Annotated in this window: 53 protein-coding genes (2 of these 53 only partly in view); 23 read left to right on the forward strand and 30 right to left on the reverse strand. The window is 72.2% G+C overall.

Annotated elements, in window-relative coordinates; all coding sequences use genetic code 11:
• Nucleotides 1-162, reverse strand: partial view of an ABC transporter ATP-binding protein gene (locus C6N31_RS10695; protein WP_138353104.1) — the 5' portion only. The gene continues 1656 nt to the left of window position 1, outside the view; only the first 162 of its 1818 coding nucleotides appear in the window; the start codon lies at nt 160-162; its stop codon lies off the left edge, out of view.
• Nucleotides 163-315: 153 nt separating this feature from the next.
• Between C6N31_RS10695 and C6N31_RS10700 the strand changes: the two genes are divergently transcribed.
• The gene (locus C6N31_RS10700; protein WP_138353103.1) at nt 316-816 is read left to right on the forward strand and encodes a MarR family winged helix-turn-helix transcriptional regulator; all 501 of its coding nucleotides are present in this window, start codon (nt 316-318) and stop codon (nt 814-816) included.
• A gap of 82 nt (nt 817-898) precedes the next feature.
• Here the strand turns inward: C6N31_RS10700 and mscL are convergent, their stop codons facing one another.
• From mscL to C6N31_RS10715, 3 genes are all read right to left on the reverse strand, one after another.
• Nucleotides 899-1345, reverse strand: a complete 447-nt coding sequence (gene mscL, locus C6N31_RS10705) for a large conductance mechanosensitive channel protein MscL (protein WP_138353102.1) — start codon at nt 1343-1345, stop codon at nt 899-901.
• Nucleotides 1346-1419: 74 nt separating this feature from the next.
• Nucleotides 1420-3204, reverse strand: coding sequence for a carbohydrate-binding module family 20 domain-containing protein (locus tag C6N31_RS10710; RefSeq protein WP_138353101.1), 1785 nt, complete (start codon nt 3202-3204; stop codon nt 1420-1422).
• Nucleotides 3205-3404: 200 nt separating this feature from the next.
• Nucleotides 3405-5063: a peptide-N4-asparagine amidase gene (locus tag C6N31_RS10715; RefSeq protein ID WP_138353100.1), complete on the reverse strand. Its 1659-nt coding sequence runs from the start codon at nt 5061-5063 to the stop codon at nt 3405-3407.
• A 206-nt stretch (nt 5064-5269) separates the two neighbouring features.
• On the opposite strand from C6N31_RS10715, the gene C6N31_RS10720 reads away from it, so the two are divergent.
• Nucleotides 5270-7150, forward strand: coding sequence for an ABC transporter transmembrane domain-containing protein (locus tag C6N31_RS10720; RefSeq protein WP_138353099.1), 1881 nt, complete (start codon nt 5270-5272; stop codon nt 7148-7150).
• Entirely contained in the window at nt 7147-8928 is a 1782-nt protein-coding gene (locus C6N31_RS10725) for an ABC transporter ATP-binding protein (RefSeq protein ID WP_138353098.1), read from the forward strand. Before C6N31_RS10720 ends, C6N31_RS10725 begins: the two co-directional genes overlap by 4 nt.
• A gap of 74 nt (nt 8929-9002) precedes the next feature.
• On the opposite strand, the gene C6N31_RS10730 is transcribed toward C6N31_RS10725, so the two are convergent.
• Entirely contained in the window at nt 9003-9797 is a 795-nt protein-coding gene (locus C6N31_RS10730; protein WP_138353097.1) for a metal-dependent hydrolase, read from the reverse strand.
• 133 nt (nt 9798-9930) lie between these two features.
• Between C6N31_RS10730 and C6N31_RS10735 the strand changes: the two genes are divergently transcribed.
• Together C6N31_RS10735 and C6N31_RS10740 are read left to right on the forward strand one after the other, a co-directional pair.
• A complete protein-coding gene (locus tag C6N31_RS10735; protein WP_138353096.1) occupies nt 9931-12444 on the forward strand; it encodes a DEAD/DEAH box helicase in 2514 nt (837 codons plus the stop codon).
• Nucleotides 12445-12469: 25 nt separating this feature from the next.
• Nucleotides 12470-13336, forward strand: coding sequence for an acyl-CoA thioesterase (locus C6N31_RS10740; RefSeq protein ID WP_138353095.1), 867 nt, complete (start codon nt 12470-12472; stop codon nt 13334-13336).
• A gap of 45 nt (nt 13337-13381) precedes the next feature.
• Here the strand turns inward: C6N31_RS10740 and C6N31_RS10745 are convergent, their stop codons facing one another.
• From C6N31_RS10745 to C6N31_RS10780, 8 genes are all read right to left on the reverse strand, one after another.
• Nucleotides 13382-14470: a DUF6397 family protein gene (locus C6N31_RS10745; protein WP_138353094.1), complete on the reverse strand. Its 1089-nt coding sequence runs from the start codon at nt 14468-14470 to the stop codon at nt 13382-13384.
• Between the two features lie 133 nt (nt 14471-14603).
• Entirely contained in the window at nt 14604-15014 is a 411-nt protein-coding gene (locus C6N31_RS10750) for a roadblock/LC7 domain-containing protein (protein ID WP_138353093.1), read from the reverse strand.
• A gap of 192 nt (nt 15015-15206) precedes the next feature.
• Complete coding sequence (locus C6N31_RS10755) at nt 15207-15815, reverse strand: GTP-binding protein (protein ID WP_138353092.1); 609 nt, start codon at nt 15813-15815, stop codon at nt 15207-15209.
• Entirely contained in the window at nt 15796-16179 is a 384-nt protein-coding gene (locus C6N31_RS10760) for a DUF742 domain-containing protein (RefSeq protein WP_138353091.1), read from the reverse strand. The genes C6N31_RS10755 and C6N31_RS10760 overlap by 20 nt, the downstream gene beginning before the upstream one ends.
• A gap of 6 nt (nt 16180-16185) precedes the next feature.
• Entirely contained in the window at nt 16186-16605 is a 420-nt protein-coding gene (locus tag C6N31_RS10765) for a roadblock/LC7 domain-containing protein (RefSeq protein ID WP_138353090.1), read from the reverse strand.
• On the reverse strand, nt 16602-19286 hold the full coding sequence (locus tag C6N31_RS10770) for a sensor histidine kinase (protein ID WP_417791853.1): 2685 nt from the start codon (nt 19284-19286) through the stop codon (nt 16602-16604). Before C6N31_RS10770 ends, C6N31_RS10765 begins: the two co-directional genes overlap by 4 nt.
• Before the next feature lie 50 nt (nt 19287-19336).
• Nucleotides 19337-20107, reverse strand: coding sequence for an MHYT domain-containing protein (locus C6N31_RS10775; RefSeq protein WP_138353089.1), 771 nt, complete (start codon nt 20105-20107; stop codon nt 19337-19339).
• Nucleotides 20108-20242: 135 nt separating this feature from the next.
• A complete protein-coding gene (locus C6N31_RS10780; RefSeq protein ID WP_138353088.1) occupies nt 20243-20578 on the reverse strand; it encodes a YnfA family protein in 336 nt (111 codons plus the stop codon).
• Between the two features lie 13 nt (nt 20579-20591).
• Here C6N31_RS10780 and C6N31_RS10785 point away from each other — a divergent pair, with 13 nt between their 5' ends.
• Complete coding sequence (locus C6N31_RS10785; RefSeq protein ID WP_138353087.1) at nt 20592-21191, forward strand: class I SAM-dependent methyltransferase; 600 nt, start codon at nt 20592-20594, stop codon at nt 21189-21191.
• Here C6N31_RS10785 and C6N31_RS10790 read toward each other — a convergent pair.
• A complete protein-coding gene (locus C6N31_RS10790) occupies nt 21175-21990 on the reverse strand; it encodes an alpha/beta fold hydrolase (RefSeq protein WP_138353086.1) in 816 nt (271 codons plus the stop codon). The genes C6N31_RS10785 and C6N31_RS10790 overlap by 17 nt on opposite strands.
• Nucleotides 21991-22114: 124 nt before the next feature.
• Here C6N31_RS10790 and C6N31_RS10795 point away from each other — a divergent pair, with 124 nt between their 5' ends.
• Complete coding sequence (locus C6N31_RS10795; protein WP_138353129.1) at nt 22115-22654, forward strand: PadR family transcriptional regulator; 540 nt, start codon at nt 22115-22117, stop codon at nt 22652-22654.
• A gap of 22 nt (nt 22655-22676) precedes the next feature.
• On the opposite strand, the gene C6N31_RS10800 is transcribed toward C6N31_RS10795, so the two are convergent.
• Nucleotides 22677-22982, reverse strand: a complete 306-nt coding sequence (locus C6N31_RS10800) for a hypothetical protein (protein ID WP_232485046.1) — start codon at nt 22980-22982, stop codon at nt 22677-22679.
• 44 nt (nt 22983-23026) lie between these two features.
• A complete protein-coding gene (locus tag C6N31_RS10805) occupies nt 23027-23407 on the reverse strand; it encodes a deoxyxylulose-5-phosphate synthase (protein WP_138353085.1) in 381 nt (126 codons plus the stop codon).
• Nucleotides 23408-23594: 187 nt separating this feature from the next.
• Here C6N31_RS10805 and C6N31_RS10810 point away from each other — a divergent pair, with 187 nt between their 5' ends.
• Nucleotides 23595-24539 (forward strand): hypothetical protein, encoded by a 945-nt coding sequence (locus tag C6N31_RS10810; RefSeq protein ID WP_232485068.1) that lies wholly within the window; start codon nt 23595-23597, stop codon nt 24537-24539.
• A gap of 61 nt (nt 24540-24600) precedes the next feature.
• Here C6N31_RS10810 and C6N31_RS10815 read toward each other — a convergent pair whose 3' ends face one another.
• Complete coding sequence (locus C6N31_RS10815) at nt 24601-25983, reverse strand: FAD-dependent oxidoreductase (protein ID WP_164294292.1); 1383 nt, start codon at nt 25981-25983, stop codon at nt 24601-24603.
• Nucleotides 25984-26120: 137 nt separating this feature from the next.
• Here C6N31_RS10815 and C6N31_RS10820 point away from each other — a divergent pair, with 137 nt between their 5' ends.
• A complete protein-coding gene (locus tag C6N31_RS10820) occupies nt 26121-27413 on the forward strand; it encodes a DUF4032 domain-containing protein (RefSeq protein WP_138353082.1) in 1293 nt (430 codons plus the stop codon).
• Nucleotides 27414-27416: 3 nt separating this feature from the next.
• Here the strand turns inward: C6N31_RS10820 and ybiA are convergent, their stop codons facing one another.
• The 6 genes from ybiA to C6N31_RS10850 form a co-directional block, all read right to left on the reverse strand.
• A complete protein-coding gene (gene ybiA / locus C6N31_RS10825) occupies nt 27417-28019 on the reverse strand; it encodes a riboflavin biosynthesis intermediates N-glycosidase (protein WP_138353081.1) in 603 nt (200 codons plus the stop codon).
• A 1-nt stretch (nt 28020) separates the two neighbouring features.
• Nucleotides 28021-28563 (reverse strand): MOSC domain-containing protein, encoded by a 543-nt coding sequence (locus C6N31_RS10830; RefSeq protein WP_138353080.1) that lies wholly within the window; start codon nt 28561-28563, stop codon nt 28021-28023.
• A gap of 63 nt (nt 28564-28626) precedes the next feature.
• On the reverse strand, nt 28627-28812 hold the full coding sequence (locus tag C6N31_RS10835; protein ID WP_138353079.1) for a tail-anchor membrane protein: 186 nt from the start codon (nt 28810-28812) through the stop codon (nt 28627-28629).
• 80 nt (nt 28813-28892) lie between these two features.
• Nucleotides 28893-30233, reverse strand: coding sequence for an esterase-like activity of phytase family protein (locus C6N31_RS10840; RefSeq protein WP_198357458.1), 1341 nt, complete (start codon nt 30231-30233; stop codon nt 28893-28895).
• Nucleotides 30234-30362: 129 nt separating this feature from the next.
• On the reverse strand, nt 30363-31256 hold the full coding sequence (locus tag C6N31_RS10845) for an ABC transporter permease (protein ID WP_164294297.1): 894 nt from the start codon (nt 31254-31256) through the stop codon (nt 30363-30365).
• Nucleotides 31253-33892 carry an alpha/beta fold hydrolase gene (locus C6N31_RS10850; protein ID WP_198357459.1) on the reverse strand — a complete coding sequence of 880 codons (2640 nt, stop codon included), beginning with the start codon at nt 33890-33892 and terminating at the stop codon, nt 31253-31255. The genes C6N31_RS10845 and C6N31_RS10850 overlap by 4 nt, the downstream gene beginning before the upstream one ends.
• Before the next feature lie 187 nt (nt 33893-34079).
• Between C6N31_RS10850 and C6N31_RS10855 the strand changes: the two genes are divergently transcribed.
• Complete coding sequence (locus C6N31_RS10855; RefSeq protein ID WP_138353076.1) at nt 34080-34556, forward strand: nuclear transport factor 2 family protein; 477 nt, start codon at nt 34080-34082, stop codon at nt 34554-34556.
• 101 nt (nt 34557-34657) lie between these two features.
• On the opposite strand, the gene C6N31_RS10860 is transcribed toward C6N31_RS10855, so the two are convergent.
• Together C6N31_RS10860 and C6N31_RS10865 are read right to left on the reverse strand one after the other, a co-directional pair.
• Nucleotides 34658-35272 carry an LAETG motif-containing sortase-dependent surface protein gene (locus C6N31_RS10860; RefSeq protein WP_198357460.1) on the reverse strand — a complete coding sequence of 205 codons (615 nt, stop codon included), beginning with the start codon at nt 35270-35272 and terminating at the stop codon, nt 34658-34660.
• A 178-nt stretch (nt 35273-35450) separates the two neighbouring features.
• Nucleotides 35451-36848: an NADP-dependent succinic semialdehyde dehydrogenase gene (locus C6N31_RS10865; protein WP_138353074.1), complete on the reverse strand. Its 1398-nt coding sequence runs from the start codon at nt 36846-36848 to the stop codon at nt 35451-35453.
• A gap of 146 nt (nt 36849-36994) precedes the next feature.
• Between C6N31_RS10865 and C6N31_RS10870 the strand changes: the two genes are divergently transcribed.
• The 3 genes from C6N31_RS10870 to C6N31_RS10880 all read left to right on the forward strand — a co-directional run bounded on the left by C6N31_RS10870 (nt 36995) and on the right by C6N31_RS10880 (nt 40057).
• Complete coding sequence (locus C6N31_RS10870) at nt 36995-38020, forward strand: MsnO8 family LLM class oxidoreductase (protein WP_138353073.1); 1026 nt, start codon at nt 36995-36997, stop codon at nt 38018-38020.
• A gap of 9 nt (nt 38021-38029) precedes the next feature.
• Nucleotides 38030-38890 carry an MBL fold metallo-hydrolase gene (locus C6N31_RS10875; protein WP_138353072.1) on the forward strand — a complete coding sequence of 287 codons (861 nt, stop codon included), beginning with the start codon at nt 38030-38032 and terminating at the stop codon, nt 38888-38890.
• A gap of 117 nt (nt 38891-39007) precedes the next feature.
• Nucleotides 39008-40057, forward strand: a complete 1050-nt coding sequence (locus tag C6N31_RS10880) for a phosphatidylinositol-specific phospholipase C domain-containing protein (protein ID WP_232485047.1) — start codon at nt 39008-39010, stop codon at nt 40055-40057.
• On the opposite strand, the gene C6N31_RS10885 is transcribed toward C6N31_RS10880, so the two are convergent.
• Nucleotides 39985-40248: a hypothetical protein gene (locus C6N31_RS10885; RefSeq protein WP_138353071.1), complete on the reverse strand. Its 264-nt coding sequence runs from the start codon at nt 40246-40248 to the stop codon at nt 39985-39987. The genes C6N31_RS10880 and C6N31_RS10885 overlap by 73 nt on opposite strands.
• 33 nt (nt 40249-40281) lie before the next feature.
• Between C6N31_RS10885 and C6N31_RS10890 the strand changes: the two genes are divergently transcribed.
• Both C6N31_RS10890 and C6N31_RS10895 read left to right on the forward strand, forming a co-directional pair.
• The gene (locus C6N31_RS10890) at nt 40282-40788 is read left to right on the forward strand and encodes a TetR/AcrR family transcriptional regulator C-terminal domain-containing protein (RefSeq protein WP_138353070.1); all 507 of its coding nucleotides are present in this window, start codon (nt 40282-40284) and stop codon (nt 40786-40788) included.
• Between the two features lie 270 nt (nt 40789-41058).
• Nucleotides 41059-43938, forward strand: coding sequence for a galactose-binding domain-containing protein (locus C6N31_RS10895; protein WP_198357461.1), 2880 nt, complete (start codon nt 41059-41061; stop codon nt 43936-43938).
• A 67-nt stretch (nt 43939-44005) separates the two neighbouring features.
• Here C6N31_RS10895 and C6N31_RS10900 read toward each other — a convergent pair whose 3' ends face one another.
• From C6N31_RS10900 to C6N31_RS10910, 3 genes are all read right to left on the reverse strand, one after another.
• Nucleotides 44006-44437, reverse strand: coding sequence for an ATP-binding protein (locus C6N31_RS10900; protein WP_138353068.1), 432 nt, complete (start codon nt 44435-44437; stop codon nt 44006-44008).
• A gap of 28 nt (nt 44438-44465) precedes the next feature.
• Nucleotides 44466-44831, reverse strand: coding sequence for a DUF1232 domain-containing protein (locus C6N31_RS10905; RefSeq protein ID WP_138353067.1), 366 nt, complete (start codon nt 44829-44831; stop codon nt 44466-44468).
• 148 nt (nt 44832-44979) lie between these two features.
• Nucleotides 44980-45165, reverse strand: a complete 186-nt coding sequence (locus tag C6N31_RS10910; RefSeq protein ID WP_138353066.1) for a hypothetical protein — start codon at nt 45163-45165, stop codon at nt 44980-44982.
• Nucleotides 45166-45451: 286 nt separating this feature from the next.
• Here C6N31_RS10910 and C6N31_RS10915 point away from each other — a divergent pair, with 286 nt between their 5' ends.
• The 8 genes from C6N31_RS10915 (at nt 45452) to C6N31_RS10950 (ending at nt 55297) form a co-directional block, all read left to right on the forward strand.
• Nucleotides 45452-46414, forward strand: coding sequence for a YihY/virulence factor BrkB family protein (locus C6N31_RS10915; RefSeq protein ID WP_138353065.1), 963 nt, complete (start codon nt 45452-45454; stop codon nt 46412-46414).
• A 90-nt stretch (nt 46415-46504) separates the two neighbouring features.
• Entirely contained in the window at nt 46505-47719 is a 1215-nt protein-coding gene (locus C6N31_RS10920; protein WP_198357462.1) for a D-alanyl-D-alanine carboxypeptidase family protein, read from the forward strand.
• 310 nt (nt 47720-48029) lie between these two features.
• Nucleotides 48030-49175, forward strand: a complete 1146-nt coding sequence (rho, locus tag C6N31_RS10925; protein ID WP_198357463.1) for a transcription termination factor Rho — start codon at nt 48030-48032, stop codon at nt 49173-49175.
• 171 nt (nt 49176-49346) lie between these two features.
• Nucleotides 49347-50765, forward strand: a complete 1419-nt coding sequence (locus tag C6N31_RS10930) for an MFS transporter (protein WP_138353125.1) — start codon at nt 49347-49349, stop codon at nt 50763-50765.
• The gene (locus C6N31_RS10935) at nt 50762-51376 is read left to right on the forward strand and encodes a TetR/AcrR family transcriptional regulator (RefSeq protein WP_381586518.1); all 615 of its coding nucleotides are present in this window, start codon (nt 50762-50764) and stop codon (nt 51374-51376) included. Before C6N31_RS10930 ends, C6N31_RS10935 begins: the two co-directional genes overlap by 4 nt.
• A gap of 16 nt (nt 51377-51392) precedes the next feature.
• On the forward strand, nt 51393-52190 hold the full coding sequence (locus C6N31_RS10940) for a phytanoyl-CoA dioxygenase family protein (RefSeq protein WP_138353061.1): 798 nt from the start codon (nt 51393-51395) through the stop codon (nt 52188-52190).
• A 10-nt stretch (nt 52191-52200) separates the two neighbouring features.
• Nucleotides 52201-54912 carry a helix-turn-helix transcriptional regulator gene (locus tag C6N31_RS10945; RefSeq protein ID WP_198357464.1) on the forward strand — a complete coding sequence of 904 codons (2712 nt, stop codon included), beginning with the start codon at nt 52201-52203 and terminating at the stop codon, nt 54910-54912.
• Between the two features lie 40 nt (nt 54913-54952).
• Nucleotides 54953-55297 (forward strand): cupin domain-containing protein, encoded by a 345-nt coding sequence (locus C6N31_RS10950; protein ID WP_138353059.1) that lies wholly within the window; start codon nt 54953-54955, stop codon nt 55295-55297.
• 126 nt (nt 55298-55423) lie between these two features.
• On the opposite strand, the gene C6N31_RS10955 is transcribed toward C6N31_RS10950, so the two are convergent.
• Nucleotides 55424-55932 carry the 3' portion of a M23 family metallopeptidase gene (locus C6N31_RS10955; protein ID WP_138353058.1) on the reverse strand. It continues 451 nt past the right edge of the window, so only the last 509 of its 960 coding nucleotides appear in the window; its start codon lies beyond the right edge, outside the window; it ends in the stop codon at nt 55424-55426.

Below are 55932 nucleotides of genomic sequence, written 5' to 3' on the forward strand. Positions count from 1 at the left end.
GAAGGGCGAGGCGACCGAGACGAGGGAGGAGAGGGCGACCAGCACGCCCACGAAGGCGAGCTTGCCGCGGTAGGGACGGAAGAGCCGCACGATGCGGCGTACGTCGGTGGGTGTGTCGGGGTCCTTGGGCGGTGGCGTCCACCGTGTTTTGTCGGGGTGCAAAGGGCTCCTCGGGAGGTTGCTGGAGGTCGGTGCCGGTTCGGGCCGGCGGTGTCGGAACAGTGCCCGCACAGACCGCCGGGCCGGGCCGACTTTAGGAGTGTAAGTCATTGTTACCTATGTTCACAATGACTTACATCCTGATATCCTTGGGCCATGGATCCCCGCACCACCCCCGCGCCCGAACCCGCCGCTGAGTCCGCGGCGGAGTCCGCCGCCGCCGAGACCACCGGCCGCCTCGCCGACCAGCTGCTCAATCTGACCAAGCGCCTCCACCGGGCCCAGCGCCGGCACCTGGAGCCGCTCGGCATCACCCCGGCCCAGTCCCGGCTGCTGCGGACCGTCGCGCACAGCGAGGCCCCGCCGCGGATGGCGGACCTGGCCCGGCGGCTGGATGTCGTTCCGCGTGCGGTGACCACGCTGGTGGACGCGCTGGAGACGCACGACCTGGTGCGCAGGATCCCCGACCCCGCCAGCCGCCGGGTGATCCGTATCGAGCTGACCGAGGCCGGCGGCGCGACGCTGCACCGGCTGCGGCTGGCCCGCCGGGCCGCCGCCGAGGATCTCCTCGCCCCGCTGGACACCCCCCAGCGCGAGGCGCTGACCGCGCTGCTCGCCACCCTGGACGCGGCGGCGCCCCCTCGGCCGCGCTGCTGAAGCGCGCCCGAGGGGGCGTCGTGGTGGAACTCACCCGGCGGCGTTCCCTCCGCCGGGAGGAACCGCGAACCGCCGGCGACCGCTAGCGCTGGGACGGCATGCGGTGGCCGGCGCCGTTCTCGGAAGGCACCTGCTGGACCACTGCGGTGCAGGCGCTGCACCGGCGGGCGGCCTGGGGTATCGGGGTCAGGCACTCCGGGCACTCACCCATCGGCGCCGCGGCGGCCTTCGGGAAGAACCGCTCCTGCATCCGGTTCATCGGCAGGATGACCAGGAAGTAGATCACCGAGGCGACGATCACGAAGCTGATCGTCGCGTCGATGAAGGCGCCGTACGGGAACGTCACTCCCGAGACGGTGAACGCCTTGCGGGAGTAGTCGCCGGAAGCTCCCGACATGAGCCCGACGACCGGGGTCAGGAACGCCTTGACGAAGCCGCTGACCAGTGCGGTGAAGGCCGCACCCACCACGATGCCGACCGCGAGTTCGACGACGTTGCCGCGCAGCAGGAACGTACGAAAGCCCTTCATAACTCAGGAATCCCCTCTGTGATCACGAAACTGGAATGTGCCAGTCTCCCCTGATCCTGACCGCCTGCCCACCATCACCCGCGCCAGTTGTCGCTGAGTGACACCTTTCCGCTCGCGGGCACCGTGGCGGTCCGGTTGGCACCGGTCTCCCAGGTCGCGTTCCCGGCGGCGTCCTTGCGTAGGTACTTGTACTCGAACGACGTGCCCGCGCCCAGCGCGACGTCGAGCTTCCACACCGGGTAGGCGGCCGACGAGAGCAGCAGGGCCTTGCCGGTGTCCCAGTTGCCGAGGGTGGCGTTGTTGCCCGTGACGTAGATGTTCTGGCCCGGCGTGGTCGTGGCGTTGACCGCGAAGGAGGCGCCGGAGGCCGGGTCGGTGGTCCCGCCGCCGCCCGTGCCGCCGCTGGCGCAGGTCGCCCCCGTGTAGAGCGCCACCGCGTCGTTGGCGCCGATGGTGGCCGTGAACCGGCCGTCGGAGCCGACGGTGTAGCTGGTCCCGGAGTGCTGGACGTCGCAGTAGCTGCCCGCCGGCAGCGACGTGGTGTACGTCCGGGTGAGCGCGCCGCTCTCGTGGTTGATCGCGACGAAGCCCTTGCTGCCGCGGCCGAACGCGATGGCGTTGTTGCCGTTGGACCACCAGTTGGTCACCGCGGTGCCGGAGACGGCGTTGCGGAAGCCGACCATGCCGGCGATCTGCGGCCAGGCGTGCTGGCACTTCCATCCGTCGGCGTAGCAGGCGTTGACCGTGCCGCCGTTGGGCGGCCCCGCGTCGTTGTCCGAGAACTCGTAGCCGGAGTAGACGTTCGGCGAGCCGTAGGGCCAGGCCAGCAGGTAGACGTTGGCGAGGGTGTAAGTGGCGCCCGCCTTGTAGTTGAGGGTCGAGCCGTTGCGCTCGGTGTCCCAGTTGTCGGTGAAGGTCCGCGCGTTGACGCTGGGCAGATAGCCCCAGGAGGCCCCCCAGTTGCTCAGGGACGACAGCTTCTCGCTCGTGAAGATCCGCTTGAGGTCGGTGGCGGCGCGGAACTCGTCCACGTCCCCGGTGCCGGTGTACTCGCCCGGCTGCACCGCTTCACCGGCCCCGTAGATGACCTCCTGCGCCCAGTAGACGCCCGGGTTGCTGAGCTTGGACTTGATGGCGGCGAGGTCGCCCGCCGCGATGTGCTTGGCCGCGTCGATCCGGAAGCCGTCGGCGCCCAGTGCGATCAGGTTGTTGAGATAGCCGGCGATCGTGGAGCGGACGTAGTCGCTGCCGGTGTCCAGGTCCGCGAGCCCGACGAGCTCGCAGTTCTGGACGTTGTTCCGGTCGGCGTAGTTGGTGATGTTGCTGCGGCAGGTGTGGAAGTCCTGGTCCTGGTAGTAGCCGGGGTAGTTGTACTTCGAGTAGTTCGTGCCGCCGGTCCCGGTGCCGGGGCCGGCCGCCATGTGGTTGATCACCGCGTCGGCGATGACCTTGACGCCCGCGGTGTGGCAGGTGGCCACCATGTGCTGGAACGCGGTGCTGTCACCGAGCCGTCCGGCGATCCTGTAGCTGACCGGCTGGTACGAGGTCCACCACTGGGCGCCCTGGATCTGCTCCTGGGCCGGGGAGACCTCCACGAAGCCGTAGCCGGCCGGGCCGAGGGTGTCGGTGCACGCCTTGGCGACGGAGTCGAAGCGCCACTCGAAGAGGGTGGCGGTGACGTCCTTGCTGCCCGGCGGGGTCGCCTGCGCCGGCTGCTGGGCGGCGACGGTGAGGCCGGTCGCGGCGAGCAGTGCGGCGAGCGCGCCGTGCAGGGCCCGGGATCGGCGGGAGGAGCGGAAGGTCCGGGATGGCGTGGATGGCGTGGGTGTTCGGGGTACCCGGGATGTGCGGGATCGCATGAGCGGCTCCTCCGGAGTGCGGGCACAGCTGTGCCCTCGAAGGCAGCCCGCGCCAAGCCGCCGGGTGGGGGTGCGGAACCCCGCGTCCCACGGGGTTCCGCCGAGGAGCTTCCCGCCGTGGCTGTGAGCACGTCAAGAGACCGGTGGAAACATTTTCAACTACTTGCGGAAACCTCTTCCAAACGCCTGCACGCGCCGGTTCAACGGATCGTGCGGTCCTCCGTCAGCGCGCCCTGCGCGGTCGCGATCCGGCGGTCGTAGCAACCGCCGGGAGCGTCCGAGCCGAGTATCCGGTAGTGCTCGGACGAGGTGCCGGTGGCGTGCCGCTGCTCGCGCGGCACATTGAGGGTGAAGGACGCGTCGCCCTGGTAGACGTCGCCCAACAGTGACCTGCCGACGGTCCGGCCCCCGCGTGTCACCACGGTGTCGGCGCGGTCGCCGAGCAGCATCACCGTACGCAGCCGGTCGGCCGCGCCGACCGACGTACGGCCGTCCATCGTGTACGCGCGGCGTACCGCGGTGCTGGTGGCCGGGCCGTGGCCGGCCGTGGTCACCGTCGCGTCGTCGGTCCACCGGGCGGTCAGCGCGTCGGTGCTCTCGTCGGCGTTCCACCGGTGGGTGGAGGTGGCGGACAGCGCGCGGCGGACGGTGGTGGCGACGCGGCCGTGCGACGTGTCGACATAGCCGGAGACCGTCAGGCTGTGGCTGCCGGTCGCGTCGAGGGCCCGTTCGTCACCGGGCCGGTAGGAGGTGGAGGTGTCCGGGGTGCTCTCCTGGTGCGCGGTCAGAGCGCCCGGCACATGAGCGCGGTGCTCGTCCTGCCAGACCAGCACGTTCGTCGGCACGCTCCAGCCGCTCTGGCCCGCGGGCACGCCCAGCACCGAGACCTCGACGCGGTGTGCCTTCCCGTCGTTGAGCAGGCCGGCGTACGGCGTCAGGTCGTACTCGACGGGTTTGACGTCGAAGGCGCGCGGGCCCGGGATCACGTACCAGAGGAAGGGATTGGACCAGCCGCCGGTCCACACGGTCGGGAACGGCGCGGCCATCCCCGCCAGTTGGCCGTCCACCCGCAGCTGCACCTCCCGGTAGGGACCACCGGCCTGGCAGGAGTACGGCACATCGGCGGGCACCGCCAGGTACCAGAACTCCTCGCAGCCGCCGCCGGATCCGGTGGCGTACACCTCGGCGACGATGCGCTCGCTGTTGCGCGGCGTGGTGAGGTCGCCGACGAGCGCCGTGCCCTCACTGTGCGAACCGGCCAGAGTCAGCACCTGGTCCGGCGCGGCTCCCGCCGGGTCCCCGCCGCCCGCTCCGCGTGCCGGGTAGAACGTCAGCGAGACCTTGACGTCGATCACGCCGGTGTACGTGTCGTTGACGACGTTGCCGATGAGCATCTCGACCGGCTGCGGGCCGCGCAGCGCGGCCGCGTACCGCGTGACGTCCTTCTCGACCTTCCAGGCGATGCCCTCGGGCGACGGTTCGGGGGTCGAGGTGTCCAGCACCTCCACGCCGCCGATCCGCAGATAGCCCAGCCGGTCGTACTGCCGCCCGGCGACCTGGCCGTCCAGCCGCAGCACGACCTTGCTCCAGCGGTCACCACAGCCGCGCGGCGGGGTGTACGTGCTCGTGTACGGCGTGAAGTCCCTGAACTGCGCCGCCACGATCTGGGTGGTGCAGGACGGGCCGCCGGGGGTCCTGATGGGCGGGGCGGCCGTCAGGGGGTCGTGCCAGTCGGTGCCGAACTCTGCCGGGGGCGCGGTGGTGGCCGCGGCCGCCGGGCCCGCGAAAAGCGCGAACCCCACTGCCGCGGCGAGCGCCGCGAGTATCCGTCTTCCCACGCGGTGGTGCCTCCTCGTCATGCGATGACCACGAAGTACAGCGCACAGCTTGGCCCGGTCGGGCGCCGCGCGACAGACCGCCTCGCCCGCGGGACGGCCCCGCCGGCGACCTTGGCCGATACCGGACTATTCCGGGCGTGGCGGCCGTAAATCGGTTGACCCGGTACGTGCGGTGACGCGAACCTTGCACGTCTTCGCACCCCCCATCCAGAGCATCTCGGGACGTCATGTCGCTTCGCCAACTCCCCTTCCAGGACCCCGGTGTCCCCGACGTCAGATCGGGATTCCGTTTCCTGCTCTGGCTGGAGAAACGCCAGCTGCGCGGGCAGCTCACAGCCGCCGCGTGGGGCACTCTGCTGATGGCGTCCATCGCACTGTTCCCGGCAGCCGTCGGCCTGGCCGTGCAGGCGGTCGTCGACCATTCCGGCCGGCGGCTGGCGCTGTCCGGTGGGCTGATGCTGGCGCTCGGCGGACTCAGCGCGCTCGGCGACACCATGCTGCACCGCACCGCGGTGACCAACTGGATCACCGCCGCCGCCCGCGTCCAGCAGCTGCTGAGCCGCAAGACCGTCGAACTGGGCTCGGTGCTCACCCGGCAGGTCGCGGCCGGCGAGATCGTCACCGTCGGCGCGGGCGACGTCGAGAAGATCGGCTGGTTCGTGGAGGCGTTCGCCCGCTTCACCTCCGCCTTCCTCGCCACCATCGGCATCGCGGTGGCCCTCGCCTTCTACCAGCCGGAACTCGGCCTCATGGTGGCCGCCGCCATCCCCGTCCTGGCCCTCGCCGTGCTGCCGCTGCTGCCGGCGGCGACCAAGCGCGCCGACGTCCAGCGGGAGAAGGCAGGCAAGGCCACCGAGCTGGCCTCCGACACCGTCGCGGGTCTTCGGGTGCTGCGCGGTATCGGTGGCGAGGAGCTGTTCCTCGACCGGTACCGCAAGGCCTCGCAGGAGGTCCGTACGGCCGCCGTGCACAGTGCCCGGATGTGGGCGCTGATCAGCGCCGTACAGGTGGTCCTGCCAGGACTGCTGCTGGTGGGGGTGGCCTGGTACGGGGCGGTCCTCGCGCTGGACGGCAGGATCTCGGTCGGAGAGCTGGTGACCGTGTACGGGACCGTCGCCTTCCTGATGTTCCCGCTGCGGCACTTCGAGGAGATCGCGATGGCGTGGTCCTTCTCCCGGCCGTCGGCGAAGCGCGCGGCGCGGGTGCTGGCGCTGGTGCGGGGCGTGGAGCCGGATACATCTCCGTCACTTCCTTCAGCTCCTTCGCCTGATGTGTCTCCTTCCGGTGATCTGTACGACCCGGAGACCGGTCTGCTCGCTCCTGCCGGGCAGCTGACGGCAGTCGTGTGCGGGGACCCGGACGCCGCCGGGCGGCTGGCCGACCGGCTCGGCGGGCACAGCCCGGACCGGGTGGCCGGCCAGTCCTCGGTCCTGCTGGGCGGCACGGCGCTCGACGAGCTGCCGCTGGCGGCGGCGCGCGCCGCCGTACTGGTGCAGGACAAGGACCCGGTGCTGCTCTCCGGCACCCTGCACGAGCTGCTCGACGTACCGTCCTCCGGCAACGTTTCCGCCACCGACGCCCTGACGGCCGCCCAGTGCGGAGACGTGCTGCAGGCGCTCGCCCAGGCCTCGGTGGACGACTCCGGTGATCCGATGCGGACCCGGATCACCGAGCGCGGACGCTCCCTGTCGGGCGGCCAGCGCCAGCGGCTGGCCCTGGCCAGATCGCTGGTCGCGGACCCGGAGGCGCTGGTTCTGGACGAGCCGACGTCGGCTGTCGACTCGCACACCGAGGCCCGTATCGCGCGCGGCCTCAAGGGGATCAGGGCGGACCGCACCACGGTGGTGTTGACGTCGAGCCCACTGCTGCTCGACCGCTGCGACCTGGTGGTCTTCATCGCCGACGGTGCGGTGGCGGCCACCGGAACCCACCACGAGCTGCTGCGCGCCGACCAGCAGTACCGCGCCGTGGTTACCCGCGAGACCGAGGAGCCGGCCGGTGTGACCGCCGCTGTGAACGGCGGCGTCACGGCCGCTGTCACCGCTGAAGGCCCGTCCGTGGTCCCGTCCGGGGCCGTGGAGAACACCAGGATCGAGGAATCCGCATGATCGGCGTGAAGCCACCGGAGCACGATCCGGACGCGCCGCAGCAGACGACGACGCTGCCGGTCGGTTCGCCGGCCACCGTACGCACCTACGTGACCGAGCTGGCCCGCCGCCACCGCGGCGCCTTCACCCTGCTGGTCGCCGTCAACACGGTCGCCGTGGTCGCCTCCATGGTCGGGCCCTATCTGCTGGGACAGCTGGTCGAGGACCTGTCGGCCGGGCGCCGGGAGCTGCATCTGGAGCTCACGGTCGGGCTCTTCCTCGCCGCACTCGCCGTCCAGGCAGGATTCGTCCGGCTGGTCCGGCTGCGCGGTGCGATCCTCGGTGAGCGGATGCTGGCCGACCTGCGCGAGGACTTCCTCGTCCGGTCCGTCGGGCTGCCGCCCGGCGTCCTGGAGCGGGCCGGTACCGGCGATCTGCTCTCCCGGATCACCACCGACATCGACCGGCTGTCGAACGCCATGCGCGAGGCCGTGCCGCAGCTGGCCATCGCCGTGGTGTGGGCCGCGCTGCTGCTCGGCGCGCTCGCCGTCACTTCTCCCCCACTGGCGCTGTCGGTGCTGGTCGCCCTGCCGCTGCTGCTGGTCGGCTGCCGCTGGTACTTCCGGCGCGCACCCGCCGGCTACCGCTCCGAGGCCGCCGGGTACGCGGCCGTCGCCGCCTCGCTCGCCGAGTCGGTCGACGCCGGCCGGACCATCGAGGCGCACGGGCTGGGCGCCCGCCGGATCACGGACTCCGACGAGCGGATCAGGACCTGGGTCGGCTGGGAGCGCTACACGATGTGGCTGCGCAGCGTGCTCTTCCCGGTGATCAACCTGACGCACACCCTGATCCTGGCGTCGGTGCTGATGATCGGCGGGACCTTCGCGCTGCACGGCTGGGTGTCGGTCGGCGAACTGACCACCGGGGCGCTCTACGCCCAGATGCTCGTCGACCCCGTCAACCTGATCCTGCGCTGGTACGACGAGCTGCAGGTCGCCCAGGTATCGCTGGCACGGCTGGTCGGGGTCCGCGAGGTCGAGGAGCACGAGTCGGACGAGCACGTCATCCCGGACGGCCGCGACATGCACGCCGACGAGGTGCGCTTCGGCTACCGGGAGGGCAGCGACGTGCTGCACGGGGTGTCGCTGCGGCTGCGGCCGGGCACCCGGCTGGCGCTGGTCGGGCCTTCGGGCGCGGGCAAGTCCACCCTCGGGCGGCTGCTCGCCGGAATCTACGCGCCGCGGACCGGCGAGGTGACGCTCGGCGGGGCCGAGCTGGCCCGGATGCCGGCCGAGCGGGTACGGCGGCATGTGGCGCTGGTCAACCAGGAGCACCACGTCTTCGTCGGCTCGCTGCGGGACAATCTGCGGCTGGCCCGGTCCGGGGCGGACGATCCCGAGCTGTGGGACGCGCTGGTCTCGGTGGACGCCGACGGCTGGGCGCGGGCGCTGGACGACGGTCTGGAGACCGAGGTCGGCTCCGGCGGCTCCACCCTCACCCCGGCACAGGCCCAGCAGGTGGCCCTGGCCCGGCTGGTGCTCGCCGATCCGCACACCCTCGTGCTGGACGAGGCGACCTCGCTGCTGGACCCGCGGGCCGCCCGGCATCTGGAGCGTTCGCTGGCGCGGGTGCTGGAGGGCCGCACCGTGATCGCCATCGCGCACCGGCTGCACACCGCGCACGACGCGGATGTCATCGCGGTCGTCGAGGAGGGCCGGATCAGCGAGCTGGGCAGCCATGACCAGCTGGTCGAGGCGGACGGGGCGTACGCGGCCCTGTGGCGCTCCTGGCACGGCTAGGAGCGGCCCGCCGCTTCCCGTTCCCGGGTTCCGTGCCCGCCGCCTGCTCGGCGGCGGGCACGGAACCGGGGGCGTCAGCCGAGGAAGCCCAGAGCGCCCAGTGCCCCGACTCCACCGAGCAGGAAGAACGCCGGGGTGAGCACCTTGATCTCGACCCAGCTGCCGGCCCGGAACCGCATGAACTTCGGCGGCCCCATCGGGTACCAGCGCTTGCGGCCTATCGGGATGGGCCACAGGATCGGGCAGCCGGACACGGTCAGGGCGTCGCCGATGCAGTGCACGAGCGAGCCCAGCACGATCGGGATGCCGATCCACAGATAGTGCTGGCCGGGCTCGGTGAAGAGCCAGTCCTTGCCGTTGCCCGGGTCGTCCAGGACATCGGCCAGGACCCAGGCGCCGGTCGCCCCGAGAAGCCAGACCAGCACATCGCTGGAGGCACGGGCCTGGCGCCACAGCAGACCCTCGACGGCCAGCACCATATGGACGAAGAGGATGCCGAGCACCGCCCAGCGCCCGCCGAAGAGCGCCGCCGCCGAGCAGGCGCCGCCGATCAGGGCGGCCCACAGCCAGGTGTGCGTCAGGGTGCGGTGGCCGCCGGTACGGCGCGGGTCGCCCTTCATACGGGTGGCCTTGTAGGTGGCGTACGACAGCTTGTCGATGATCTCGCACAGCGCTTTGGAGATGGGCCCGAAAGCACGCGATATGGTCGCCGCCTTGTGGTCCAGGTCCGGAGCGAGAGCGGCGCCGGCGCAGATCAGGGCGCCGACGACAAGCGTCGGCCACGGCATGGGGTGGTCGAGCGCGGCCGCGCCCGCCCCCACCCCCAGCCATGCCGCCGCTCCGGAAAGTGAATGTGCCGGTCCCATCATGTGTGGTGCCCCGCCCCTTTCGGCCCGCCCGCAGGCGGAGTTGACGCCCAGTCGACGGCACACCATACCGTTGGCGATCTTCCGTATTACCGCCGGTTCCGCCGCGGGGCCCGAAGCCAGGCAAGATGGTGGGGTGACCCTCATTGATCAGCTGCCTCCCGAGGCCGACCCCGATGCCCTGTACGAAGCCTTCTCGACCTGGGCGGAGAGCCAGGGCATCACCCTCTACCCCGCTCAGGAGGAGGCGCTGATCGAGGTCGTCTCCGGGGCGAACGTGATCCTTTCGACCCCGACCGGCTCCGGGAAGAGCCTGGTCGCGGCGGGGGCGCACTTCGCCGCGCTGGCGAAGGACCAGGTCACCTTCTACACCGCTCCGATCAAGGCGCTGGTGTCGGAGAAGTTCTTCGACCTCTGCAAGCTCTTCGGCACCGAGAACGTCGGCATGCTGACCGGCGACGCCTCGGTGAACGCGGACGCACCGGTCATCTGCTGCACGGCCGAGGTGCTCGCCTCGATAGCGCTGCGCGACGGCCGGAACGCCGATGTCGGCCAGGTCGTCATGGACGAGTTCCACTTCTACGCGGAACCGGACCGCGGCTGGGCCTGGCAGATCCCGCTGCTGGAGCTTCCGCAGGCCCAGTTCGTGCTGATGTCCGCGACCCTCGGCGACATGTCCCGCTTCGAGGAGGACCTCACCCGCCGCACGGGACGCCCGACGACCGTCGTGCGTTCCGCGACCCGGCCGGTGCCGCTCTCCTACGAGTACGTGACGACACCACTGACGGAGACGCTGACGGAGCTGCTGGAGACCCGACAGTCGCCCGTCTACATCGTGCACTTCACCCAGGCGGCGGCCGTCGAGCGGGCGCAGGCACTGATGAGCATCAACATGTGCACACGCGCCGAGAAGGACGCCATCGCCGACCTGATCGGCAATTTCCGCTTCACCACCACCTTCGGCCGCAATCTCTCCCGGTTCGTCCGGCACGGCATCGGCGTGCACCACGCGGGCATGCTGCCGAAGTACCGGCGGCTGGTGGAGAAGCTCGCGCAGGCGGGCCTGCTGAAGGTCATCTGCGGTACTGACACCCTCGGTGTCGGCGTCAACGTGCCGATCAGGACCGTGCTCTTCACCGCCCTGACGAAGTACGACGGCACACGGGTCCGCACCCTGCGGGCCCGGGAGTTCCACCAGATCGCCGGGCGGGCCGGCCGTGCCGGGTTCGACACCGCGGGCTTCGTCGTCGCGCAGGCGCCCGAGCACGTCATCGAGAACAAGAAGGCCGTCGCCAAGGCCGGGGACGACCCGAAGAAGCTCCGCAAGGTGGTCCGCAAGAAGGCTCCCGAGGGCTTCGTCAACTGGTCCGACGCGACCTTCGAGAAGCTGATCGCCTCCGACCCCGAGCCGCTCACCTCCCGCTTCCGGGTCACCCACACCATGCTGCTGTCGGTGATCGCCCGGCCGGGCAACGCCTTCGAGGCGATGCGGCACCTGCTGGAGGACAACCACGAGTCGCGGCGCAACCAGCTGCGGCACATCCGGCGGGCCATCGCCATCTACCGTTCCCTCGAGGCGGGCGGCGTCGTGGAGCGGCTGGCCGAACCGGACGCGGAGGGCCGCATCGTCCGGCTCACCGTCGACCTCCAGTCGGACTTCGCGCTGAACCAGCCACTGTCGACGTTCGCGCTGGCCTCCTTCGAGCTGCTCGACAAGGAGTCGCCGTCGTACGCCCTGGACATGGTCTCCGTCGTCGAGTCCACGCTCGACGACCCCCGCCAGATCCTGGCCGCGCAGCAGAACAAGGCGCGCGGTGAGGCGATCGGGCTGATGAAGGCCGACGGGGTCGAGTACGAGGAGCGGATGGAGCGGCTGCAGGAGGTCACGTACCCCAAGCCGCTGGAGGAACTGCTCTCCCACGCCTACGGCATCTACCGGCAGAGCCACCCGTGGGTGGGCGACCACCCGCTGTCCCCCAAGTCGATCGTGCGCGACATGTACGAGCGCGCCATGACGTTCTCCGAGTTCACCTCGCACTACGAACTGGCCCGCACCGAGGGGATCGTGCTGCGCTACCTGGCGGGCGCGTACAAGGCCCTGGAACACACCGTCCCGGACGATCTGAAGTCCGAGGACCTCCAGGACCTGACCGCGTGGCTCGGCGAGCTGGTGCGCCAGGTCGACTCCAGCCTGCTGGACGAGTGGGAGCAGCTCGCCAACCCCGAGGTCGAGACGGCCGAGCAGGCCGCCGAACGCGCCGACCAGGTCAAGCCGGTCACCGCCAACGCCCGAGCCTTCCGGGTGCTGGTGCGCAACGCCATGTTCCGCCGGGTCGAGCTGGCGGCGCTGGAGAAGTACAACGTGCTGGCCGAGCTGGACGCCGAGTCGGGCTGGGACGCCGACGCGTGGGCGGAGGCGATGGACGCGTACTGGGACGAGTACGACGACCTGGGCACCGGCCCCGACGCCCGCGGCCCGAAGCTGCTGCAGATCGAGGAGCAGCCGGAGCACGCGCTCTGGCGGGTCCGCCAGACGTTCGCGGACCCCAACGGCGACCATGGCTGGGGTATCTCCGCCGAGGTCGATCTGGCAGCTTCCGACGAGGAGGGCCGGGCGATCATCCGTGTGACGACCGTCGGCGAGCTGTGACCGGGCACGACACGAGGGAGTTCCGATGACCAACCCCGCCGAGCGGCTGGTGGATCTGCTCGACCTGGAGCGGATCGAGGAGAACATCTTCCGCGGCCGCAGCCCCGAGGAGCGGCTGCAGCGGGTGTTCGGCGGGCAGGTCGCGGGGCAGGCACTGGTCGCGGCCGGCCGCACCACGGACGGCGAGCGGCCGGTGCACTCGCTGCACGCGTACTTCCTGCGGCCCGGCCGGCCGGGTGTGCCGATCGTGTACCAGGTCGAACGGGTGCGTGACGGCCGGTCGTTCACCACCCGGCGGGTGGTGGCGATCCAGCAGGGTCGCACGATCTTCAATCTGACCGCCTCCTTCCATCAGCCGGAACCGGGCTTCGAGCACCAGATCCCGATGCCCGATGTACCCGAGCCCGAGAGTCTCCCGAAGCTGGGCGACGAGCTGCGCGAGCATCTGGGGGTACTGCCCGAGTCGCTGGAGCGGATGGCCCGCCGCCAGCCGTTCGACATCCGCTACGTCGAGCGGTTGCGCTGGACGCCCGAGGAGATCGAGGGCGCCGAACCGCGCAGCGCGGTGTGGATGCGCGCGGTGGGACCGCTGGGCGACGATCCGCTGGTGCACACGTGCGCGCTCACGTACGCGAGCGACATGATGCTGCTCGACGCGGTGCGGGTACCGGTCGAACCGCTGTGGGGCCCCCGCGGCTTCGACATGGCCTCCCTCGACCACGCGATGTGGTTCCACCGCCCCTTCCGCACCGACGAGTGGTTCCTCTACGAGCAGGAGTCCCCGATCGCGACCGGCGCCCGCGGCCTGGCCCGCGGCCAGATCTACGACCGCTCGGGCCGGCTGCTGGTCTCCGTGATGCAGGAAGGGCTCTTCCGCAAGATCGGCGGCTGACCAGCACCCCACGCGGCGGCGGCAGGCGGCAGCAGGCGCCGCCGTTCAGGGACGCCGGAACAGCTTCTTCCGGCGGCGGGTCCCCGCGCTGTCCCCGGGCCGCTGCAACCGCCAGCCCCGGCGCGGGCGCGGCTCCGGCCCACGCTCGGAACACGGCTCCGGCGCAGGTTCCGGCCGCGGCCGCAACTGCGGTTCGCGCTCGGGTTCGTGGTCGGGTTCGTGCTCGGGACCCGGCCCCGGCTCCGGCTCCGGTCCCACTGCAGGGGCCGGGCGTGGCTCCCGCTCCGCGGCCGGTGCCGGGCGGGGGGCCGGACGGGCCTGCCGGGCGCGGTCGAGAGCCTCGGCCAGGGAGAGCCGGGCCAGGGCGATCTCGTCCGGATGGTCCGCGGTGACCGCCGCGTCGATCAGTTCACGGGAGGCGAACTCTCCGGGCCTGCCCGGTGGCAGACCGGACCGCAACCTGCGCAGATAGGCCCGTTCGTACAGATCCGGCACCACCTCGGCCGCGCCGTCGGTGCCGAGCAGCGCCGCCCAGACCGCCGCCTCCTCCCAGGCGTCGGCCGCGTCCCGCACCAACTGCCCGGCCCTGCGGGCCCGCCAGCCACGTGCCCGGTGGTCCGCGCCGTCATCCAGAGCGCCACGCAGCGTTACCGGCAGCCTGCCGTGCAGCGCTTCAGGATGGTCCCGGGCGTACTGCCCGATCTCGTCGGCCAGATACATCCAGACGACGGCCCGGTAGCGGTTGACGTACCAGCGGACCGGCCGGATGAAGCCGCCCTTCGCCAGCTTGACGAAGCGGTCGCGGCTGACCCCGATGAGCTCCGCTCCATCGCCGCTGCCGACCACGCGCAGCCGGTCGCGCAGCGCCTGCGGGAAGCCCTCGGCCGCTCGCAGCCGGTCGACCTCCTCGCGCATGACGCGCCTGCGGCCCGGCCCGGCCGGTACGGCCCGGACCTCGCCGAGCTGGACGGCCAGCTCGAACTCCCCCGTTTCCAGTTCCAGTTCTTCCCTGGCCCGGTTCATCCCGAGCGCTTCGCCCGCCGGCGCCCCGCCCGCAGGCGATTCCTTACCGACTGCCGCTGCCGCTGCCGCTGCGACGGCGACCCCGACCGCGAGTGACTCCCGTACCACCATGACTTCCCCCACCGCCTCGACTACTGACAGTGACGAATGTAGCGCAGCCCGATGACCCAACCACGTGGCCTGTGGATAACTCCGCCCCCACCGGCACACCGCCTGCGGCAGCAAACATCAACGGCCCGCAGGCTCACCCTCCGGTAGGCGTGATCCCTGGCTGCCGGGGCGCGACCCCGAGGTGCTCGCCCACCCGGTGCACGAGCAGCGTCATCTCATAGGCGACCTGCCCGACGTCGGCCTCCATACCGCTCAGCACCGACAGACAACTGCCGTCGCCGGCCGCGGTCACGAAGAGGTAGCCCTCGTCGAACTCCACCATCGTCTGGCGCACTCCACCGACCCGGAACTGCCGGCCGGCACCCTTCGCAAGGCTGTGGAACCCGGACGAAACGGCCGCCAGATGCTCGGCCGTCGGCCGGTCCAGACTGCCGCTGGCCCCGGTCACCAGGCCGTCGTTGGACAGTACGAGCGCGTGCTGCACATGCGGCACCCGCTCCGTCAGGTCGTCCAACAGCCATGCGAGTCCATTGCCCACCGTCATTCCCGGCCTCCCCGTATCGACTGCGGTACGAGACTGTCCTGAACAGCGCGCTACGGCAAGTCCCCATCGGGTCACGACCGGCATCGGTATCCGGCAGCGGGCCCCACCGGGATGGCCTGCCCGCCCTCACCAACAGCCCCCACCAACAGACCTCACCAATAACCCCACCAGCGGCCCCACCGGTGGGTCCCGTCAGCCGACCCGTCGCAGCTGACGCTCGGCGTGCATCCGTTCGGCGTGCTCGACCAGGGCGATGAGCACGTCCTTGCCGGATTCACGGTCCCGCGCGTCGCACAGCACGACCGGCGTCCCCTCCGTCAGGTCCAGGGCCCGTGAGACGTCCTCGGGCCGGTAGGAGCGCGCGCCGGAGAAGCAGTTGACGCCGACCGCGAAGGGGATGCCGCGGTGCTCGAAGAAGTCGACTGCGGGGAAGCAGTCCTCCAGCCGGCGGGTGTCGGCCAGCACGACGGCGCCCAGCGCGCCGTGGGACAGCTCGTCCCACAGAAACCAGAAACGATCCTGCCCAGGGGTGCCGAAGAGATAGAGCGACAGCCCCGCCCGGATCGTGATCCGCCCGAAGTCCATGGCGACCGTGGTGGTGGTCTTGCGTTCCACCCCACCGGTGTCGTCCACTCCCCGGCCCGCCTCGCTGAGCGATTCCTCGGTGCGCAGCGGCCGGATCTCGCTGACGGCTCCCACCAGGGTGGTCTTGCCGACCCCGAAGCCGCCCGCGACCAGAATCTTCAACGCCAGCGCGGGCTCATCACGCCTGCCCGGTTGTTCAGAGCGCCCGAAGTCCATCGATCACCTCTCGCAGAATGTCTTCGCCGGGAAGTTCGGCGGGCGCCACCGGCCGGCGCACCCGGACCCATCCCAGCGTGAGCAGGTCGCCCAGCAGGACGCGTACGACGCCCACCGGCAGGTCGGAGTCGGCCGCGATCTCCGCGACCGACAGCGGATCGGTCCGGCACAGGGCGAGGATCGTGCCGTGTTCCGGGGCCAGGGCCGGGTCGCCTGCGGCGCCGGGCTCCGCGCCCGGTTCGGCGACGACCTGCGCGATCAGGTCGAGATGCGCGCTGCCGCCGTCTCCCCGGGTCCGGCCGCCGGTCAGGGCGTAGGGACGGACCATCGGGCCCGCCTCGTCGTCGTACCAGCGGCCGTCCATCCGTGCTCAGCCGCCTGCCGTGGTGTCGGAGTCCGGCCGGGCGGGCGTCCGCAGATGCTCGCCGACCTGTTTGACGAGCCGGGCCATCTCGTAGGCGACCAGCCCGACGTCGGCCCCGGCGGTCGCGAAGACCGCGAGGCACGACCCCTCGCCCGCGGCGGCCACGAAGAGGAAGCCGCCGTCCAGTTCGACCATGGTCTGCCGTACGTCACCGGCGGCGAAATGCCGGCCGGCGCCCTTGGCTAGGCTGTGGAATCCGGACGCGACCGCCGCCAGATGCTCGGCGTCCTCGCGGCTCAGCGCCCGTGAGGCGCCCACCGCCAGACCGTCGTTGGACAGGACCACGGCGTGCCGCACCCCGGCCGCCCGGTCCGTCAGCTCGTCCAGCAGCCAGTCCAGCCGGCCGGAACGGTTCGCCTCGATCATGCCGGGTCTCCCTCGTTCGACGCCGGGCGGCCGGCCGGACGGCCACCGCCGCGCGCCCAACCGCTGCGGTACGCGGTCATGATGGCGCGGATCTGCTCAGGAGTACGCCCGCCCGCGTCCTCCGACTCACCGTCCGACCCGTTGCCCGGCGCATGGCCGTCCCGCTCCGGAGCGGGTCGCTCCAGCAGTTGCGGGGCGAGGTTCGCCTTCCGTACCCGGCGCGGCAGATCGTCGTCGCCGTGCGCGGTGCCGTTCGCCGCCGGACCCACGGGGGCGGCCGGTGCGGCAGGACCGGCAGGGCCGTCCGGACCCGGCGGCGGATGCGCGGACGAGGCGGCGGACCCGCGGACCACGACCGGCTCCGCGGACCCGTCGTCCCGCTCGTCGCCGTTCCCCAGCCCCTTGCCGTTCCCGAAAGCTCTACCGTTTCCCGACGCCTTCCCGTTCTCCAACGCCCTGCCGTTCCGCGACTCCGCACCGTTCCGCGACGGAAGCGGCCGGACGACGACCGGGTCCTCGCGGTGGGCGCGCTGGGCGCGGTTGCGCTCGGCGGCGCGGCGGGCGGGGGCCGGGTCGGGAACGTAGCGCTCGATGAGCGCGGTGGGCAGCAGCACGACGGCCGTCGTCCCGCCGTACGGGGACGGGCGCAGCGAGACCTTGACGTCGTGCCGGGCGGCGAGCCTGCTCACCACGAACAGCCCGAGCCGGTCGCTGTCGAACAGGTCCAGTGCCTGGGCGCGGGCGATCCGCCGGTTGGCCTCTTCGAGCGCCCCGCCGCCCATGCCCAGCCCGCGGTCCTCGACCTCCAGCACATATCCGTTGCCGACCTGTTCACCGCTGATCCGCACCTTGGTGTGCGGCGGCGAGAACTGGGTGGCGTTCTCGACGAGTTCGGCGATCAGGTGGGTGAGGTCGGCGACCGCGCCGCCGATGACGGCGGCCTGCGGCAGCCGCCGCACCTCGACGCGCGCGTAGTCCTCCACCTCGGCGACCGCGGCCCGCACCACGTTCTGCAGGGGCACCGGCCGGCGCCAGGCCCGGCCAGGGGCCGCGCCGGACAGGATGATCAGGCCTTCGGCGTGCCGGCGCATGCGGGTGGTGAGGTGGTCGAGCCGGAACAGGTCCTCCAGCTCGCCGGGGTCCTCCGTACGCCGCTCCATGCTGTCCAGCAGCGCGAGTTGGCGGTGGACGAGGACCTGGCTGCGGCGCGCGAGGTTGACGAAGACCCCCGTGACGCCGCTGAGCAGCTCGGCGCGTTCGACGGCGGCGGTGAGCGCGGCACGGTGGACGGTCCGCAGCGCCTCGCCGACCTGGCCGATCTCGTCCGCGCCATGGGTGCCCTGCGGCGCCTCGGCGTCCAGGTCGATCTCCTCGCCCGCGCGCAGCCGGCGCATGGCGGACGGCAGCTTGCGGCGGGCGAGTTCCAGTGCGGTGTTGCGCAGTTCGACGAGTTCGGTGACCAGGGCGCGCCCGATCCGCACCGAGACGATCAGCGAGACGATGACGGCGAGCAGGCCGAGCAGCACCGCCGCACCGGAGGTGCTCGCCAGCCCCCGGATGATCGGGTCGGTGCCGGACGAGGCGGCCGCCGCGCCGCCCGCCGGGTTGTCGATGGCGCGCAGTCCGCCGATGACCGGTCCGGAGGCCGCCGTCCAGGTGCCCGCGGGCGCGGCGGCCGCGGCGCGCGGCCCTGGGTCGGCGCGCAGCACCCCGTCCTCCACGCCGAGCAGTGCGCTGTACGGTGCGGAGCCGCTCAGCCTCTCCCAGGACGAGCGGCCGCCGCCCCCCAGGTCACCGGCCGAGGCGTCGAGCAGCAGCCGCCGGGCCTGTACGGCACCGGTGAAGTCGCGGTAGCGCGGGCCGTCCAGGGTGCCGGTGAGTTCCGCGACGGAGATCAGGGCGTCCTCACGGGCGAGCATCTCGCCCGCCCGCCCGAACTCCAGGGCGACACGGCTGCCGGAGGTCAGGACCGGGTCGGAGCCGGCGGTCAGTACGCCGATGGCGGAGAAGGCGTTCTCGATCGCGTCGCAGTAGCCGCGGTACGTCTCGTCCCAGCCGGCGCTGCGGGCCGTGACCCGTGCCCGCAGCGCGCGCAGCCCGGTCACGCCGTCGATGAACGTCCGCAGCCGGGGCGCGACGTCCGAGGGCAGCCCGATGCCGTCGGCGATCGTGTGGCTGCTCCCCTGCCGCAGCGCGCCGGCCGTCCGGTCGGTGGTGGCGGCGGCGCTGTCGAGCTGCGCCGCGCGGGCGGCGGTCGGGGCGGCCAGGTACAGGGCGGCGGCGCGGCGTTCGGCCTGCAGAGCGGTGACGGAGGCGGCGACGGGGCCGCTGACCTCCTTCTCGACCTGCTGCGTGCGCAGCCGGCCGGAGACGTCCTGGGCGGCGTTGACGGCGGCGAAGGCCCACAGGGCCATCAGCGACACGACGGGCACCATGAGGATGGAGACGATCTTCGCCCGCACCGTCCTCGGCCGCAGCACCAGCCCCGGGACGAACCGCGACCGAACCGGCGGCCCTGCCCCGGGCCGTCGCGGACCACCGGTCCCGGCAGAAACGTTCGCTCCGGCGGAAACGTTCACCCCGGCAGGCGCGTCCGCATCCCCATCCGTCCACGACGGGACATCCGGACCCCCGGAACCCCCCGCCCGGGGTGCGCCCGCGGCCAGGGCCAGCGGTGACATCCGCTCGTCGGCGGGCGGTCCGGCATGCGCGCGGCGGCCGCGCGGAGCGCTCACGCCGCACCCTCCTGCAGCGACTGGGCCGACGCGGAGGCGGCGCTTTCACGGGCGCTCGGGGAGAGCGCGACGAACGCCGACGTCAGGAAGAGGTACGAGCCGAGGCCGACCACCAGGGGGAAGAGGAACGCGGTGGCACTCGCGCCCGGCAGCACCTCGGACGACGGAAGGACCGTCACCCGCACGGCGAACATCCCCGTGTAGTGCATGCTGCTCACCGCCGCGCCCATCACCAGCGACGCCCCGGCCACGACGACCGGCCGGTGCACCGTCAGCGCCGCGTACAGCGCGGCGGTGGCGGCGGCCAGCGCGATCAGTACGGACAGCATGACGCGCACCGGGTCGTAGCCGATGGTGCCGTGCAGCCGCAGGGCCGCCATCCCGACGTAGTGCATGGCGGCGACGCCGAGTCCGGTGGCCAGGCCCCCCGCCAGCAGGGAACGGATGCGGCCCCGCCCGTAGCCGACGATGAACACACCGACGCCCACGACGGCGACGGCGATCAGCAGGCTCAGGACGGTCAGCGGCACGTTGTAGCGGATCTCGGTGCCGGAGACCCGGAAGCCGAGCATCGCGACGAAGTGCATCGTCCAGATGCCGGTGCCGAGCGCGCTGGCCGCGGTCAGCAGCCAGTTGCGCCGGGAGCGGCCGGTCGCGCCGAGCGCCCGTACGGTGCAGCGCAGGCCGAGCGTCGAGCCCACGCAGGCCATCACGTACGACAGCGTCGGGGTCAGCCAGCCGAAGCCGGCTTGGTCCATGTGTCCCATGGGTCCGGGACGCTAGCCCCGTGATGTTCGCAGTCCTTCGGGCAGTTCGGAACCCGACGGTTATTGACCGTCTCGTACGCTGATCCGGCCCCGAACGATCGCGCAACGCTCGAACGTGCGCGCAGGCGGGACGTTTCAGCCACTGCGTGGCGCATACATGATGACGCCCACTCCCACCAGGCAGACCACCGCCCCCACCACGTCGAACCGGTCGGGCCGGTAGCCGTCGGCCACCATCCCCCACACGAGCGAACCGGCGACGAACACACCGCCGTACGCGGCCAGGATCCGTCCGAACTCGGCGTCCGGCTGCAGGGTCGCGACGAACCCGTAGCACCCGAGGGCCACCACACCCGCGACCGTCCAGGCCCAGCCGCGGTGCTCGCGGACGCCCTGCCAGATCAGCCAGGCACCGCCGATCTCCAGCAGTGCGGCAAGGACGAACAGAGCGGCGGAACGCAGCGTGATCATGCGAACATGATGCATGGAGACCGAACGTGAACGAGTCCGCGAATTCTTCGCCGCCAAGGCCGTGGGCTGGGAGAAGCGCTTCCCCGACGACGGTCCCGCCTACGCGGCGGCCGTCGCGGAACTGGGCCTGCGAGCCGGCCGGTCGGCCCTCGACGTGGGCTGCGGCACCGGCCGCGCGCTGCCCCCGCTGCGAGCCGCCGTCGGCCCGGCGGGCACCGTGATCGGCGCCGATCTGACCCCGGAGATGCTGCACGAGGCGACCGCGCTCGGCCGCCACCGTTCCGGCGCGCTGATCGAGGCGGACAGCGCCCGTCTTCCGCTGCGCGACGCCTGCCTGGACGCCGTCTTCGCCGCCGGGCTGCTGCACCATCTGCCGGACGCGGCGGCCGGGCTGCGCGAGTTCGCCCGGGTCACCCGGCCCGGCGGCCGGCTCGCGCTCTTCCACCCGATCGGCCGCGCCGCGCTCGCCGCCCGGCGCGGCCATGAGCTGCACGAGGACGACGTCCGCGCGAAGCCCAACCTCCCCCCGCTGCTGACCGACGCGGGCTGGGAGCTGACGGTGTACGACGACTCCGAGGACCGGTACCTGGCCGTGGCTACGCGGGTGAACTGACCGCTGCCGAACCGGCCCCGGCGATCACCGCGGCGAACGCCTCGGGGTTGTCGAACATCATGTTGTGACCGGCGGCCGCCACCGTCTCGACCCCGACACCCGCAGCCACCAGTTCCGCCCGGCCGTCGACGTCCGGGCTCAACTCCCCCACCAGGAAGGTGCGGGGGATGTCCATGGCCAGCAGCATCGTCCGCATCGTGGGTTCGCTGCCCCGCGCCAGCCGGGTGGCGGTGCGGTGCAGCGCCACCGGGTCGGCGAGCCGCATCGTGGCTCCCCAGATCGGGCCCACCCGCTCCAGCACGGCGGCGAATCCACCGCCGTCCACGAACTCCCGCTCCTCGTACCGCGCGATACCGCTGCTGCCGGCTCCGACCGGCGGGTTCGGGTCGAGGTTGGCCTCGGCGAGCACCAGCCGGGCCACCAGGTCCGGGCGGCGGTGCGCCAGGACGATCGCGACCGCGCCGCCCATGCTGTGCCCGACGACCTCGGCGCCGCTCACACCGGCCGCTTCCAGGACCGCGGCGACCGCGTCGGCATGCTCCTCCAGCGAGTAGCCGAAGTCCGCGGGCCGGTCGCTGATCCCGAATCCGGGCAGATCGACGAAGAGCGAGTGCCGGCCGGCGAGCGCCGGATGCGCCGCGACATGGGCGAAGTACGGCCCGGAGGCCGAGCCGAGTCCATGCAGGTACACCCGCGCGGGGCCGTTGCCGGCCGCCTCCGTCCAGCGGATGAACGGCCGCCGCTCCTCCGCCGTACCGGCCGCTCCCTGTGCCGCCGGCCCGAATTCCGTCTGCCGCATGATCTGACTCCCCTTCGTCTGCGCCGGACAACGCGTCCACCGGACGATGCGACTATACATCGGTGCCGATGTATAGCGCTATCGATGTACACCGCTGCGCGTGACGATGCGGGAGAATGCCCTCATGCTGGAGCTCGCGATCCTCGGTTTTCTGTACGACGCCTCACTGCACGGCTATGAGCTGCGCAAACGCATCGCCGCCCTCACCGGGCACGTCAAGCCCGTCGCCGAGAGCACCCTGTATCCGGCCATCAAACGACTGGAGAAGGCGGGCTGGCTCCGGCGGGAGACACAGCCCGGCGCGGTCGCCGCTCCCCGCCATGTCCTCACCCTCACCGCCGAGGGCCGCACCGAACTGCGGCGGCGGCTGGCCGAGCCCGCGGAGCTCGATCTGAGCGACGAGAACCGCTGGTTCACCCTCCTCGCGTTCCTGCGCCACCTCGACGACGCCCGCCAGGAAGCCGCGGTGCTCCGCCGCCGGCTCGCCTTCCTGGAGCAGCCCGCCAGCTTCTTCTACGACGGCGACCGGCCGGTGCGGGCCGAGGAGCTCGACGATCCCTACCGCAGGGGCGTCCTCACCATCGCCCGCGCCACCAGCCGCGCCGAACTGGACTGGCTGCGCGGCACGTTGACGGAACTGGGCGACGATCCGGGCGCGAAGTAGCGGGAACGGCCCCGGACCGGCCCTACGCCGCGGGCAGGCCGAGCAAGGTGCGGGCCATGATCTCCGGCTCGGTTCCGTGTTCCCGGGCCAGCGTCAGCACCGCGCGCTGCGCGAGCTCGTTGACGCCGAACATCAGGGCGTCCGGGGCGACTCGGCCCACGGCCTCGTCGATCCGGTCCTGGTCGTCGGCGATGCAGGCCACCACATAGGTCGCGGCCGCGTCGAACAGGTTGTGCTCCAGCGGGGCCCGGTCGCCGGGACCCGCCGGGTCGGGTGCTCGCACCGGCAGTCTGAACACGTCGCCGATCCTGTGCAGCAGGCCGGGCATGTCAATCACCTCTCCCCGTCGCCGAGTCCGCGCTCTCCCCTGGGTTATCTCCGCTGCAGCGGGCGGGAACCCGGCTTACCGGGACGGCGGTCGGTGAAGGAGAGGTCGTAGCGGGTCAGGGCGCGCACCACGGGTTCGCCGGTGGCGGCCGCGTGCGCCAGGCGTTCGCGCACCTCGCGCGGGGTCCGCGGACGGAAGCCGGGACCGCCGCAGCAGGACGTGTGGAATCCGACCCCCGCGGTGAGGAGCACGGTGAGTGCCCGCCATGCCGGGGCGTCGCTCCGGCGGGGCGCCGCGAACGCGGAGCCGGCGTGGATCAGCCCGGCCGCGCAGCGCGGGCAGCGCCGGGCCCGCTCCGGCCCGTACTCCTGCTTGTAGGAGGCGCGGCACGGGAGGCAGACGTAGTGCGTGCGGTGGACACCCATACCCCGCAGGGTAAGGGGCGCCGCGCCTCCGTTCCGAGCGGTTTTTCCTCCGGGCGGGCCCCGCTATCGACGCGGACGTTACCCGCTGGTTAAGGTGCGCGGACCGAAGAGAGGGAGGGGCCCCGTGACCGATACGGACGACTACACGCAGCAGGACGACGACGCGTTGTTCGTGCTCACGGCGGCGATGCTGACGCCGGCGCAATTCCCGAGCGTGCTCGCCGACGACTACCCGCAGGCCTGCGAGGTGCTCGGCCTGGAGCCGGCGCGGGACGGTTACGGTCTGCTCTTCGGACAGGACGGCGGCGGGGCCCGGTGGACCGTCGCGATCACCGACACGGCCCTGGTCGCGTGCGCGCTGGCGGCCTGGGACTGCGGGCTGGAGTACGACCTCTCACCGGACGAGCGCTACGTCGCCGCGGCCCTGCCGGGCTGGCCGCTGCCGGTGGCGGTCGCCGCGCCGGGTGTGCCCGATCCGCACGATCCGTCGGAGGAGGAGGGCGGCCGGCCGCCACTGGCACCGCCCGACCTGGAGACCTGGGGCGGGGCGCAACGGCGGCTGGGCGCGGACGAGATCGCACTGCGGTGGTGGGCCTGGCGCGAACAGCTCACCGATGACGCCGTCGACGAGGTGGCGGCCGGGGACGAAGCAACGACCGAGGACGCTCCGGCGCCCGAGGACGGAGCGCCCGGCGACGCGACGGCCGGTGACGCGGCGACCGGTGAGGCGACCGCACCGGACGCGGCGCCCGATGCCGAAGCCGCTACCGACGAGGCCCCTACGGACGAGGACGCCACGGGCAACGCCTCCGCCGACGAGGACGCCACGGACGACGCGGTCGGGAGCGACGACGCCGGGACCGTGGCCCTGGCCGTGCACCATGCTGGCGTGCGCCGGGCGCTGGAGAGCGCGGAGGCGTATCTCAGCTCACCGCCGCCGCCCGGACGCGTCCGGGCCGCCCATGGAGCGGTGCGCGCGGACGGGCCCGGTTGGAGCCTGGTGGCGCGGACCGACGACATGGCGTTCGTACTCCTCGACGAGGAACCGGGCGAGGTCCATCCGGTCCGGCGCGGCCCGGCGCTGCCGGCCCTGCTGGAAGCGCTGGACCGACTGGCCGCCCGGCCCGTCTGAGCGCACCGAGCCGCCCCATCGGCATCGATATATCGATACTCCAGCGCCCTCAACCAGCACCTCAGTGCCCCCGCAGTTCCGCCTCCACCTTGTCGGCGGCCTTGCGCGCCGCGACCAGCACCGGGTCCCAGACGGGAGAGAACGGCGGCGCGTATCCGAGGTCGAGCGCTGTCATCCCGTCGACGGTCATGCCCGCGGTGAGGGCGACGGCGCCGATGTCGACGCGCTTGGCCGCGCCCTCGCGTCCGACGATCTGCAGACCGAGCAGCCGCCCTGTGCGGAGTTCCGCGAGCATCTTGACCGTCATGGTCGCGGCTCCCGGGTAGTAACCGGCCCTGCTGCTGGACTCGATGACGGCGGTGACGAAGCGCAGCCCCGCGGCCCGCGCCTGCGACTCCTTCAGACCGGTGCGGGCGATCTCGACGTCGCAGACCTTGCTGACCGCGGTACCGACGACGCCGGGGAAGGTGGCGTACCCGCCGCCGATGTTGATGCCGATGACCCGTCCGTGCTTGTTCGCGTGCGTGCCCAGCGCGATGTGCTGGTGGGTGCCGGAGACCAGGTTGAGGACCTCGACGCAGTCGCCGCCGGCCCAGACGCCCTCCGCGCCGTGCACCCGCATCGCCAGGTCGGTGAGCAGCCCGTCGTGCTCGCCGAGGGCGAGGCCCGCGTCCCGGGCGAGCGCGGTGTTGGGCCGGACGCCGAGCCCGAGCACCACGACGTCGGCCGGGTACTCGGCGTCCTCGGTCGCGACCGCCCGCACCCGGCCGTCGTCCCCGGTGAGCACCTTGCGCACCTCCGCGCCGGACACCACCTCGATGCCCATGCCCTCCATCGCCGCGCGCACGAGCCGGCCCATGTCGGGGTCGAGCGTGGACATCGGCTGCTCGCCCCGGTCGACCATGGTGACCTCCAGCCCGCGGCGGATCATGGCCTCGGCCATCTCGACGCCGATGTAGCCGCCTCCGACGACCACGGCCCGCCGTGCGCCGCCGCGTTCCAGGGTGCGCAGCACGGCCTCACCGTCGTCCAGGGTCTGCACGCCGTGCACCCCGTCCGCGTCGATGCCGGGAATCCGCGGCCGGGTGGGGACGGCGCCGGTGGCGATGACGAGCTGGTCGAACCCGGTCCAGGACTCGGCGCCGCCCGCCACTTCCCGGGTGCGCACCCGCCGCCGGTCGAGGTCGATCCCGACGGCCTCGGTGCCGAGCCGCAGGTCAATCCCGCGCTCGCGGTGCTCGGCGGCGGTCCGCGCGACCAGCGCGTCCGCCCCGTCGACCTCGCCACCGATCCAGTACGGGATGCCGCAGGCCGAGTAGGACGTGTGATGACCGCGCTCGAAGGCGATGATCTCCAGGTCGTCGGGGCCCCGGCGCCGGCGTGCCTGCGAGGCGGCCGACATCCCTGTCGCGTCCCCGCCGATGACGACCAGTCGTTCCGCCATGTCTCCCACGCTCCTTGTCAGCCTCCGCGGCCACCGCGACCCGCGCCACCGCATGATCACTCAACGGAACCCGGCCCCCGAGAGTTTCCCCGACCCGCCTGTCCGGGCGCGCCGAGGCTGCCGCACACTGGTGCGTCATGGAGCTGCAGATCACCGCGACCGCGCCCGAACACCCGGCGGCCCTCCTCGACCTGCCCTGGGGCATCCCGCTGGAGGAGTGGCCCGACGAGTACCTGGTCGCCCTGCCGCGCGGCATCTCGCGCCACGTGGTGCGGTTCGCCCGCGCCGGCGACGAGGTCGTCGCGGTGAAGGAGGTCGGCGAGTGGGCCGCCGTGCGCGAGTACGGGCTGCTGCGCGATCTCGACCGGATGGCGATACCCGCGGTCGACCCGGTCGCGGTGGTGACCGGCCGCACCAACGCGGACGGGGAGCCGCTGGAGCCGGTACTGATCACCCGGCACCTCAACGGTTCGCTGCCCTACCGGTCGATGTTCGAGACGACGATGCGGCCCGGCACCGTCAGCAGGCTCCTCGACGCCCTGGCCGTGCTGCTGGTCCGGCTGCATCTGACCGGCTTCGCGTGGGGCGACTGCAGCCTCTCCAACACGCTCTTCCGGCGGGACGCCGGAGCGTACGCCGCCTATCTGGTGGACGCCGAGACCGGCCAGATCCAGCCGAAGCTGACGCGCGGGCAGCGCGAGTACGACATCGAGGTCGCCCGGGTGAACATCTCGGGCGAGCTGATGGACCTGGAGGCGGGCGGCTCGCTGCACCCGTCGGTCGACCCGGTCCTGTTCGGCCAGGCGATCGCCGACCGGTACGAGGAACTGTGGCACGAGCTGACCCGGGAGTCGGTCTATCCGGTCGGCAAGCGGCACTACATCGACCGGCGCATCCGCCGCCTGAACGAACTCGGCTTCGACGTGGCCGAGATGCAGATCCAGCGGTCGCCGGACGGCGACGCCGTCACGTTCCTCCCCAAGGTCGTCGACGCGGGCCACCACCAGCGGCAGTTGCTGCGGCTGACCGGCATGGACGCCGAGGAGAACCAGGCGCGCAGCCTCCTGAACGACCTGGAGACCTGGATGGCCTCGCAGGACGACTACACGCCGGGCGACCCGCTCGGCGCGCGTCCTGAGGTCCTCGCGCACCGCTGGGTCCGCGAGGTCTTCCGGCCGACGGTCCGGGCGGTCCCGCAGGAGCTGCGGGCCTCCCTGGACACCGCCCAGGTGTTCCACGAGCTCCTGGAGCACCGCTGGTTCCTGTCCGAGCAGGCCCAGCACGACGTGGGTCTCGACGCCGCCATCGAGGACTACGTACGCGTCGCGGCCGCCGGCCGGTCGGCGGCCGGCCATCTCGGGCCCGCCGCCACCGAGGCGGAGACCGACGACGGGAACGGTGACGGCAGCGCCCCCGTCACCGGCCCGTAGCCGTCAGGTCCGAGCGTCCGACGGGTGCGCCGGATCCGCCGCGAGCCGGGTGCGGGCCTCCATGAGCGCGAAGCCGAGCAGGTTGAGGCCGCGCCAGCGGGCCGGGTCCTGGGCGCGTTCGTCGTCGCCGGCCAGTCCGATGCCCCAGATCCGGTCGAGCGGACTGGCCTCGACGAGCACCCGCTCGTTCGTGCCGAGCAAGTAGTCGCGTAGTTCGGGGTGTTGCCCGAACTTGGCCACGCTGCCCTCGACGACGAGCTCGAAGCGCTCCCGCTGCCAGGTCGCGTCGTCGAAACCGCGCACCGAACGCCCCGCGGCCTTGGCGGCCTTGGGGTGAACGGCCGTCACGGCGGCGCGCTCCGCCTCCGCGTCGCCGAAGAGGCGGGCCTTGCCGGCCATCATCCAGTGCTCGGCGGTGGCGTACTCGACGCCGTTCACGGTGAAGGGCGACGGCCACCACTGGCTGAAGCAACCGGCGCCGACGCTGCCGTCGCGCTGCGGCTGATGGCCCCAGAAGTGGACGTACTTGACGCGCCGGCCGAGCCGGGCGTACTCGATCAGGTCCTCGACGGACCGGGCGCCGGCGGCCGTTTCCGCTTCCGCCATGTCACACACGCTCCAGCGGCCGGTGCGGGCCCTCGGGCAGTTCGACCTCGATCGGGTCGCCGGGGTGCACCTCGCCCTCGGAGAGCACGATGCCCATGATCCCTGCCCTGCGGATCAGCTCGCCCGCCTCGTCGCGGAAGACGACTTCCTTGAGCAGGCCGGTGCGGAAGTGCTCGATCTGCAGGCACGGGTTGCGCAGTCCGGTGATCTCGACGACCGCCTCCGCACCGAGCCGCAGCCGGGCGCCGACCGGCAGGCCGAGCAGGTCCAGCTGACGGGTGGTGATGTTCTCGCCCAGGTCGCCGGGGGCGACGTCGTAACCGGCGGTCCGCAGCTCGTCGAAGAGCTCGGCGTGGATCAGATGGACCTGGCGCAGGTTGGGCTGTGTCGGGTCCTGGGCAACGCGGGACCGGTGCTGGACCGTCACGCCCAAGTGGGCGTCGCCCTCCACACCGAGACCGGCGAGCAGCCGGATGCTCTCCTCGTTCGGCTTGGTGAAGTGGTGCTCCGCACTGCGGCTGACCGCCGTGACCGTCCCGCCCATGAGCCGTTGCCCCCTCGACCGGTGGATGATTCCACGATCACCCTACTCTCGGCGAGGGGCAGGTCAGCGGCCTATTTCCCGGCGGGAGATCCTCTTGAGCCGACGCCGCTGCGAGGGATCGAGCGTCAGATACGCGGCCACCGGAACACCGATGACCACCAGCAGTGCGAGCCAGAAGGGGACGCCCAGAATCAGCAGGACGATCCCTATGCCCACTCCGCCGATGGCGAGCTTCGCACGATTGGACATCTTCCCCGCCTCCGTCCGCGGCACATGCCGCGCTTGTCAGGAAGAACGCCCAGTGGTCCGTCCTGGTTCCCGGATCCGGCTCACCAGGGCAGCGGCCGGTCCAGCCGTACACGTACCAGGGTAGTCCGCACACCGCTGTCGACCAGGCGTCCGGCGGCGTCGAACGCTCCCGGGCCGTCCGTCATGCCGAAGTCGTTGTCGTTGATCAGGACGAGCGTGGAGCGGTCGACGACGGCGACTCCCTCGATCTTCTGCGGCACGCCCGGGACCGTGTTCAGGTCCACGACGAGCTTCTTGGCCAGGACCGGCACCCCGGCCGCGGCCGGGTCGGCGAGCTGCTCCAGCGAGGGCGCGGTCGCGGGGTCGTCCCAGGACCGGCCGAGGACGTTGTCCCGGCCGCGCAGCGTGACCAGCTGCAGCCGGGCCGCCTTGTCGGTGCGCTCCTCGACGAGCAGCCGGTCCCGGCCGACGGCGACGACCGAGGAGATCTTCAGCTCGGCGGGGTCGGTCTCGCTCGGGTCGACGACGTTCACCGGGTCGAAGCGGTAGACGTACTCGGCGGTGACCGCCCGGTGGCGCGGTGAGAAGCGCAGCAGGCGGGTGGTCAGCGAGGTCTCGCCCGCGGTCTTGTCCGGGTTGGACAGCGGGCTCTGCACGGCCATCACCAGGTCGCCGCCGGGCAGCAGGGTGAGCCCTTCGAAGCCGCGGTTGTCCTTGCGCTGGAGCAGGATCGCCGGAAGCGACTCGACGACCGGGTAGTCGGCACCGGTCAGCCCGAGCCCCTTGGGCACGTAGCGGACCAGCACCCGGCCCTTCGCCGAGACGTGGACCAGCGAGGGGCCGTACTCGTCGACGAGCCAGAAGGTGCCGTCGTCCGCCCGGACGATGCCCTCGGTATCGAGCCCGTTCGGGTTGTACGCCAGCGGGGTCGACGCGTCGTAGGTGAAGGGCGCCTCGTCCCGCGACGCCTGGTCCGACAGCCCGGTGACGGGCGCGCCGTGCGAGGTCGTGACGGGGATCGACGTCAGTACCTTGAGGGTGTCGCCGACGACCTTCACCTTGACGATCGCCGGGTCGAACCCCGGCACGGGGAACGTACGCCGCTTGTCCTTGCCGACCTTGATCTGGCCGTTGGGTCCCCGGTCGGTGACGGTCCAGTACTCACCAGGACGTCCCGCCGGGAAGATGTCACTGCCGATGCCGCCGAGCTTCACCCCGCGGTCGTCCCCGACCGTGCCGGGCAGCAGGCGGTTGCTGAACGTCCCCAGCGGGATGGCGGGCAGGGTGGCGGTGCCGGTGACCCGCGCGGCCGGACGGTGCGCGGCGGGCGCGCCGTCGGCCTGGCCGGGCAGCCCGAGGGCGGCGAGCGCGGCGACCGGGATCACCACCGCCACCGGACGACGCAGAGAACGCAGAGCCATCGGACCTCCCCAGAACGCCAGTACGTCAAGCGCCCCAAGGCTCTGCGGTCCGGCCCAACGCGGCCCCACGTTCCGGTGAACTCCCGCCCAGCACTGGACGAACGGCACCGCCCGCCGGGGCCCTGCCGCTCAGGACACGACGTCCTTCGTCCGGAATCCGCGGAAGGCGAGGGCGGTCAGCACCAGGGCGTAGGAGACGGAGACCGCGGCGCCCTGGATCATGCCGGACCATTCGAGGTGCGGCTGGAGGGCGTCGGCCCAGGAGTACTGCCAGTGGGCGGGGAGCAGATCGCGCCAGGAGCCGAGCGCGGTGACGGCGTCCAGGACGTTGCCGACGATGGTGAGCCCGACGGCTCCGCCGACGGCGCCGAGCGGGGCGTCGGTGATCGTCGAGAGCCAGAAGGCGAGCGCCGCGGTGACCAGCTGGCTGACGAAGATGAACGTGATGACGATGCCCAGCCGCGGCAGCGCCGTGGCGGAGGGCAGGGATCCGCCGGTGGGAATCTGCAGATCGCCCCAGCCGTAGGCGACGGTGCCGGCCGCGAGGGCGACGACGGGCAGCAGGAGCATCGCCGCCGCGCTGAAGCCGAGCGCCACCAGGAACTTGCTGGTGAGCAGCCGCATCCGGGGCACCGGCGCGGCCAGCAGATAGCGCAGCGAGGACCAGCTGGCCTCCGAGGCGATGGTGTCGCCGCAGAACAGCGCCACCGGCACCACCAGCAGGAAGCCCGCAGAGACGAACAGGCAGGTGGCGGCGAAGTTGGCGCCGGAGGCGGTCGCGGTGTCGATGAGGGAGGGCCCGTTGCGGCTGTCGCTGCCGTCGGGCTGGCCGCCGATGGCGAAGGCCGCGATGAGGATGAAGGGCAGTGCGGCGAGCACCGCGCCGACCACGAGGGTGCGCCGCCGCCGCAACTGCCGCATCGCCTCCACCCGCAGCGGCAGGGTGCGCCGCGGGTGGTAGCCGGGGGCCGTGGAGGTGGCGGGAGCGGAGGCCGGGGAAGGTGCCGGGGCGGTGGCGCTCATGCGTTGCCTCCGATGAGGGTGAGGAAGGCGTCCTCCAGGCGGCGCTGCGGTCCGACCCGCGTGACCGGGACGTCCAGCCGGACGAGTTCGACGAGGAGTTGCGGGACGGTCATCCCGTCGAGGGCGATGAGCAGGCCGTCGTCGCCGCGCACCGCGCCGGACAGCCCCGGCAGCTCGGCGACCTTCTCCAGGACCCCTTCGGGCAGTTCGCCCTCGACCCCGACGAGCAGGGTGTCGGCGGAGCCGGTGATCTGCCCGACCGGGCCCGCGGTGATCAGCCGTCCGCGGTCCATCACGACGAGGTGGGTGCAGCTCTGCTCGACCTCGGCGAGCAGATGGCTGGAGACGATCACGGTGCGGCCCTCGGCCGCGTACCGGATGAGCACCTCGCGCATCTCGCGGATCTGCGGCGGGTCGAGGCCGTTGGTCGGCTCGTCCAGGATCAGCAGGTCCGGCATGCCGAGCATCGCCTGCGCGATGGCGAGCCGCTGCCGCATGCCCTGCGAGTAGGTGCGGACCGCCCGGCGCAGCGCGTCGCCGAGGCCGGCGATCTCCAGCGCCTCCTCGAAGTGCGCGTCCTGCGCGGGCCGGCCGGTGGCCTGCCAGTACAGGTCGAGGTTGGCGCGCCCCGACAGGTGCGGCAGGAAGCCCGCGCCCTCGACGAACGAGCCGACCCGGGACAGCACCGGCGCACCGGGCCTGATGGCCTCGCCGAAGACCCGGATCTCGCCGCCGTCGGGACGGATCAGCCCCATCAGCATCCGCAGTGTGGTGGTCTTTCCGGCGCCGTTGGGGCCGAGGAGTCCGAGCACCTGGCCGCGTTCGACACGGAACGTCAGATCGCGGACGGCGTAGCGGTCGGCGGACTTGGCGTACTTCTTGCTCAGGTCGGTGATCTGCAGCGGTACCCCGGACAGCGCCGGGTCGGGGGCCGGGGTCCGCACCCGGCGGCGGCCGGTGAGGAGCAGCAGCGCGGCGACGACGGCCGCGCCGAGCGGCATGCCCCAGGTCCACCACGGCAGCCCGGCGGCCGCGGTGGCGACCCCGGGGGCGGTCGGCAGCGTCAGCGCGGGAGCGGTGAGCGAGACCGTGTACGTGGCGGCCGGGGCCGGTGAGGCGTAGGCGAGGTCGGTACTGGCCAGGACGAGGCGCAGCCGGTGGCCGGCCGCGAACTGGTGGTCGACAGCGGGCAGCCGCAGCTCCACGCTGCTGCCGCCGGCCGAACCGCCGACGCGTACCGGGGTGACGAGTTGCGCGGGCAGCGACTGGCGGCCGTCCGCGGAGACGTCGTAGAGCTTCGCGAAGAGGACCGCGTCGTCCGCCGCGGTCCTGACGCGCACGGTGACGGTGGGCGAGCCGGTGACGCGGATCCCGGAGGCGAGCGGGGCCGAGTCGAAGTGCGCCGACTGGCCGGGGAAGTCCAGCGAGATGCCGGCGCCGAGGCCGGCCAGCTGGGAGAGGCCGCCGATGCCCGGGAGCGAGGAGATCGCGGGCGGGCTGCCGCCCGCGGGGTTGGCGATGGTCTGCTCGCCGCCGGTGAGCGGGACCGTACGGGACGAGGTGCCGGCCAGGCCCGGGTAGCGGTCCGCGGTCGCGCCGCGCAACACGGCGCGGCCGTCGGTGGAGTTCACCCCGCCGGTGCGGGTCACCCGGAAGGCCGGTCCGGTGCCGGCCGAGGTGTCGCCCTTGAGGTAGCGGTCGAACCAGGCGGCGACCCGGCCGTCCACCCGGGCGGTCTCCAGGTCGCCGCCGTCGTGGCCGCCGGAGATCCAGTCGACGTCGACGGGCGCGCCGTTCGCGGTGATCGCCTTCGCCATGGCGTCGGCCTGGCCGAGCGGGAAGAGCGAGTCGCTCTGGCCCTGCACGATCAGGGTCGGCACCTTGATGCGGTCCGCGACGGCGGACGGGCTGAGCTTGTCCAGCATGGCGCGGGCGTCCGCGTCGGGCTTCCCGGCGACGGCGACCCGCTGGTACATCGCGCAGACGGCCGGCGCGAAGCGTCCGCACGCCGGATCGCCGGCCCGTGCGCCGCTGGAGAAGAAGATCCCGGCCCAGAGCTTCTTGTAGACGTCCCCGGGGAAGAGCGAGTCGGCGAGGTTCCAGTAGGTGATCTGCGGGGCGATGGCGTCGATCCGCCGGTCGTACCCCGCGGCGAGCAGCGAGATCGCCCCGCCGTAGGACGCCCCGGCGACCCCGACCCGGGGGTCGCCCGCCGCGTCGAGCCGTACCTCGGGCCGCTTGGCGAGCCAGTCGACGAGCCGGCTCACATCGGCGACCTCACCGTCCGGCGCGTTGAGGCCGATGGTGCCGGTGGACTTCCCGAAGCCGCGGGCGGACCAGGTGAGCACGGCGTAGCCCCGGCGGGCCAGGTCCTCGGCCTGGTCGCGCATGTCGTCCTTGCTGCCGCCGAAGCCGTGTCCGAGCAGCACGGCGGGGCGGCGCTGCGTCCCGCCGGAGGTGAAGAACGACGTGTCGAGCCGCTCCCCCTGCCCGGGGAGCATCGCGTCCTCCTGGTGCACGGCGGTGCCGGACGAGGCGGCCGACGACGCCACCGCCCACGTTCCGGCGCCACCGAGCAGGGCGAGCGCCACCGCGCCGGTGAGCAACCGCTTGCGCCGCGGCAGTCGAAGATCCATGGTCCGATCCTACGGTCGCCACCACGGCCGGCCTCGAACCGGCCGTGGGATTCCCCGCGTATTCACAGACACCGCGGCAGTGGGCCCCGGACGGCCGCCTCCCTTGACTTCTCGAACGGCCCGTGCGATCCATGGCGGTTCCGACCGCCCAACGGCCCCTCGGGGGCCGCGAAGTACCGGGAGCCGCATGCTGACGCTCACCGAAATCTCCGACCGGCTGGAGATACAGGACCTGATGGTCGACTACTGCCACGCCGTCGACACCCGGCAATGGGACCTGCTCGACGAGGTGTTCGCCGCGGGCGCCGTCATCGACTACACCGCGACCGGCGGGCCACGCGGCACCCTCCCGGAGATCAAGGACTTCCTCGGCTCCGTGATGGGGCGGTTCCCCGCCTACCAGCACCTCCTGGGCAACGCCTCGATCCGGCTCGACGGCGACACCGCGACCGGCCGCACCATGTGCCACAACCCGCTGGTCCTGCCCGGCGACCAGGGCGCGGCGGACGGCGGGGTACTGCACTGCGGTATGTGGTACATCGATGCTTTCGTCCGCGTCGGCGGCGCCTGGCGTATCGCTGAGCGCTTCCAGGAGAAGTCGTACATGCACTTCGCGCCGGGCGGGCCCCGGCAGCCGAAGTCGTCCCGTCAGGCGGCCGGCTGACGAAGAGGTCCGACGAAAAGGGCCCGCACCCCTGGACAGTCCAGGAGTACGGGCCCTCCGACGCGCTACGGGGATTCCGCCTGCGGGTGGGAACTGGTGGATCAGCTGTGCGAGGAGCGGCGCTTGCGGTTCATGAAGAGCAGGCCCGCACCGGCGGCCACGACGGCCGCGGCGATGCCGCCCATGATCGGCGTGGAGCTGGAACCACCGGTCTCCGCCAGGTTGGTCGGCGGGGTGGACTGGCTCGGCTTGACGACGGGCGCGCTCGACGTCGGCGTGGCCGGCGGGGTGGACGGCTTCGTGGACGGCGCCGTGGTGGGCGGAGTCTTGGGCGGGGTGGACTCGTCACCCTTGCAGGGAGCGACCGTCTTGGTCTCGTCCTTGTCGAAGTTGTGCTTGTCCGACGTGTCGCCCGCCTTGACGACGAGGTGCACGGACACGTCCTGACCGTGCTTCGCCAGGTCCAGCGTCTTGTGGAAGGAGCTCTTGAAGCTGGTCTTCGCCAGCAGGTCCTTGCCGTCCACGGTGATCGTGACGGTGTTCTCGACCTTGCTGTTGTACTGCGTGAGGTCGACGGTGACCTTGTCGCAGGTGACCGACCAGACCGGCGTGTGCGCCGATGCCGGAGTGGCGAGAACGCCCGTTCCGACGAGTGCCGCGAAACTGACGGCGGCTATCGCACCGGTACGAACCCGGCCGTGGTGCTCTATCTGCATGAATCCTCCATGAACTTCCCTTGGCGGCAGCCCCGTTCAACCGCGCGTGTGCGAGACGCGGACCCTACACCCGCCCCTCCCGCGTCCCGACACCGCCCCAGGTGTCATGTCCGCACCCGCTCAGCAGTGACCCCCGGCGCCACAGGGGCACCGGGGGTCACGGACGAACCGGCAGGCGTCAGGAGGCCGCGCTGTGCCACACCGTGGTGATGTTGCAGAACTCGCGGATGCCGTGCCCGGACAGCTCGCGTCCGTAGCCGGAGCGCTTCACCCCGCCGAACGGCATGGCCGGGTGGGAGGCGGTCATCCCGTTGAAGAAGACGCCGCCCGCCTCCAGGTCCCGTACGAAGCGCTCCTGTTCGGCTTCGTCCCGGGTCCAGACGTTGGAGCTGAGCCCGAAGGGCGTGTCGTTGGCCAGCCGCACCGCCTCGTCGAGGTCCGCGGCCTTGTAGAGGGTGGCCACCGGGCCGAACGCCTCCTCGTGATGGATGCGCATCCGCTCGGTGATCCCCGCGAGCACCGTCGGCTCGTAGAACCAGCCCGCCGCCTGTGACGCGGGACGCTGCCCGCCGCAGAGCGCCGTCGCGCCGAGCTTCTCGGCGTCGGTGACGAGTTCCTCCAGGTCGGCCCGGCCCTGTTCGGTGGCGAGCGGCCCGACATCGGTGGACTCGTCCATCGGGTCGCCGATCCGCAGCGCGGCCATCGTCTCGGTGAAGAGCGCGGCGAACTCGTCGTACACGTCGGCGTGCACGATGAAGCGCTTGGCCGCGATGCAGGACTGCCCGTTGTTCTGCACCCGGGCGGTGACCGCGGTCTTCGCGGCCCGCGCGGTGTCGGCGGACGGCATGACCACGAACGGGTCGCTGCCGCCGAGTTCCAGGACCGTGTGCTTGACGACGTCACCGGCGGTCGCGGCCACCGCGCGGCCGGCCGGCTCGCTGCCGGTCAGGGTCGCCGCCACGATCCGCGGGTCGCGCAGGATCCCCTCGACGGCGCCGGATCCGATCAGCAGTGTCTGGAAGCACCCCTCGGGGAATCCCGCGCGGTGGAACAGGTCGCCCAGGTACAGCGCGGTCTGCGGAACGTTGGAGGCGTGCTTGAGCAGGCCGGTGTTGCCCGCCATCAGGGCCGGCGCGGCGAACCGGACCACCTGCCAGAGCGGGAAGTTCCACGGCATGACGGCCAGCACCACGCCCAGCGGGCGGTAGCGCACATAGGCGCGCGCGCCACCGGAGTCCTTGACGTCGGCCGGTTCCGGGTGCTCGTCGGCCAGCAGGCCCTCGGCGCGCTCCGCGTACCAGCGCATGGCCTTGGCGCACTTGGCGGCCTCCGCGCGGGCGGCGACCAGCGTCTTGCCCATCTCGGTGGTCATGGTGCGGGCGATGTCCTCGCCCTCCTCCTCCAGCAGCGCGGCCGCGCGGCGCATCAGCTCGGCGCGCTCGCCGAAGGAGGTGGTGCGGTACTGGCGGAAGGCGGCTTCGGCCAGGGCGAGCTTCTCCTCTACCCCGGCGGTCCCGAGGGCCTCGAACGTCCTGAGCGTCTCGCCCGTCGCCGGGTTCACGGTCGCGATCGGCACGGCAATGCCTCCTGGGGCTCGGCAGTCCTGATCGTTTGCCCCATTTTCGCGTATGAACCCGCATTCGGCACCGGCGCCGCGCCACCGGGGGCCGGACGGCGGATCCGGGCCGGGAATCCTCAGTGATCCACGGCGTTGAACCGAAGGTGACATCAGCACTCCGAGACACCCCGTTGTCCATCCTGGACCGGTCGCGCACCCGCCAGGGACAGAGCCACTCCCAGGCGCTGCGGGACACCGTCCGCTTCGCCCGGCAGGCCGAGACGCTCGGTTACCACCGGTTCTGGGTCTCGGAGCACCACAGTGTGCCCGGAGTGGCCGGTTCGGCACCGACCGTGCTGGCGGCGGCCGTCGCGGCCGCCACCTCGCGGATCCGGGTCGGTACGGGCGGCGTGATGCTGCCCAATCACCGGCCGCTGGTGGTGGCGGAGCAGTTCGGCGTCCTGGAGGCGCTCTTCCCCGGGCGCGTCGACATGGGCCTGGGCCGGTCGGTCGGGTTCACCGACGGCATCCGGCGGGCGCTGGGCCGCGACAAGGAGGCCGCCGAGGACTTCGGCGCGCAGCTGACGGAGCTGCTCGGCTGGTTCACCGGCGAGCAGCGGGTGCACCCCGAGGTGCACGCCTGGCCCGCCGAGGGCCTGCGGCCGCCCGCGTTCGTGCTGGCCACCGGCTCCGGGGCCGATCACGCGGCGGCGCTGGGGCTGCCGCTGGTGATCGGCGCCGTCCGCGGCGAGGACCCGATGCTGCGCGCCATCGAGCGGTACCGGGACGGTTTCCGTGCCTCCGCCTGGTCGGCGGAGCCGTACGTCGTGGTGTCCGCCGGCGCCGCGGCCGCCGCGACACCGGCGGCCGCGCGCCGGCTGCTGCTGTCCGAGGCCTGGTCGAGCGCGTACTCCCGCACTCATGGGGCCTTCCCGCCGCTCCTGCCGACGGCGGAGGTGGAGGCGCTGGACATGTCAGCGCGTGAGCGCTCGTACTTCGACGCGGCGCTGGAGGGCCAGCTCCACGGGACCGGGGACGAGGTGGCCGCGGCGCTCGGCGCTCTCGTGGGCCGCACCGGCGCCGACGAGATCCTGCTGACCACCAGTACCTTCGACCGCGCGGAACTGCTCGACTCCTTCGGCCGGCTGGCCGTGGCAGTGGGCATGGGCACCCCGGCGGGCGCCCTGTAGCGTCGCCCCATGAACGACTTCAGCGGGCCGGCCGGGCCGGGAGACCTCGACGTCCGGTGGCACGCCGGCTGGCCGTCGGCGAAGCACGACCCCGCGCCGGAGATCCAGGTGCACGCGTACGACGAGCACACGCTGATCCTGCGGCAGAACATGTCGGTGCACTTCGAGGCGCCGTTCGTCTTCCTGTTCCTCGGCGCGGACCGGGCCCTGCTGCTGGACACCGGGGCAACCGCGGACGAGCGGTACTTCCCGCTGCGCCGCACGGTCGACGCGGCGATCGACGACTGGCTGGTACGCCATCCGCGGCCGGGCTACGGGCTGCTGGTCGCCCACACGCACGGGCACGGCGACCACATCGCGGCCGACGGCCAGTTCACCGGCCGCCCGGACACCACCGTGGTGGGACCCGGCCTGGCGGACGTCATCGACTTCTTCGGCCTGACGGGCTGGCCGGACACCCGGGCCGAACTGGACCTCGGCGGCGGCCGCGTCCTGGACGTGATCCCGGGCCCCGGCCACCAGGAGGCGGCCGTCGTCCTCTACGACCGGGCCACCGGTCTGCTGCTGACCGGCGACTCCTTCTACCCGGGCATGCTCTACGTCCAGGACACCGCCGCGTTCACCGCCACCGTCGACCGGCTGCTCGACTTCTGCGCCACCCGCCCGGTGAGCCACATCCTGGGCTGCCACATCGAGATGACCACCACTCCCGGCGACGCGTATCCGCGCGGCACCACATACCAGCCGGACGAGCCACCGCTGCAGCTGACCACCGGTCAGCTGACGGCACTGCGGAAGGCTCTCACCGAGACCGGCGGCCGGCCGGGTGCGCACATCTTTGACAACTTCATCGTGGACATCACGGGTTAGCGGCGTCCTCGTTGGCCGCCGGCACCGAGTAGTTCACCTCCCGTCGTCCCGCGATCACCCTGTGGCAGTGCAACTCCCCTAACCTGCTTCCCACTTGCTCTTTATGGGAGGCGGCTCATGCGCATGTTCGGACGCACATCGGCAGCGGCGGCACTCGCCGCGGCGGCGGCACTGACCCTTCTCGTCCCGACCGGATCGCAGGCGGCGGGCACCGACACCCTCCCCTACTCCGGCAGCACCGGGGTGGGTGTGCACAACGCGTACGACAAGGCCAAGTACCCGTACTTCGCCGACGCGCTGGACTCCGGTGCCGCGCTGCTGGAACTGGACGTCTGGACCAATGCGCTGGGCGGCGCGAAGTTCCGGGTCTCGCACAGCAACCCCTTCGGCAACGACAACAACTGCGAGAACGCCGCCAACGCCTCCCAGCTGCGCGTCAAGCCGGTCAACCAGAGCTTCGAGGGCTGCCTCGCCGACATCAAGGCGTGGAGCGACGCGCACCCCGGACACGCCCCGGTGCTGCTCAAGGTGGAGATGAAGGACGGCTTCAACGACAAGGGCGGCCTGGGCCCCGACGAGTTCGACGCCCTGGTGGGCAGCAAGCTCGGCAACACCCTGTACCGCCCGGCGGACCTGGTGGGCGGGCACGGCACCCTCGACGCGGCGGCGCTCGCGGGCGCCTGGCCGACGCGGGCGGCGCTGGCGGGCAAGTTCCTCGTCGACCTGATACCCGGCACCGTCGAGGAGAGCAACCCCTTCGACAGCCTGTGGACCGACAAGGAGTACGCGACCCGGCTGCGGAACCTCGCCGCAGCCGGAACGCTGCCCCAGGCGGCCGCCTTCCCCGCCGTGCACGGCGCCGCGGCGGCCGACCCGCGGACCTCCCGCTACCCGGACGCGACGCTCCGTCCGTGGTTCGTGTTCTTCGACGGTGACGCCGCCGCCTATGTGGACGGCGGGATCGACACCGCCTGGTACGACAGCCGGCACTACATCGTGGTGATGACGGACGTGAACAAGGTGGCGCCCGCCATCGACGGCACCCATCCGACGGAGGCCGAGGCGAGGGCCAAGGCCGCTCAGGTCGCCGCGCGTCACGGCAGCCTGGTGACCGCCGACTGGTACGCGCTGCCGTCCGTACTCTCCTCGGTGTACCCGCGCGGCTGACCCGCTTCCGGATCCGCCACGGTGGTGGGCGACGCGGCCGGCACGTCCCGCAGCGCGTACAGCGCGAGGACGGCCGCCGCGGCGCACACCACCGCGGCGCCGACGGCGGCGGCGTGCAGTCCGCCGACGAACGCGTCGCGCGCCGCGCCCAGTACGGCGTCACCGGTCCGGCCGGGCAGCTGCGCGGCCACCGCCTGGGCGCTGCCCAGGGTCTCGCGGACGCTGTGCTCGTCGTGCTGATGGCCGACGAGGCGGCCGGCCGGGGCGAACTGCCCGAGCCGGGACCGTCCGGCTGGCGGGACCGGCTGGAGCAGGGCACCCGGCTGCAGTGGGAGATGTACCGCCGCCACCCGTGGCTGGCGCAGGTGATGTCGACGACCAGGCCACCGCTGGTGCCCAACGCGATGGCCGTCGTCGAGTGGTCCATGCGCGCACTGGACCACCTCGATCCGGCCGACATGATCCATGTGGCGGTCACGATGGTGAACTACGCCCGGGGCACCGCGGTGAACCTGGAGGCCGAGGCGGAGGCCGAGCACGCCACCGGGATCACCAGCCAGCAGTATCTGGACGCCAACGACGCGGCGATGCAGGCCATCGTGGCGTCGGGCCGGTTCCCCACGTACTCCTCCCTCGCCGGGCGCCACGACCTGGAGATCAGCCTCGACACGATCTTCGAGTTCGGGCTGCGCCGCCTGCTCGACGGCATCGAGGTCTTCGTCACCCGATAACGGGTCCCCACCGCCGCGGAAACGGCTGTCGCAGCGCGTGCTTCCGACCTCCGGGTCTCCCGCGCTGCCCTTCAACGCCCTTTTGTGCCATGGGTCTAGCTCTTCCTTGCAATCGATCGTCGCAATATTGCGCTGACTTATGGACTTGCTGCAGGGGTGCTCGTAGTCTCTCCCACGCCCGGCCGAAACCCCCACGACACGTGCCCGAAGCGCAGCCGCAACGCGCGCCTCCCGCCCCCCACCTTCGACCTGCAAGGACGTGCCTCTGTGATGCATGCACCCCCAAGTCCCCGCCTCAGGCGCAGTACCACCGCGATCGTCTCCCTCGTCGTCAGCGCGGCCGCCGCGCTGACCGGGGTGGGCCTCGCCACCGCGCCCGCCGCGCACGCGGCGGGCGTCGCCGCGCTGTCGCCCCTGGATGTTCCGAACCGTGGCGCGGTCGTGCCGTTCAAGGAGCAGGAGGCGGAGTACGCCGCCACCAACGGCACGGTGATCGGGCCGGACCGGCTGTACGGCAATCTGCCGTCCGAGGCGCAGGGCCGGCAGGCCGTCACGCTGAACGCGGTCGGGCAGTACGTCGAGTTCACACTGAGCGCCCCCGCGAACGCCATGTCGTTCCGCTACAGCCTGCCCGACACGTCGAACGGCGCCGGGCGGGACGCGGCCATCGACCTGAAGGTCAACGGCTCCACGCTGAAGAGCGTGCCGGTGACCTCCAAGTACAGCTGGTACTACGGCGGCTACCCGTTCAACAACAACCCGGGCGACACCAACCCGCACCACTTCTACGACGAGACCCGGACCCTGCTCGGCTCGACGCTGCCGGCCGGGACGAAGATCCGGCTGCAGGTGGCCTCGACCGCCGCCTCCCCCACCTTCACCATCGACCTGGCCGACTTCGAGCAGGTCGCGGCCCCGATAGCCAAGCCGGCCGGCGCGCTCGACGTGGTCGCCGACTTCGGCGCGGACCCGACCGGCGCCGCCGACTCCACCGCCAAGTTCCAGGCCGCGGTCAACGCCGGCCAGGCCCAGGGCAGGACCGTCTACATCCCGCAGGGCAACTTCACGCTCTACGACCACGTGGTCGTCGACGGGGTCACCCTGGCCGGCGCGGGGCCGTGGTACAGCGTGCTCGGCGGGCGCGACCCGGTGAACCGCAACCGCGCCGCGGGCATCTACGGCAAGTACGTCCCCGGCGGCGGCTACACCGGCGGGGTGCGGCCGCAGGAGGCCAACGGGCCGAGCCGGAACGTCACCCTCAAGGACTTCGCCATCATCGGCGACATCCGCGAGCGCTCGGACGACGACCAGGTCAACGCCCTCGGCGGCGCGATGTCCAACTCCGTGGTCGACAACCTGTGGATCCAGCACACCAAGGTCGGTGCCTGGATGGACGGCCCGATGGACAACTTCACCATCAAGAACAGCCGCATCCTGGACCAGACCGCGGACGGCGTGAACTTCCACACCGGGGTGACCAACTCCACCGTCACCAACACCTTCCTGCGCAACCTCGGTGACGACGGGCTGGCGTCCTGGCCGGAGCGGGTCGCGAACGTCGGCGACTCCTTCACCCACAACACGGTGATCCTGCCGATCCTGGCGAACAACATCGTCACCTACGGCGGCAAGAACTTCACGATCTCCGACAACGTGATGGCGGACACCATCTCCAACGGCGGCGGCCTGCACATCGCCAACCGCTACCCAGGGGTCACGTCCGGGAACGGCACCGCCGTCGCGGGCACCATCACCGCGGCCCGCAACACCCTGATCAGAACCGGCAACAGCGACTTCAACTGGAACTTCGGAGTCGGCGCGATCTGGTTCGACGGTCTCAACGAGGCCATCAGCGGCGCGGTCATCAACATCACCGACACCGACATCCTGGACAGCTCCTACGAGGCGATCCAGACCATCGAGGGCGGCGTCAGCGGCGTCAACTTCACCAACATCAACATCGACGGCGCCGGGACCTATGCCATCCAGGCCCAGGTGCAGGCCACCATGAAGTTCACCAATGTCACGGCCAAGCACATCGGCCAGGCGGCCACCCCGATCCACAACTGCGTCGGCCCGAGCTTCGTGATCGTCGACGGCGGCGGGAACTCGGGCTGGAACACCGGTTCCACCTGCACCGGCAACTGGCCCGCCCCGATCTGGACCAACGGCGGCATCCCGTCGGACCCCTCGAACCCGCCGACCACCCCGCCCACGACGCCGCCGACCACTCCCCCGACCACCCCGCCGGCCTGCGTCCCGGGCACCGGCAACCTCGCGCAGGGCAAGCCCGTCACCGCCACCAGCGCCAACGGCAGCTACAGTGCGGCGAACGCCGTCGACGGCAACGCCGGCAGCTACTGGGAGAGCAACAACAACGCGTTCCCGCAGTCGCTGACCGTCGACCTCTGCGCGGCCACCGGCGTCGACAGCGTGACGTTCAAGCTGCCGCCGGGCTGGGAGTCGCGCTCGCAGAACATCGCGGTCCTCGGCTCCGCCGACGGAACGAACTTCAGCCAGCTGGCCGCGCCGAAGGCGTACGCCTTCGACCCGGGCGCTGCGAACACCGTCACCGCCGGCTTCACCACGGCGAATGTGCGCTATGTCCGGGTGACCGTCTCGGCCAACACCGGCTGGCCGGCCGCCCAGCTCTCCGAGCTGGAGGTCCGCCTCACCGGTACGCCGCCGACGACTCCGCCCACCACTCCCCCGACCACCCCGCCGGCCAACAGCAACCTGGCCGCGGGCAAGAACATCAGCGCCACCAGCAGCAATGACGTCTACGCGGCCCGCAACGCCAACGACGGGAACTCGGCCAGCTACTGGGAGAGCGCGAGCAACGCCTTCCCGCAGTCGGTGACCGTCGACCTGGGTGCTGCGACCGCGGCCGGCCGGATCGTCCTCAAGCTCCCGCCGCCGTCGGCCTGGGCCACCCGCACGCAGACCCTGAGCGTGCTCGGCAGCGCCGACAACTCCTCGTGGAGCACCCTCAAGGGCCCCGCGGGCTACACCTTCAACCCGGCGAGCGGCAACAGCGCGAGCATCACGCTGCCCGCCGGAACCACCACCCGCTATCTGCGGCTGACGTTCACGGCGAACACCGGCTGGCCCGCGGGCCAGCTCTCCGAGTTCGAGGTGTACGCGTCCTGATCCCCGCTCCACCGGCCCGGCCGGCAACCAGCACCACGCCGGCCGGGCCTCCGCGCGTCACGTCACTTCAGGCCGGCCGGTCCACGTCCAGGCGGGCGGTGACGCGCTTGCCGCCGTGGACGCGCTCGGCGGTGACCTGCCGGCACAGCCGGCGGACGATCTCCATCCCGTGACCGCCGATCCGCAGCGGGTCGGGCTCGAACCGCCGGGGCAGCTGGGAGCTGGTGTCCCAGACCGTGATCTCGACGGCGCCGCCGCAGTAGCTCAGCTCCATCTCGTACGGCCCGGGGGCGTAGCGTCCGGCGTTGGTCACCAGCTCGCTCACGACCAGCAGGATCTCCTCGGCACGCTCACCGGGCACGGGGGCGGCGCGGTCCGGGGCGAGGTCGTCGAGGAACGCGGCGGCCGTGTCGCGGGCGGCCGCGATGCTGCCGTCTCTGCCCGAGTAGCGGACCGATCGCCGCAGAGGCTCCGTCACGGTGGTGAGTACATCCAGCATGTGGGGTGAGCCCCTTCTGCCTCGCCGGTCACGTGCTCGTTCTCTTCGCCCTCTGCCCCAGCGGCGGTGTTCCATGCGTGGCGGGAGCCGCCGGGCGGTCGCCGTCCGGCTCGCCCGGGCCGATGCCCGCCCGGCGGGCCGCGCTCTCCAGGGCGCGCACGGCCAGCCACAGCACGCCGATGTCGTCGATCAGGATCGGGTCGGGCAGCAGATCGACCGGGCAGACGAGATAGGCGATGGCTCCCCAGAACATCGCCTTCCCGGTCAGCGGAACATGGGCGGCCACCAGCAGCCGGCGTACCCGGACCAGGCGCACGGCCAGCCGTACGGCGATGACCAGCATGACCACGACGGCCAGTGCCGCCAGGGTCCATACCAGGGTGGTGTCGCTCATCCGGTCCTCCAGTCGGCGGGCCGGCCCGGCGGGCGCCCGTCCGGAGTCTTGTACCCGCTCCGGCCGCGCCACTCGCCGGTGGCCACCTCAGTGTTCCCCGGACATCCGTCCGCGGCTTTCTCCGCCCGTCCGCCCGCGGCGTCCGCGGTCAGCGGCGGCGCCGGCGGCGGCTGGGGACGGACCATCCGGAGCCGAGTCCCGCCAGGTGGAGGGCGACCAGCACGAGCCCCACGAGCTGGAGGCTACCGGGTGCGAATACGATGTCCGTCGAGGTTTCGGTCGCGTTGATGATGAAGGCGACCGCGAAGACGACGGCCGCGGCGATGGCGAGCATCCGGACTTCCTTTCCCAAGCTTTTTTGAGCCTCCCGAGCACACCGGAGGTTCACACGATGTCCACAACTGATCGGTCATCCCTGCGTCTTGCCCGCATTCGGCCCTTCAACCGCCGGATGCCCGGCAACCGTGTCCGGCTCCGGGTCGGGCTGGACCGGCCGTTCCCGGGTATCCGACCGGCAGACCGGCACACCGCCGACTCCGTACCGTTCAGCGAGCACCGTCTCGACGGGCACCGTTCCACCGGGCAGCATCCGCTGCACACCGTTCCACCGAGGAGCCGGAATGATCGACGAGCAGGCCGTACTGGCCCTGGGGCCCACCGGCCGCGAGCCCGCGGCGGTCGCCCGGGCGACCGGACGCCGGCGGCTGATCCTGACGGCGCTGCGCGGCGCGGCCGTCGCCGCCTGGGACGAGGACGCCTCCGAGCGGGCCGCGGCGCTCACGTACTACGCCATGCTCGCCCTGTTCCCCACCCTCCTGGTGACGGTCTCGGTGATCGGCCTGGCCGGGACCGCCTCGACCAGCGATCTCATCGCCCAGGTCACAGCGGTGGTGCCGGCCGAGTCGCGGCAGCTCGTCGCGGGCACCATGAAGGACATGGCACAGGAGCACTCGGCGGCGTGGTTCCTGGCGGCCAGCGGCACGGTGGCGGCGATGTGGTCCGCCTCCAGCTATCTCGCCGTCTTCCGGCGGGCGCTGCACTCGATGTACGGCGTGACCGACCACCGGCCGGCCTGGCGGACCGCGCCGCGCATCGTCATCACCGCGCTGGTGCTGCTCACCCTGCTGGTCTGCAGCGCGGTCACCCTGATGGCGACGGGTCAGCTGGCCCGTCGTGCCGGACAGGTGCTGGGGATGGACGAGGCGGCGGTGACCAGCTGGAACGTGGTGAAGTGGCCGCTGCTGCTGTGTCTGGCGACGGTTCTGGTCCTGATCCTGTTCCGCTCGGGACCCGCCAGGTTCCGGCCCCTGCGCGCGATGGCGCCGGGCGGTGCGCTGGCCGTCGTGCTGTGGCTGCTCTCCTCGGTGGGGTTCGCCCTCTACGTCTCCGTCTTCGGGACGTACAACCGGCTGTACGGGTCGCTGGCCGGGACCGTCGTGTTCCTGGTCTGGCTGTGGGTGTCCCACATCGCGCTGCTCGTCGGCGCGCATTTCAACGCCGAGCTGGCCAAGGGGCGCAGCGCCCGGGCGGTCTCCGACGACCGGTCAGATCCGCTGTCCGAACAGGTTTCTGAGGGCGCGTAACCCGCCGGGGTTCCTCCGTCCGGCCGCTTGCTCCACCGTATGGAGCAGGTCACCGCGCAGAACGGGCGAAAGCGTTCCTACCGTGAACCCATGACTGTTTCCGGTCCTGCCCGCACACCGTCCCTCCGGTCCCGCGCGGCGGTTCTCACCGCCGTCTGTCTGACCGTCAGCTGCCCGGCCGCCCCGGCGTTCGCCCACGGTGACGACGGCCACGGACCCGGCCGCACCGTCATCGGCGGCGCGACGCTGGCGCGGCCGGGGGTGCACGTCCTGCCGAAGTCCGGCTCGCCCGCGCTGCCCGCCGGCCTGTCGGCCCTGTCCTGGCTGGTGGCCGACGCGCGCACCGGTCAGGTGCTCGCGGCCAAGGACGCGCACCGCGCGCTGCCGCCGGCCAGCACTCTCAAGACCCTCTTCGCCGTCACCGTCCTGCCGCGCTTCGCGCAGGAGACCACCCACACCGTGACCGAGGACGAGCTGTCCGGTATCGGAGCGGGCAGCAGCCGGGTCGGGGTGCAGGCGGGCCAGACGTACACGGTGGCCGACCTGTGGCGCGGGGTGTTCCTCAGCTCGGGCAACGACGCGGTCCATGTACTCGCCCGGATGAACGGTTCGGTGCCCCTGACGGTCTCCCAGATGCAGGCCAAGGCGCGGATGCTCGGCGCCGACGACACCGAGGTGGTCTCGCCCGACGGGTACGACGCCCCCGGCCAGGTCTCGTCGGCCTACGACCTGACGCTCTTCGCCCGTGCCGGACTCGCCACCCCGTACTTCGCCGGCTACACCTCCACCGCCACCGCGATGTTCCCGGGCGGCACCGACTCCAGGGGCAGGGAGGTGCCGCCGTTCCAGATCCAGAACACCAACCGCCTGCTGACCGGGGCCGACGGTGTGGGGACGTACCCGGGGATCATCGGGGTGAAGAACGGCTACACCACGAACGCGGGCAACACCCTGATCGCCGCCGCCCAGCGCGGTGACCGCACGCTGATCGCCACGGTGATGAACCCGCAGTCCGGGGTCGCACAGGCCGTGTACAAGGAGGCCCGCGCCCTGCTGGACTGGGGCTTCGAGGCCGCCGGGGTGAACGGCTCGGTCGGCACGCTGAACACCGTCACCCGCGCCGTCCCCGCCTCGGCGCCGCGCCGGCCGGCGGCCGCCGCGCTGGCACCGGTGATGACCACCGCTCCCGCCTCGGAATCCGCCTCGCTCCGGAACGGCTGGACCTGGTCCGCCGCCGCGGGCGCCCTGGTGGCGGCCGCCGCCGGTACCGTTTTCGCCCGCCGCCGGTACCTCCGCTCGCGCTGACCGCGACAGGCCGGAAAGAGCGGTGGAAGGCTGTTCCCGACGGCCTTCCGACGGCTTTCCGGCGGAATTCCCCCGGCCACCCGAAGCGGCGTGCTACAGTGCGAACAGCACTTGAGTACGCCGCTTCTCGGCGCCGGTGCTTGTTCCACTCCCCGCCGTGGCGAATTCCGTCCTTCTGGACCGGCCGCCCGGCAGTGAATCTCCTTCCTTCTCCCTCGCGGGTCGGCAAGCCAGTGGTGCGTGACACGTCCGCACCCTCACTCCGCCCCCGCCGGGACCCTTCTTTGGCATGTCCGTGAAAGGACCCAGCATGACCACCACACTCGAACACCCCCCTGCCAGAACCACCCGCACCACCCTCCCGACGCCGGTCACCGGCGTCCTCGACATCGTCGGCAACCAGGGCTTCCTGCGCACCGGCGGTTACCACCCGACGCCCGACGACCCGCAGGTGACAACGGCTCAGATCCGCAAGTACGGCCTGCGCAAGGGTGACCGCGTCGAAGGCACCGCCGACCGGCCGCGTGCCCTCGGCACCGTCGAACGGATCAACGGCCGCGAAGCCGGTGCTCCCGGCGTCCGCCCGCACTTCGGTGATCTCACCCCCGTCCACCCGCGTGAGCGGCTGCGGCTGGAGACCTCGCCCAGCGCCCTCACCACCCGGCTCGTCGACCTCGTCGCACCGGTCGGCAAGGGCCAGCGCGGGCTCATCGTGGCCCCGCCCAAGACCGGCAAGACCCTGCTCCTGCAGAGCCTGGCCAACTCCGTCGCCGTCAACCACCCCGATGCCCACCTCATGGTCGTCCTCCTGGACGAACGCCCCGAGGAGGTCACCGACATGCGCCGGTCGGTGCGCGGCGAGGTGCTCGCCTCGACGTTCGACCGCCCGGCCAAGGAGCACATCGCCCTCGCCGAACTGGCCGTCGAACGCGCCAAGCGCCTCGTCGAGCTCGGCCAGGACGTGGTGATACTCCTCGACTCGATCACCCGGCTGTGCCGCGCCCACAACAACGCGGCGCCCGGCAACGGCCGCACCCTCAGCGGCGGTGTCGACTCCGCCGCGGTGCAGGCGCCCAAGCGGCTCTTCGGCGCCGCGCGCTGCGCCGAAGAGGGCGGCTCCCTGACCATCCTCGCGACCGCGCTCGTCGACACCGGCTCCCGGGCCGACGACTACTTCTTCGAGGAGCTGAAGGGCACCGGCAACATGGAACTGCGGCTGGACCGCTCGCTCGCCGAGAAGCGGATCTTCCCGGCCATCGACGTGACCCCGTCCGGCACCCGGCGCGAGGAGCTGCTGCTGCCCGCCGCCGAGCTGGCGGCCGTGCGCGGCCTGCGCCGGGCCCTGCAGTCCAGGGACACCCAGCAGACCCTCGAAATACTGCTCGACCGGATGCGGCAGTCCCCGGACAACGCCACGTTCCTCCAGCAGATCCAGCGCACGGTCCCCGGCGCCTGAACACCTGAACACCTGAGCCGACCGTCCGGGCGTAACCCCGACCGGCTCCCTCCGGCCGTACTCGACCGGAAGACGTTTGGCAGTGAATAATAATTCACCTCATCTGGTGAACGTCCATTCACCTCCCTCACGTCTCATGGAGCGCGCCCCGTGGACTTCCGGAAACGGCTCATGGTCCCCGTCCTGGCATTCGGCGGAATCCTCATGGCGATCATGCAGACCGTCGTGGTGCCGCTCCTCCCCGATCTGCCGCGCCTCACCGGCGCCTCGCCCGCCGGCGTCTCCTGGATGGTCACCGCGACCCTGCTGGCCGGAGCCGTTCTCACCCCCGTACTGGGCCGGGCCGGCGACATGTACGGCAAGCGCCGCGTGCTGCTGATCGCGCTCGGGCTGATGACCTTCGGTTCCCTGCTGTGCTCCGTGACCTCCGACATCCGGCTGCTGATCGCCGCCCGCGCCCTGCAGGGCGCCGCCGCCGCCGTCGTACCGCTGTCCATCAGCATCCTGCGCGACGAGCTGCCCCCGCACCGGACCGGCTCCGCCGTGGCGATGATGAGTTCGACCGTCGGCATCGGTGCCGCCTTCGGACTGCCGCTGGCCGCCCTGATCGTGCAGTACGCCGACTGGCACGTCATGTTCTGGGCCACCACCGCCCTGGGCGCGCTCGGCCTCGGGCTGGCCTGGTGGGTCGTGCGCGAGTCGCCGATCCGCTCCCCCGGCCGTTTCGACTTCACCGGCGCCGCCGGACTGGCGGCCGGACTCGTCTGCCTGCTGCTGGCGGTCTCCCAGGGCGGCCAGTGGGGCTGGACCAGCCCGGCCGTGCTGAGCCTGGCCGTGGCCTCCGTCGTCATCCTCGCCGGGTGGCGGTGGCAGCAACTGCGCGCCACCAGCCCGCTGGTGGACCTGCGGCTGGCCGCCAGCCCGCGCGTCGCGCTGCCGCACATCGCCGCGCTCCTCGCGGGCTTCGCCTTCTACGCCAACTCGCTGGTGACCGCCCAACTGGTGCAGGCGCCCAAGGAGACCGGCTACGGGCTGGGGCTGTCCATCGTGGCGAGCGGGCTGTGCCTGCTGCCCAGCGGCATCATCATGCTGCTGCTGTCCCCGGTCTCGGCCCGGATATCGGCGGCCCGCGGCCCGAAGTTCACCCTCGCCGCCGGAGCCGTGCTGCTGACCCTCGGCTATGTGCTGCGCATCGCGGACAGCCGGCAGCTGTGGGCGATCATCGTCGGCGCCTCCGTCGTCGCGTCGGGGACCACGCTGGCCTACTCCGCCCTTCCGACGCTGATCCTGCGCGCCGTCCCGGCCGGCCAGACCGCGTCCGCCAACGGCGTCAACGTCCTCATGCGCACCGTCGGCCAGGCCACCTGCAGCGCCGCGGTCGCGGCGATCCTGATCCACCACACGGCGCCGATCGGCGGCCTGGAGATCCCGACGCTGCGCGGCTACCTGATCGCCTTCACCGTGGCCGGCGGCGTCGCGATCCTCGCCTTCCTCGCGGCCGTGTCGATCCCCGGCGGCCGGCGCGGCACTCCGACACGGCCCGCGCAGCGCTCCGAGGCCACCGCGGACCCCGCGCTGGAGGGAGCATGAGTCCCATGACGACAGCCGCCCCCGACACCCCGCGCCGTGACGCCGACGCCACCAAGGCCGCGATCCTGCGCGCCGCCCGCACCATGCTGGGCCGGCGCGCCTACGGCGACATCACCCTCAAGGCCATCGCGGAGCGGGCCGGGGTGAGCGCGCCGCTGATCGTGAAGTACTTCGGCAACAAGGAGAAGCTCTTCGCCCGCATCATCTCCTTCGAGTCGGACGCGGAAGCACTCCTGGACGCCCCGCTGGACGAGCTGGGCCGGCACATGGTCACCCAGGTCCTCACCAGCCAGAACGAGCGCGGCATCGACCCCATCCTGAGGATCGTCTTCGCACCGCTCCACTCCGCGGAGGGCCAGGGCGACATCCTGCGCGCCAATTTCCGCGAGCAGGTCATCGCCGGCCTCGCCCGGCGGCTGAGCGGTCCCGAAGCCCAGCTGCGGGCCGAACTCACCGTGGGCATGCTGCTGGGCCTCGGCGCCGTCTACGGGATCGCGCGCGGCGAGGCGGTCCGCGCGATGACCGTCCCGGCCCTCGTCGAGCGGTGTGCCCCCGCGCTCCAGAAGCTCATCACTCCGGCCGGAAACCCGTTGGCTCCCGCCGCCCGGTAACGGTGAGGATGGTCGGGTGGACCCTACGACGATCGAACAGTTCCTCGACAACGGCTTCATCAGGATCGAACGGGCCTTCTCCGAGGAGACCGCGCGGGCCTGCGCGGAGCTGCTCTGGGCGAAGACCGGCACCGATCCGGACGACCCGGCCTCGTGGACGGAACCGGTGCACTGGGTCTCCGACATGTCGGACGCCCCCTTCGTCGAGGCCGCCAACACCCCGGTTCTGCACGACGCGTTCGACCATCTGGTCGGCCCCGGCCGCTGGGTGCCGCGGCCCTCGCTGGGCTCCTTCCCGCTCCGCTTCCCGCACCCGCAGGAGCCCGACGACGCCGGCTGGCACATCGAGGGCAGCTACTACCGCGAGGGCGAGAAGTGGCCGTTCGCCAACCTCCGTTCCGAGGGCCGGGCGCTGCTGATGCTGTTCCTCTTCACCGAGACCGGCCCCGAGGACGCGCCGACCCGGATCCGGGTCGGCTCGCACCTGGACGTTCCGCCGGTCCTGCGGCCGTTCGGCGAGGAGGGGGCGTCGATCCTGGAGATTGCTCCCCGCATCGACGAGGTGAGCGCGCACCGGCCGGTCGCGCTGGCCACCGGCAGCCCCGGGGACGTCTATCTGTGCCATCCCTTCCTGGTGCACGCGGCCCAGCCGCACCACGGCAGCCGCCCCCGGTTCATGGCCCAGCCCCCGCTGTTCCCTGCGGTCCACTACGAGCTGGAACGGTCCAACGGCGCCTACTGCCCGGTGGAGACCGCGATCCGGCGAGGCCTGGAAGGCTCTCCCGGCATCGGCGGCGGTCGGACCGTTGGATAGCGTTCAGGGCATGTTGCACGGGCGTACCGAGGAGCAGGCGGCGATCGGGGAGCTGCTGGCCGCTGCCCGGGCGGGCCGCAGCGGGGTGCTGGTGCTGCGCGGCGAGGCGGGCATCGGGAAGACGGCGCTGCTCGACGACACGGTCGACGCGGCCGGCGGGATGACGGTCGTCCGTGGTTCCGGCACCGAGTTCGAGGCGGAACTGCCCTTCGCCGGGCTCCAGTTGCTGCTGCGTCCCGCGATGGGTTCGCTCGGCGTGCTTCCCGAACCCCAGCGGCTCGCGCTGGAGGCGGCGTTCGGGATGACCGTCGGGGCGGCCCCTGACCCGATGTTCGTCGGGCTCGCCGTGCTGTCCCTGCTGTCCGCGCACTCGGGCGACGGACCGCTGCTGTGCGTCGTGGACGACGCGCAGTGGCTGGACCGGGTGTCCGCCGACGCGCTGATGTTCGCCGCCCGGCGGCTGCACGCCGAGGGGATCGTCCTGGTCCTCGCGGCGCGTGACGGCGAGGGCAGTTTCCCCGCCCCCGGCCTTCCCGAACTGCGGCTGCGCGGACTGCCGCCGGCGTCGGCGGGCGCCCTGCTCGCGCTGCACGGCGACGGGCTGTCCCCCACCGTCCGGCACCGCGTCCTCAGCGAGGCCCAGGGCAACCCGCTGGCGCTGCTGGAACTGCCGGTCGCGTTCCAGGCGGAGCGCCCCGACGGCCGGTTCCGGCCGGGCGCGCTACCGCTCACCAGCCGGCTGCACATGGCGTTCCACGGCCGGGTCAGCCATCTGCCGCCCGCCACCCAGCTGCTGCTGCTCGTCGCGGCCGCCGACCACACCGGTGATCTGCGGGCCGTCCTGCGGGCGGCCGGGGCGCTGGGCGCCGGCGCGGCGGACCTGCCGCCCGCGCAGGAGGGCGGTCTGATCCGGCTGGACGACGACCGGCTGCGCTTCCGCCATCCGCTGGTCCGGGCAGCGGTCTACCAACGTGCGCCGCTGGCCGACCGGCTGACCGCGCATCAGGCACTGGCGGCGATCCTGGACGCCCCGCAGGACGCGGACCGCAGGGCCTGGCATCTGGCGTCCGCCGCGACCGGCCCCGACGAGACGGCGGCCACCGCGCTGGAGGACACCGCGGGACGGGCCAGGGACCGCAGCGGCTACGGGGCGGCCGCCCTCGCCTTCGAACGGGCCGCCCGCCTCAGCACCGACCCCGCGGCGACGACCCGGCGGCTCGCCCTGGCGGCCGAGGCGGCCTCCGAGGCAGGTGAGCTCGACCGGGCCCGCGACTTCGCCGGACAGGCCGCGCGCCGGACCGACGATCCCGGGCTGACGGCCCGGCTGCACCATGTCCGGGCCCTGTCGGACTTCCTGAGCGGCTCCTTCCCCACCGCGCACCGGCTGCTGATCGACGGCGCCGATCACGCGGCCGCCGCCGATCCCCAGCGCGCCGCGCGGATGCTCATGCAGGCCGCCCACACCGCCTGGTACCTCGGTGAACAGGACGTCGCGGACACGGTGGCGCGGCTGGACGCGCTGGTGCTGCCCGCGACGGATCCCGTGACACCGGTGGCCCGTTTCATCACCGCCGCCCTCGGCCCGCCGGCCGCCGGCGGGCCGCCGGACCTGACCGCCGCCGTCACCGCGGCCCGCGCCGCCGGATCCCGTGATCCGCGCGACCTGATGCTGCTGTGCGGCGCCGGGCTGGCCGTCGGGCAGGACGACGAGGCCCATGAACTGGCCTCCGCGCTCGCCGCCGAGAGCCGCGACCGGGGCGGTATCGGCCGGCTGCCGACGGTGCTCTTCTTCATGGCAGAGGCGGAGGTGTTCGCGGGCCGGCACCGTGACGCGCTGGCCACCGCCGAAGAGGCGCTGCGGATCGCCGGGGACACCGGACAGCAGCAGTGGACCAGCCAGTTCAGCAGCGTGCTGGGCTATCTGGCGGCCGTCGAGGGTGACGAGGAGCGCTGCCGGACGTACACGGACGACGCGCTCGCCGTCGTCGCCGGCGCCGCGATGCCGCCCGGCGCGCCCTGGTCGTACTGGGCGCAGGGCATGCTCGATCTGGGCCTGGGCCGGGCGCAGTCGGCACTCGACGGCCTGGAGCGGCTCACCCATGAACCGCTGCGGCACCACTTCTGCGCCACCCGCAGCACCCCCGACCTCGTCGAGGCGGCCGTCCGGCTGGGTCTCGGCCCGCGCGCCGCCGGGCCGTTCGCCCGTTTCGAACACTGGGCGGCCCGCTCCCGGCAGCCCTGGTCCGACGCACTGGTGCTGCGCTGCCGGGCGCTGCTCGCCGCGGACTCCGAGGCCGAGGCGCACTTCACGGCGGCGCTGAAGCTGCACGACGAGCACCGCCGCCCGCTGGAGCACGCCCGTACCGCGCTGCTGTACGGCGAATGGCTGCGCCGGGCCCGTCGCAAGAGCGAGGCGAGCGGCCAACTGCGGGCCGCGCTCGACGTGTTCGAGCGGCTGGGTACCCGGCCGTGGGCGGACCGGGCGCGCAGCGAACTCGGGGCGACCGGCACGGTCGCCCCGCAGAGCCGGGAGCCGGGCGTACTCGCCGGGCTCACGCCGCAGGAGCTGCAGATCGCCCGGCTCGCCGGGCAGGGGATGTCCAACCGGGACATCGCGGCCCGGCTGTTCCTCAGCCCGCGCACCGTCGGCTACCACCTGTACAAGGCGTACCCGAAGCTCGGTATCGCCTCCCGCGGCGAACTCTCCGCCCTTTTCGAGTGATCGCCCCCGGAGAACGGGCCGGCCGGGAGATGCTGACCGGATGAACGCACCTGATCAGGCTCCGAGAACCCCGGGAAGTGTCCTGACCCTCCACGTCGACGATGTGCCCACCACCGAGATCGGCCCCGGCATCCTGCTGCGCGAGCTGCCCGGCCCGGCCCCGCTCAGCTTCTGGGTGGTGGACTTCGAACCCGGCGCCCGGTGGCCCGGCGTCGATGTGCACGAGACGGTCGGCGAGGGCTACTACGTGGCCGAGGGCGAGGTGATCGAGGGCGACCTGCGGCACGGCCCCGGTACCTACGTCGTGCTCGAACAGGGCTCCAGCCACCAGCCGCGTTCCGAGACCGGGGCGCGGGTGTTCGGCTACAACCACCCTGCCGGCTGACCGCGCACCGGTACCGGAGCGCGGCGGAACGCGGAAGTGCCCGCCTGTCCTGGGTCAGTTCCAGGACAGGCGGGCACTGCGCGTCTCACGAGGCGCGCGAGTTCACGCGCGGCGTCGCGGGACGGGTCAGACGGTCACGCCGTGCTCGTTCAGGTACGCGACCGGGTCGATGTCCGAGCCGTAGTCGGGACCGGTGCGGATCTCGAAGTGCAGGTGCGGGCCGGTCACGTTGCCGGTCGCGCCGGACAGACCGATCTGCTGGCCCTCGGTGACGGTCTCGCCGGCCGAGACGGACAGCGAGGACAGGTGCGCGTACTGCGAGTACTTGCCGTCGCTGTGCTGGATGACGACCTGGTTGCCGTACGCGCCGCCGTCGCCCGCGGAGATGACGGTGCCCGCGGCGATCGACTTCACGGTGGTGCCGGTCGACACGACGAAGTCGACACCGGTGTGGTAACCGCTGGACCAGCTGGAACCGGACTGGTGGTACGGGGTGCCGATGTTGGCGCCCGAGACCGGGAGGGTGTAGCCGGAGGAAGAGCTCGCGGCGGCGGGGGCCTTGTCGGAGGAGGACGAGGACTTCGCGGTCGAGTCGCTCTTGGCCGGGGCCTTCTTCGCCGGGGCCTTCTTCGTCT

The organism is Streptomyces fildesensis (assembly GCF_016107395.1).
Classification (GTDB): Bacteria; Actinomycetota; Actinomycetes; order Streptomycetales; family Streptomycetaceae; genus Actinacidiphila; species Actinacidiphila fildesensis.

Bases quoted from the DNA above. Each gene is read 5' to 3' on its own strand.
- C6N31_RS10715 (WP_138353100.1), bottom strand. From the start codon at position 5,063: ATGACGAGGAGGCACCACCGCGTGGGAAGACGGATACTCGCGGCGCTC.
- ybiA (WP_138353081.1), bottom strand. From the start codon at position 28,019: ATGGCGGAAGCGGAAACGGCCGCCGGCGCCCGGTCCGTCGAGGACCTG.
- mscL (WP_138353102.1), bottom strand. From the start codon at position 1,345: ATGAAGGGCTTTCGTACGTTCCTGCTGCGCGGCAACGTCGTCGAACTC.
- C6N31_RS10840 (WP_198357458.1), bottom strand. From the start codon at position 30,233: ATGGCTCTGCGTTCTCTGCGTCGTCCGGTGGCGGTGGTGATCCCGGTC.
- C6N31_RS10945 (WP_198357464.1), top strand. From the start codon at position 52,201: ATGTTGCACGGGCGTACCGAGGAGCAGGCGGCGATCGGGGAGCTGCTG.
- rho (WP_198357463.1), top strand. From the start codon at position 48,030: ATGACCACCACACTCGAACACCCCCCTGCCAGAACCACCCGCACCACC.
- C6N31_RS10880 (WP_232485047.1), top strand. From the start codon at position 39,008: ATGCGCATGTTCGGACGCACATCGGCAGCGGCGGCACTCGCCGCGGCG.
- C6N31_RS10755 (WP_138353092.1), bottom strand. From the start codon at position 15,815: ATGGACTTCGGGCGCTCTGAACAACCGGGCAGGCGTGATGAGCCCGCG.
- C6N31_RS10775 (WP_138353089.1), bottom strand. From the start codon at position 20,107: ATGGGACACATGGACCAAGCCGGCTTCGGCTGGCTGACCCCGACGCTG.
- C6N31_RS10855 (WP_138353076.1), top strand. From the start codon at position 34,080: ATGCTGACGCTCACCGAAATCTCCGACCGGCTGGAGATACAGGACCTG.
- C6N31_RS10950 (WP_138353059.1), top strand. From the start codon at position 54,953: ATGAACGCACCTGATCAGGCTCCGAGAACCCCGGGAAGTGTCCTGACC.
- C6N31_RS10700 (WP_138353103.1), top strand. From the start codon at position 316: ATGGATCCCCGCACCACCCCCGCGCCCGAACCCGCCGCTGAGTCCGCG.
- C6N31_RS10935 (WP_381586518.1), top strand. From the start codon at position 50,762: ATGAGTCCCATGACGACAGCCGCCCCCGACACCCCGCGCCGTGACGCC.
- C6N31_RS10850 (WP_198357459.1), bottom strand. From the start codon at position 33,892: ATGGATCTTCGACTGCCGCGGCGCAAGCGGTTGCTCACCGGCGCGGTG.
- C6N31_RS10785 (WP_138353087.1), top strand. From the start codon at position 20,592: ATGGAGACCGAACGTGAACGAGTCCGCGAATTCTTCGCCGCCAAGGCC.
- C6N31_RS10835 (WP_138353079.1), bottom strand. From the start codon at position 28,812: ATGTCCAATCGTGCGAAGCTCGCCATCGGCGGAGTGGGCATAGGGATC.
- C6N31_RS10905 (WP_138353067.1), bottom strand. From the start codon at position 44,831: ATGAGCGACACCACCCTGGTATGGACCCTGGCGGCACTGGCCGTCGTG.
- C6N31_RS10915 (WP_138353065.1), top strand. From the start codon at position 45,452: ATGATCGACGAGCAGGCCGTACTGGCCCTGGGGCCCACCGGCCGCGAG.
- C6N31_RS10800 (WP_232485046.1), bottom strand. From the start codon at position 22,982: ATGCCCGGCCTGCTGCACAGGATCGGCGACGTGTTCAGACTGCCGGTG.
- C6N31_RS10820 (WP_138353082.1), top strand. From the start codon at position 26,121: ATGGAGCTGCAGATCACCGCGACCGCGCCCGAACACCCGGCGGCCCTC.
- C6N31_RS10770 (WP_417791853.1), bottom strand. From the start codon at position 19,286: ATGTCACCGCTGGCCCTGGCCGCGGGCGCACCCCGGGCGGGGGGTTCC.
- C6N31_RS10815 (WP_164294292.1), bottom strand. From the start codon at position 25,983: ATGGCGGAACGACTGGTCGTCATCGGCGGGGACGCGACAGGGATGTCG.
- C6N31_RS10805 (WP_138353085.1), bottom strand. From the start codon at position 23,407: ATGGGTGTCCACCGCACGCACTACGTCTGCCTCCCGTGCCGCGCCTCC.
- C6N31_RS10830 (WP_138353080.1), bottom strand. From the start codon at position 28,563: ATGGGCGGGACGGTCACGGCGGTCAGCCGCAGTGCGGAGCACCACTTC.
- C6N31_RS10895 (WP_198357461.1), top strand. From the start codon at position 41,059: ATGCATGCACCCCCAAGTCCCCGCCTCAGGCGCAGTACCACCGCGATC.
- C6N31_RS10845 (WP_164294297.1), bottom strand. From the start codon at position 31,256: ATGAGCGCCACCGCCCCGGCACCTTCCCCGGCCTCCGCTCCCGCCACC.
- C6N31_RS10765 (WP_138353090.1), bottom strand. From the start codon at position 16,605: ATGATCGAGGCGAACCGTTCCGGCCGGCTGGACTGGCTGCTGGACGAG.
- C6N31_RS10900 (WP_138353068.1), bottom strand. From the start codon at position 44,437: ATGCTGGATGTACTCACCACCGTGACGGAGCCTCTGCGGCGATCGGTC.
- C6N31_RS10740 (WP_138353095.1), top strand. From the start codon at position 12,470: ATGACCAACCCCGCCGAGCGGCTGGTGGATCTGCTCGACCTGGAGCGG.
- C6N31_RS10745 (WP_138353094.1), bottom strand. From the start codon at position 14,470: ATGGTGGTACGGGAGTCACTCGCGGTCGGGGTCGCCGTCGCAGCGGCA.
- C6N31_RS10875 (WP_138353072.1), top strand. From the start codon at position 38,030: ATGAACGACTTCAGCGGGCCGGCCGGGCCGGGAGACCTCGACGTCCGG.
- C6N31_RS10730 (WP_138353097.1), bottom strand. From the start codon at position 9,797: ATGATGGGACCGGCACATTCACTTTCCGGAGCGGCGGCATGGCTGGGG.
- C6N31_RS10710 (WP_138353101.1), bottom strand. From the start codon at position 3,204: ATGCGATCCCGCACATCCCGGGTACCCCGAACACCCACGCCATCCACG.
- C6N31_RS10795 (WP_138353129.1), top strand. From the start codon at position 22,115: ATGCTGGAGCTCGCGATCCTCGGTTTTCTGTACGACGCCTCACTGCAC.
- C6N31_RS10790 (WP_138353086.1), bottom strand. From the start codon at position 21,990: ATGCGGCAGACGGAATTCGGGCCGGCGGCACAGGGAGCGGCCGGTACG.
- C6N31_RS10720 (WP_138353099.1), top strand. From the start codon at position 5,270: ATGTCGCTTCGCCAACTCCCCTTCCAGGACCCCGGTGTCCCCGACGTC.
- C6N31_RS10780 (WP_138353088.1), bottom strand. From the start codon at position 20,578: ATGATCACGCTGCGTTCCGCCGCTCTGTTCGTCCTTGCCGCACTGCTG.
- C6N31_RS10930 (WP_138353125.1), top strand. From the start codon at position 49,347: ATGGTCCCCGTCCTGGCATTCGGCGGAATCCTCATGGCGATCATGCAG.
- C6N31_RS10750 (WP_138353093.1), bottom strand. From the start codon at position 15,014: ATGACGGTGGGCAATGGACTCGCATGGCTGTTGGACGACCTGACGGAG.
- C6N31_RS10860 (WP_198357460.1), bottom strand. From the start codon at position 35,272: ATGCAGATAGAGCACCACGGCCGGGTTCGTACCGGTGCGATAGCCGCC.
- C6N31_RS10910 (WP_138353066.1), bottom strand. From the start codon at position 45,165: ATGCTCGCCATCGCCGCGGCCGTCGTCTTCGCGGTCGCCTTCATCATC.
- C6N31_RS10920 (WP_198357462.1), top strand. From the start codon at position 46,505: ATGACTGTTTCCGGTCCTGCCCGCACACCGTCCCTCCGGTCCCGCGCG.
- C6N31_RS10725 (WP_138353098.1), top strand. From the start codon at position 7,147: ATGATCGGCGTGAAGCCACCGGAGCACGATCCGGACGCGCCGCAGCAG.
- C6N31_RS10810 (WP_232485068.1), top strand. From the start codon at position 23,595: ATGCTGACGCCGGCGCAATTCCCGAGCGTGCTCGCCGACGACTACCCG.
- C6N31_RS10760 (WP_138353091.1), bottom strand. From the start codon at position 16,179: ATGGACGGCCGCTGGTACGACGACGAGGCGGGCCCGATGGTCCGTCCC.